This window comes from Pseudomonas sp. HP_08 (assembly GCF_055284095.1).
This window is the reverse complement of record NZ_JBTOQC010000054.1, coordinates 112609-170279: the sequence shown is the minus strand read 5'-3', so window position 1 is coordinate 170279 and position 57671 is coordinate 112609. Positions and strand designations below refer to the sequence as shown.

The following is a 57671-nucleotide window of genomic DNA, read 5'->3' as shown; positions in this document are numbered from 1 at the left end:
GAAATATTTCTGGCGTGTTCCTTGAGAATAGTGCCCGCACCAAGAAAGCCGATGCCTGCCACGATGCCCTGGATAACCCGGCTCAGGGCCGCATCGTCGGCACCGCTCATGCGCGGCGCCAGCACGAACAGCGCAGCGCCCATGCACACCAGCATGTGCGTGCGCACCCCGGCGGCCTTGCCGCGGTGTTCACGCTCGAAGCCGAGAATACCGCCAAGCAATGCCGCAATCGACAAGCGCACGGTCACCCGCGTCAACTGCGACACATCCGTGATATCGGAAAACTCCGACTGCAGCGTCGTTACCACTTCCTGCCACCACGTACTCATCCATCATCCTTAACAGTTCTGGTACGGAGCATCTGGACAGCGGCCGCCCCACGGAGTGCTATCTGCCGCCGGCCAGATCAATGAAGGTGCCGGTGGCGTACGAGGCCCTGTCCGACAACAGCCACAGGATTGCTTCGGCCACTTCTTCAGGGGTGCCGCCACGGCGCATCGGCAGTTCACCTTCCAGCTTGCTGACCCGGAACGGATCACCGGACTGCACATGAAAATCGGTAAAGATATACCCCGGGCGCACGGCATTGACGCGGATGCCGTCTGGCGCTACCTCTTTGGCCAGGCCGAGGGTGAAGCTGTCGATCGCGCCCTTGGAGGCTGCATAGTCGACGTATTCATTCGCCGCCCCGAGGCGTGCGGCGGCAGAGCCGACGTTGACGATGCTGCCGCCCTGCCCGCCATGGCGCGGCGACATGCGCAGCAATGCATGCTTGCTGCACAAAATGGGGCCGACCACGTTACTCATCATCACTTTGAGCAGGCGAAATTCCGACATGTCCTCGACCCTGGAGGCATGTGAAACCGTTGCGGCATTGTTGACCAGATGGGTGATTCGTCCCAGGTCCGCGTCAATGCGCGAATACAGGCGAATGATTTCGTCCTCGTTGCTGACATCGGCCTGCACGGCAATGGCCTGCGCGCCCAGCGCCCGCACCTGACTGCAGACCCGCTCGGCAGCGGCATGATCGGACAGGTAATTGATGCAGATTCGATAGCCTTGCGCTGCTGCCGCCAATGCCGTGGCCGCGCCGATTCCGCGAGAGCCGCCAGTAATGAGGAGAACTTTTTCCATTTATTTTCTCGTAACCGATTCAAAGACTGGAGATTGAAAATTGCTGGCCGTCATCGTCGATGATGGCCGTCTTCCTGGCCTGTACACGCTGCTCGGAGCCATGGATGTCCTGCATGAAGCGCTCGGCCGGTTGCGGATGGCCGAGCAGATAACCTTGTAGCGAGTCGCAGCCCAGGCTGGTCAGAAAGTTCTGCTGCACATCGGTTTCAACGCCTTCGGCAACGATGCGCAAATCCAGGGCCTGGCCCAGGGCAACGATGGCCGAAACGATGGCCGCATCATCGCTGTCGTGTTCAAGGTCGCGAACGAAGCCGCGGTCGATCTTGATTTCATTGGCCGGCAGGCGCTTGAGGTACATCAGGCTGGAATAGCCGGTGCCGAAGTCATCGATAGACAGGTCAACCCCCATCTGCGAGAGCTGGTTGAGCACCGCCATACTGGCATCGGCATCGCTCATGGCGGTGGTTTCGGTTATTTCCAGGGTCAGGCAGTTGGGCGGCAAGCCATGGCGCGCCAGGGTATCGCGGACGATATCGACCAGCCCCGCATGACAGAACTGCAACGCCGAGAGGTTCACCGCCATGCGCCAGTGGCCGTAACCCTGCGCGATCCACTGGCTCATCTGCTGGCAGGCCTCATCGAGCACCCATTCGCCGATGGGAATGATCAAGCCGGTCTTTTCTGCCAGGCCGATGAATTTGTCGGGCGACAACAGGCCGCGTTCCGGATGATTCCAGCGCAGCAAGGCTTCGGCACCGACGGCCATGCCACTGACGGCATCGAACTTGGGCTGGTAATGCAGACAGAACTGCCCGGCCGCGGTTGCCACTCGCAGTTCCTGAAGCAATTGCAACTGGTTGCGCGCATCGGTGTTCATCGACGCTTCGAAGAAGCTGTAGCCATTCTTGCCATTGGCCTTGGCGTGGTACATCGCTGCATCGGCGTTCATCAACAGCTCATGCTGGTCCTGACCGTTACCAGGGTACAGGCAGATCCCCACGCTCACCGACACCTGGAGCATATGGCCGCCCACTTCAAACGGCTGGGACACGACACTGACCAGCCGCGAGGCCACCGTTACCGCCTCGTCGACATCGTTCAGCTCCATCAACAGCACAAACTCATCGCCGCCGATGCGCGCCAGGGTGTCGTGCCGGTGCAGGTTGCCGCGCAGGCGCAGCGCGACATCACGCAGCAGTTGATCGCCAATATGGTGGCCGAAGGCATCGTTGACCGGTTTGAAACCGTCCAGGTCCATGAACATCAAGGCAAAGGCGCTGCTGTTGTCTTGCGCCGTATTGATCGCCTGGTCGATACGGTCCGAGAGCAGCACCCGGTTCGGCAGGCTGGTCAGGGTATCGTGCAGGGCCAAATGAGTCAGTTCGCGGTTGGCCTCGGACAGGGAGTTGGCCAGAATCGCGGTTCGGGCTTCCAGGCGCGCATCGAGAATCGAGGTCAGCAGCGCGATGGTCAGCACCGCCAGGGTGGTGACCAGCACCAACTTGTCCAGCCCGTCCGTCTGCAGGCCGCTGGCATAGGCGCCGCAGAAACTGCCGCCTGCAAAACTGGCAGCGGCCATGCCGGTGTAATGCATGCCGACAATGGCGAAGCCCATGACCACCGCCGCTGCACAGCGCGCCAGAAAGATATGCGGGGTGTTCTGACGCAGGTGAAAGGCGATCCACAATGCAGCAGCCGAGGCGCCCACCGCGATCAGCAAAGAAAGGCCGAACAATCCCGGATCGTAATCGATGCCCGGCTGCATGCGCAGTGCCGCCATGCCCAGATAGTGCATGCAACTGATGCCCGTCCCCATCAGCAAGGCGCCCAACGCCAGTTGGCGCGGCGGCAACTCTGGCTGGCTGACCACCCACAGGGCAAACCCTGAAGACAGCATGGCAATCAGCAATGAACAAACGGTCATCAACAGGTCGTAGCCCAGGTTGATGGGCAGGACGAAGGCCAGCATGCCGATGAAATGCATCGACCAGATGCCGATGCCCATGGCGAGGGCGCCGCCGCCGATCCATAGATAGACGCTGCGCCCTTTTGCGGACGAGACTCGTCCACCCAGGTCCAGAGCGGTATAGGACGCCAGGATTGCGACAAGAATGGAGATGATGACCAGCGAAGGAATGTAGCTGCCAATCAACTTGGAATGCCTCAGGACGTGGACCGGTGAACGCATCCATGCCAATCATATTGGGCGGATTCTACTCTCATCCAGAGCAATTGGTGCTGCCGCACGGAAGAAATATGGCAGTTAGCCATAAATATTCCTGTGCAGGCACCGGCTATTCGTCCTTCGCCACCTCTATGCCCTGCCAGCCACCGCCCAGCGCCGCGACCAGTTGCACGCTGGCGACCAGCCGGCTTTGCAGCACATTCAGCACGCTGCGTTCGTTGCTCAGCGCGGTGGCCTGCACGTTGACCACATCCAGGTAGTCGATCAGCCCGGCCTTGAACTGGTTCTCGGTCAGGCGCATCGACTCACGCGCTGCGGCCAGGGCTTCATCGCGTACGGCGGCTTCGCGCTCGTAGACTTCGAGCTGGACCATGTAGTTTTCCACTTCCTGGAAGCCATTGAGCACCGTCTGCCGGTACTGGGCCACGGTCTGGTCGTAAACCGCCTCGACCCGATCGACCTCGGCCGAACGCTTGCCGGCATCGAACAGGGTCAGGGCCAGTTGCGGTCCGACCGACCAGAAACGGTTGGGGGTGGTGATCCAGCTGGAAAACGCACTGCTGCTGTAGCCACCGCTGAGGCTCAGGGTCAGATCAGGAAAGAATGCGGCCTTGGCCACCCCGATATTGGCGTTGGCGGCCATGACCGAACGCTCGGCGGCGGCGATGTCCGGGCGACGCTCCAGCAGGGTCGACGGCACGCCCACCGGAATGGCCGGCAGTTGCGGAATGTCGGTGCTGGCTTGCAGGTTGAATTCTGCCGGCGACAGGCCCATCAGCACGGCAATCGCGTTCTCGTACTGGGCGCGCTGCCAGGCCAGGTCGATCAGATCAGCCTCGGTGCTTTTAAGCTGGGTCTGGGCCTGGGCCACCGATTCGCGGCCAATAATGCCGGCACGGTACTGGTTCTGGGTCAGCTTGAGGGAGCGCTCATACGCCTTGACGGTGGCTTCGAGCAGGCGCTTTTGCTCGTCGATGACGCGCAGCTGCAGGTAATTCTGCACCAGCTCCGATTGCAGGCTCAGGCGCATGGCCGCCAGGTCCGCCTGGCTGGCGTCGGCGCTGGCGCTGTCGGCCTCGACCCCACGGCGCAGCTTGCCCCACACGTCGGCTTCCCAGCTCACGCCCAATTGGGCGTTGTACGTATCGCGAATGCCGCTGTTACTGCTCGACAGGCTCGAACTGCTGCTGCCGGTGCCTTGCGCCGAACGGGTCTTGCCGGTGGTCAGGTCCAGGGTTGGAAACAGCGAAGCGCGGGAGCTGCGCACCAGGGCCTGGGCCTGACGGTACTGCGCCTCGTACTGCGCGACCGTCTGGTTCGAGCTGTTGAGCCGTTCGACAAGCTGATTGAGTTGCGCATCCTGATAGATCTGCCACCAGGCACCGCGGGCCAAGGCATCGCTGGGGTTGGCCTGGCGCCAGCCTTGAGCGGCCTTGAACTGCGCGGTGGTGTCGAATGTCGGCTTCTGGTAATCAGGCCCGACCGTACAGGCACCGAGCAGCAGGACGCACAGGCCTGCTGCTAACGGGCGCAACAGCCAGCGTGGCGTGGAGGAAGTGGCCGGGCGATGGGTCATAGCGGAGTTTCCAGGGCAGCATCGGTACGCACGCCACGCCAGCGGTTGAAACGGTGGCGCAGGTTGTCCAGGTAGAGGTAGACCACCGGGGTGGTGTAAAGGGTCAGAATCTGGCTGAACACCAGCCCGCCGATGATCGTCAGGCCCAGCGGCTGGCGCATTTCCGAACCTTCGGCGGTGCCCAGCAGCAACGGCAAGGCGCCAAGGATCGCGGCAATGGTGGTCATCAGAATCGGCCGCAGGCGTTGCAGGCACGCGCGGCGGATCGATTCCTGCGGGCTCATGCCCTGCTCCCGCTCCAGTTGCAGCGCCAGGTCGATCATCATGATGGCGTTTTTCTTGACGATGCCGATCAGCAAAAACAGGCCCAGCAAGGAAATCAGGCTGAAGGCCGAGCCGACGGCAAAGATGCTCAACAAGGCCCCGACGCCGGCCGATGGCAAGGTCGAAAGAATGGTCAACGGGTGGATATAGCTTTCGTACAAGATGCCCAACACCAGATAGACCAGCACCAGCGCACCAAGAATCATCCACGGCTGGCTTTTTTGGGTGGCGGCAAAGGCATCGCCGGTACCGGCCATCTTTGAAATGATCTCGGTCGGCAGGCCCACTGTCGCCACCGCACGCTCGATGGCCGCCGAGGCCTGATCCAGGGTCACGCCCTCGGCCAGGTCGAAGGAGATATTCTCCGAAGCGAACAGCCCCTCGTGCGACACCCGGTCATCTTCCAGGCTGTTTTCATAATGGGCGATGGTCGACAGCGGCACCCGGTCGCCATTGGCGGTGATCACTTTGATCTGGTCGAGGGTGCTCGGGTCCTGGGAGTACTTGGTATTGACCTCCATGACCACCTTGTACTGGTTCAGGGCGTCATAAATGGTCGACACCTGACGCTGGCTATAGGCGTTGTTCAGCACGGCGGTGACCATCTGCATATCGATGCCCAGGCTCTTGGCCCGGTCGCGGTCGACAATCAGGGTGATCTGCGGCGCGCCGCGTCCTTCGCGGGCATCGATGGCGGTCAGTTGCGGCAGGCTGCGAAAGGCCGCCACTACCTTGGGATACCACTCGCGCAGCCCGGCCAGATCGCCGCTTTGCAGCACGTATTGATACTGCGAACTGGCCTGATCGCGCACGCCACCAAGCTGGATGTCCTGATCGGCCTGCAGGAACAGCCGGCCACCCGGAATCTGCGGCAGGTTCTTGCGCAACCGCTCGACAATTTTTTCAGCAGACAGCTTGCGCTCGCTGAGCGGCTTGAGGCGCACGATCATGAACGCATTGTTGGTGCCGCCGCTGCCGCCGATAAAGCCCGCCACGCTTTGCACGGCAGGGTCGGCCAGCATCGAGCGGCGAAAGACTTCCATCTTCGGCTGCATGACCGTGAACGACAGGCCGTCATCACCACGAATGAAACCCATGATCTGCCCGGTGTCCTGCTGCGGCAGGAAGGTCTTGGGCACCATCACGTACAAGGCGATATTGACCGCGATGGTGACCAACAGGCTGACCAGGGTCAGGCGCGGATGGCGCAACACCCAGCCCAGGCTGCGATCGTAGCCGGCGACCATGCGCTCGTTGATGCGGTCGCTCCAGCGCTGCATGGCGTTGCGCTCATGCTCGGCCTGCGGCTTGAGCCAGCGTCCGCAGAGCATCGGCGTCAGGGTCAGCGAGACCACCAGCGACACCAGGATCGCCACCGACAGGGTGATCGAAAACTCGCGGAACAGGTTTTCCACCAGCCCGCCCATGAACAGAATGGAAATAAACACCGCGACCAGCGACACGTTCATCGACAGCAGCGTGAAGCCCACTTCCTTGGCGCCGATGTAAGCCGCCTGCATCGGCGACTTGCCCTCATCGATGTGCCGGGTAATGTTCTCCAGCACCACAATGGCATCGTCGACCACCAGCCCCGTGGCGAGGATCAGTGCCATCAGCGACAGGTTGTTCAACGAAAACCCGCACAGGTGCATCACCGCGAAGGTACCGATCAACGACACTGGCACCGCCAGGGTCGGAATCAGCGAGGCGCGCAGGTTACCCAGAAACAGGAACACCACCATGATCACCAGCACCACGGCGATCAGCAGGGTCAGCTCGGCCTCGTGCAGCGTGGCCTTGATCACCGGCGAACGGTCCTGACCGACATCCAGGCTGACGCTGGCCGGCAACACCGCACGCAGGGCCGGTAACTGGTCCTTGATGTCCTGCACGGTCTGGATGATGTTGGCGCCCGGCTGGCGGTTGATGACCAGCAGCACCGCCGAGCGATCATTGTAGAAACCGCTGTTGTAGCGGTTCTCCACCGCATCGCTGACCTTGGCCACATCGCTGAGGCGCAAGGCAGCGCCATTCTGGTAGCGGATGATCAGCGGCGCGTAGTCCTTGGCTTTTTCGAGTTGATCGTTGGCTTGTATCTGCCAGTTGAACTGGTCGGTTTCGACAAAGCCCTTGGGCCGGCGCACGTTGCCGTTGCTGATGGTGGTGCGCACTTCGTCCAGCGACACGCCGTATTGCTCCAGCAGGTGCGGCTCCAGTTCGATACGCACCGCCGGCAACGAACTGCCGCCGATCTGCACCTCGCCCACGCCCTGCACCTGCGCCAGGCTTTGCGAGAGGATGGTCGACGCCAGGTCGTAGAGCTGGCCTTTGCTCAAGACATCGGAGGTCAGCGCCAGCACCATGATCGGCATTTGCGACGGATTGACCTTCTTGTAGGTCGGCATGCTGCGCATGCCGCTGGGCAACAAATTACGCGCAGCGTTGATGGCCGCCTGCACTTCGCGGGCAGCGGCATTGATGTCGCGACCCTGCTCGAACACCAGGTTGACCCGTGTCGAGCCCTGACTGGAACTGCTGGTCATCGTGGTCACGCCAGCAATAACCCCCAGTGAGCGCTCCAGCGGCGTGGCGACGCTGGAGGCCATGATCTCCGGGCTGGCACCGGCCAGGCTGGCGGTGATGGTGATCACCGGAAAGTCCATATTCGGCAACGGTGCCACCGGCAGCAGGCGAAAGCTGAACGCGCCCAGCAACATGATCGCGATGCTGAGCAGCATGGTGGCGACCGGACGACTGATAAAAGGTGCCGACAGGTTCATGCGTCGACCTGTGGTGCAGTGTGCGTGGTTTCAGGCTTGCGGCCCCAGCGCCGTCCCAACCGGTCGAAGTACAGGTAGATCACCGGCGTGGTAAACAGCGTCAGCACCTGGCTGACCAACAGCCCGCCCACCATCACCAGGCCCAGCGGCTGGCGCAGCTCGGCACCGGAGCCCGTTGCAAGCATCAGCGGCACGGCACCGAACAATGCAGCCAGGGTGGTCATCAGGATCGGCCGGAAGCGCAGCAAAGCCGCTTCATAAATAGCCGTGTGCGGATCGATGCCACGGTTGCGCTCGGCCTCCAGGGCGAAGTCGATCATCATGATGGCGTTTTTCTTGACGATGCCGATCAGCAGGATGATGCCGATAATGGCGATCATGCCCAGGTCGTTGCCGGTCAGCAGCAATGCCAGCAAGGCGCCGACGGCGGCGGACGGCAAGGTCGAGAGAATGGTGATCGGGTGAATGTAGCTCTCGTAGAGCACGCCCAGCACGATGTACATGGTCACCACGGCGGCGAGCACCAGCAGCAGTGTGCTGGACAACGAGGCCTGGAAGGCTTCGGCTGCGCCCTGGAAGCGGGTCTGCACGCCCAGCGGCATGCCGATGTCTTTCTGCACCTGTTCGATGATTTCGACCGCGGCACCCAATGACACATCCGGCGCCAGGTTGAACGACATCATCACCGCCGGGAACTGGCCGAGGTGACTGATTGCCAGTTGCGCCTGACGCTGCTCGATGCGCGCCAGGCTCGACAGCTTGACCTGCGTGTCATCGCTGGTCTTGACGTGAATCTGCTCCAGCGCCGCCGGGCCCAGCTCATTGGCATACGCCGATTGCAACACCACCCGGTACTGACTGGCCTGGGTATAGATTGTGGAAATCTGCCGCTGGCCAAAGGCGTCGTAAAGCGCATCGGTGATTGCAGAAACGCTGACGCCCAGCCGGCTGGCAGCATCGCGGTCGATGGCCAGGTACACCTGCAGGCCCTTGTCTTGCAGGTCGCTGGCGACATCGGTGAGTTCCGGGCGTTGCTGCAAGGCCGTCTGCAAGCGCTCGCTCCACTCGCCGAGCAGATCGGCGTCGGGCGACGACAGGCTGAACTGGTACTGGGTACGGCTGACGCGGTCTTCGATGGTCAGGTCCTGCACCGGTTGCAAGTACAGGCGGATATCGGCCAGTTGGTCCAGTTGCGGCTGCAGGCGCTGGATCACCTGGCTGGCGGTCAGGTCACGCAGTTTGTGCGACTTGAGGTTGATCAGCATGCGCCCGCTGTTAAGGGTCGCGTTATCGCCGTCCACGCCAATGTAGGACGACAGGCTTTCGACCGCCGGATCCTGAAGAATGATCGCGGCCAGCGCTTGCTGACGCTCGCTCATGGAGGTAAACGACACCGACTGCGGCGCCTCGCTGATGCCCTGGATCACCCCGGTGTCCTGCACCGGGAAGAAGCCTTTCGGCACGGCCATGTACAGCACCACGGTCAGCGCCATGGTGCCGATGGCCACCAGCAGGGTCAGTGCCTGATGCTTCAATACCCATTTCAGCTTGCCGGCATACACCTCGATCAGCCAGTCGATCCAGGCGCCACTGGCACGGTAGAACCTGCCCTGCTCTTCTTCTTTGGGTTCGCGCTTGAGCAGGCGTGCGCACATCATCGGCGTCAGGGTCAGCGACACCACAAGGGAAATCAGGATTGCCACGGCCAGGGTAATGGCGAATTCGCGGAACAGCCGGCCGACCACATCGGCCATGAACAGCAGCGGAATCAATACGGCAATCAACGAAAGCGTCAGCGAGATCAGGGTGAAACCGATCTGCTTCGCCCCTTTGAGGGCGGCCTGCAGCGGCGTGGCGCCCTCCTCGATGTGCCGGGAAATGTTCTCCAGCATGACAATCGCATCGTCCACCACAAAACCGGTGGCGATGGTCAGGGCCATCAAGGTCAGGTTGTTGATCGAAAAACCGGCCAGGTACATCACCCCGAAGGTGCCGATCAACGACAACGGCACGGCAATCGACGGAATGATCGTGGCGCTGATACGGCGCAGGAATACGAAGGTGACCAGCACCACCAGCATGACGGCGAACACCAGCTCATGCTGCACATCGGTGACCGCCGCACGGATGGTCTGCGTGCGGTCGGTCAGCACGATCACATCCAGCCCGGCAGGCAGGTTGTCGGTGACGCTCGGCAACATGGCCTTGATGTCATCGACCACCTGAATGACGTTGGCACCCGGCTGGCGCTGAATATTGAGCAGTACTGCCTGATTCTGGTTGGCCCAGGCCGCGAGACGATCGTTTTCGGCACCGTCGGTGATCTGCGCAACGTCCTTGAGGCGCAACGGTGCGCCGTTGCTGTACGCCAGGATCAGGTTGGCGTATTCATCGGCCGACTTGAGCTGGTCGTTGGCATCGAGCATCGAGGTGCGGATCGGACCGTCGAAGTTGCCTTTGGGCTGGTTGACGTTGGAGGCGCTGATCAGGCTGCGCACATCGCTCAGGTTCAGGCTGTTGGCCGCCAGCGCCTGCGGGTTGACCTTGATCCGTACCGCCTGGCGCTGACCGCCGGCGATGCTGACCATGCCGACGCCGCTGACCTGGGAGATCTTCTGCGCCATGCGCGTGTCGACCAGCTCATTGAGTTGCGGCAGCGGCATGACTTTGGAGGTGATTGCCAGGGTCAGCACCGGCGTATCGGCCGGGTTGACCTTGTTGTACACCGGCGGCGCCGGCAAATCGGTCGGCAGCAGGTTGGTGGCGGCATTGATCGCAGCCTGTACTTCCTGCTCGGCCACATCCATGCCCAGGTCCAGGCTGAAGCGCAAGGTGACCACCGAGGCGCCACCGGAACTGGTCGATGCCATCTGGGTCAGCCCGGGCATCTGCCCGAATTGCCGCTCCAGAGGCGCGGTTACCGCGCTGGTCATCACTTGCGGGCTGGCGCCGGGGTACAGGGTGATGACCCGAATGGTCGGGTAATCCACCTGCGGCAACGCCGAAACCGGCAGCAAGGTGTAGGCAATCAGGCCTGCCAGCACCAGAGCGAGCATGCTCAGCGTGGTGGCGACCGGGCGCAGGATGAACAGACGCGACATATTCATGCTTGAGTCTTGCCTGCGGTGCTCGCGGCGGCCGAACTGTCAGGCCCCTTGGCTGGCTGGCCCTGCAATTTCTGACCGGGCGTTACAGGCACATCCTTGCTGTCGCTGACCACTTCGACGGCGCTGCCATCGCGCAGGCGGTCGGTGCCTTCAAGCACAACCTGGGTGCCGGCGGCCAGGCCTTCGGTCACCACGGTGACTTGCTCGTTGCCAGGCCCGGTCTTGAGCTTGCTGATCTTGACCTTGTTGTCACCGTCCAGCGCATAGACAAAGGTGCCCTGGGTGCCGAACTGAATGGCGGCGGTCGGCACCAGCACGGCCTGCTTGAGGGTGTTGGCCAGCAGGCGCACGTTGACGAACTGGTTGGGCAGCAGGGCTTCGTCGCGGTTGTCGAAACGCGCCTTGAATTTCAGCGTGCCGGTGGTGGCATCGATCTGGTTGTCGAGGCTCGCCAGTACGCCGGTGGCCTGCTGCTTCTTGTCGCCACGATCCCAGGCTTCGACCGGCAATTGATCGCCACTGCGATAACGGCTGATCACCGGTGGCAGTTCGGTTTCCGGCAAGGTGAAGCTCACCGAGATCGGCTGGGTCTGGGTGATCACTACCAGCGCGGTGGTGTCATTGGCGGCCACCAGGTTGCCCATGTCCAGTTGCTTGAGGCCCACTCGCCCGGCGATGGGCGCACGGATGCGGGTAAAGTCCAGGTTCAGGCGCGCCTCGTTGACGGCCGCCTGATTGGTCTTGATCGTGCCCTGGTACTGATTGACCAGGGACTCTGCGGTGTCCAGCGTCTGCTTGGCGATGCTGTCTTCGGCAAACAGACCGCGGTAACGCTGCACGTCGATCTGGGCATTTTTCAGCAATGCCTGATTGGTCGCCAGCGTGCCTTCAGCCTGTTGCAGGGCAATCTGGTAAGTGCGTGGGTCGATCTCGGCCAGCAGGTCGCCGGCCTTGACCATCTGGCCTTCCTGGAAGTGGATCTTGACCAGCTCGCCCGCCACCCGGCTGCGCACATTGATGGTGTTGGTCGCCGTGACGGTGCCCAGCGCCTTGTAATAGATGGGGAAGTCCGCCTGGGTGGCAGGCGCTACACGCACCGGCACCGCCTGGGTCGAGGCGCCGAAGCCCGGGCGCGAGGCGCCACGGCCGGGAGCGCCGGCACCGGGTCCGCCTGCCGCACCGGGGCGTCCGGCCTGCGCCGTATTCTGCGCGGTCGAGGCAGGCCAGAACCACCAGCACAGGCCAATGATCGCCAACAGGATCAGCAGACTTATCAACCAGCGACGAGAGTTACGAGGACCAGACGATTGCATGAATAAATCAACCATTGCAGGTGGGGCTTGTTCGGAGGCTGAACAATAAGCACAGACGGGTTACAAGCAAAGCGCCTTTACCAAGCGCTTACCTTCGTTAAGCTTTTGAGGCACAAGCGAAAACGGCCTGAACAATACAGGCCGTTCAGGGACGCGGGGTCTTACTTCAGAACGGACAGCGCGGCTTCATAATTAGGTTCTTGACCAATCTCGGTCACCAGCTCGCTGTGCAGCACTTTGTCGTTTTCGTCCAGCACCACAACGGCGCGGGTGGTCAGGCCGGTCAGCGGGCCGTCAGCGATGGCCACACCGTACTGGCTGGCGAAATCGGCGCTGCGGAAGGTTGACAGGTTCTTGACGTTTTCCAGGCCTTCGGCACCGCAGAAACGCGCCTGGGCGAACGGCAGGTCAGCCGAAACGCACAGCACGACGGTGTTGGCGATTTTGTTGGCCTGGGCATTGAAGGTGCGCACGGAGGTGGCGCAGGTTGGGGTGTCGACGCTCGGGAAGATGTTCAGCACCTTGCGCTGACCGGCAAAGTCAGTCAGGGACACATTGGCAAGGCCTGCGCCAACCAGGGTAAAGGCTGGAGCTGCGCTGCCGACTGCCGGGAGTTCGCCCTGAATGCTGACCGGGTTGCCTTTGAGGGTTACTTGAGCCATGAAGCGAAGTCCTTTTGAGGAGAAAAAGAACCGGCAGTTAAGCATGAAAATGCTTCGCGATATAGCGCGAATGACTGCCCGTTCTTTCTCTTTTCACCCCTCGTCAAGCTCCGCCGGTCAGAAGTCCCTCTTGTAGAAGATGTCCAGCGAACTGGCCAGGCCACTGGCCGCTTCCAGATACACCCGCTTGCTGAGCATGTAACGCAGGGCGATGGTATTGGCCGGCTCAAACACGCCGACGCCATAGCGCAGGCTGAGCTTTTCGGTGATTTTGCCACTGGCTACCACGCTGGTCTTGTCACCGGAACCTGCGGTGTCCAGCTCGAAGTCCTTGATGCCCAGGTTGCTGGCCAGCTTGCCGGTGGCCCCGGAACTGCCCGCCACACCCAAGGCCAATGCGGCCTGGGCGACCATATTGTTGTCTTCGCTGTTGGTGCCCAACGGGCGCCCCATGACCAGATACGACAATGCCTGCTCCTGACTCATGGCCGGCTCGGAGAACACCTCGGTGGTCGGCTGATCGGCGCTGCCGGTCAGGCGGATCCCCGCGACCACCTCGTCGACCTGGCGAATCGCTTCAATGTCCAGATACGGCTGGTCGATCGGCCCGGTAAACAGCAAGCGCGCCTTGCGTATGGTCAGGCGCTGGCCATAGGCGCGGTAGCGACCGTCGTTGAGGTTCAGTTCGCCGCGGGTGTCCATGTTGTCACCGATGTGCACCCGCCCGGCCAGGTTGGCGGTCAGGCCAAACCCTGCAAACGCCAGCTGCTCCTGGCCTACCAGCACATTGATGTCCATGGCCATGGCCATTGGCGGCTTGCCCTCTTCGGTCTGCTGACCGACGATCACCGTGTCATCGGACACCTTGACCGTTGAAGGCGGCAGCTCGCGCACGGTGATCTTGCCCTTGGGTACCAGCACGTTGCCGGAGATTTTCAGCTGGTCGCCCTGCATGGCAATCGCCAGGTCCGGCGCGGCTTCAAGCTCCGCATACGGCTCGACGATAATTGGCAAACGCGAGCCTTTGATGCGGATATCCACCGCCAGCGCGTTACCCCAGGCCACTTGCCCACCAATGGTGCCGACCCCGGTCGCGCCGCTTTTCCAGCCGCCGTCCAGTTGCACGCTTTCGCCAGCAATTTGCGCGGTCAGGCGCAAATCCTGCAATTGCATGGGCAGTTCCGGCCCCGACACTTCACCGCCCGACAGGGTCAGATTACCGTTGACCTGCGGCGCCAGCAGGCTACCGGAAATACGCCCGCTGCCATTGAGGCGCCCATTAAGGGTCTCGACCATCGGCGCAAACGGCCGCGCCACCGAGATGTCCACGGCACTCAAGGTAAAGTCGCCGGTGACCGGTTTGTCGCGCGCCACCGGATCAATGCGTGCATTGAGCAGCAGGCGACCCAGGCGGTTGCCGTCGAACTCCAGACGCGAGTCGATGCGCTTGGGCGTCAGGCTGCTGGTCAGCTTGAGCGTGCTATAGGGAAAGTCCAGCCACTGCTGCTTGTCGCGGATACGCAACGTACCGCCACCGGCATCGACGCTGATCTGGCCGCTGGGCCCGGCGGCCGGCACATCGAGCGATACATCGGCATTGACCTGGCCTTTCCAGGCGAAATCCTTGGGCATCCATTGCGCCAGGCTGTCGAGCGGGAAGTTTTTCAGGTGATAGCGCAGACGCGGGTCAGGCATCAGCCGCTGGTTTTCACCGCACAGGCTGGAGCCGCCAGACACAAAGCAATGGGCGCCGAAATTGATTGTGCCGTTGGCCAGGCGCTCAAGGCGTGCCGGCGCCTGCAAGCGCCAGCGCTGGCCGCCACTCTGCACGTCGCCACTGACCAGCCGGCCGCGCCAGTTGTCTTTATCGACACCGCCATCCAGTGCCAGCGCCAGCTTCAGCAACGGGCCTTGCAAATCGAGCTTGAGCTGTTGGGCCTTGAGCGTGCCTTGCCCGTCGACCAACAACGTACCCAACTGGGTGTCGCCGGTCTGGATGCCGTCGCCTTTCAGGTTCAAGGTCGCGCGCTGGGCCTGATCGAGCTTGCCGGTCAGGCTCAGGCGTTGCAGGCGATTGTCCTGAAAAGCCAGAGCATTGCCTTGCAGGTTCAGTTGACCTTGCGGCGCTTGCAGCGTACCGGCCGCCTCCAGGCGACCCTTGACCACGCCTTGCAGGCCCGGCCAGAGTTGCGCCAGGCGCGGCAGGTCCAGATCAAGCTGCCCGCGCAGTTGCTGCGCCAGGCTGCCAGTGCCTTGAATGCGGTTGTCGCCCAGCCGCACCAGCAGCGTGTCGAGCTTCCATTGCTGCCCGTCGCCAGCAGCCTTGGCCTGCAATGCGGCCGGCTGACCGCGCAAACGGCCGGTCAGGTCGAGGTCGGCTTGCAGATCGAGCTTCTCGCCCTTGACACTGCCTTTGCTGCGCAGCGGGCCGCCCAGCGTACCGGGCAGCTCTGCAACCCAGAACGCCGGGTTCAGCGCGCTCAGTTTCAGGTCGGTGTCCCAGCCAACGCCGTCGGCAAAATTCAGGTTCAGGTAACCGCTGGCCTTGCCCTGCCCCGCCACCAGTTCAAGCTGCGGCAGATACACCGATTGCAGGTCGCCACTGAACGGGGTCTGTAGCGTGAAAGCGCCCGCCGGACCATCAGCCCTGGCATTGAAATTACCCAGGTACTTGCCATCGGTGTACGACACCAGCCCTTTGAACTGGCGCAACTTCACCTCAGGCTCGGCAATCTCCGGGTACAGGCGGTGCCAGGGGAAATCCAGCCAGTCCAGCGTGGCATCGGCCTTGAAGCCTTCTGCCCAGCCCAGTGTGCCCTTGAGTGACAGGTGCTGTTTTTCGCTGGCGGTCAGGTCCAGCGCAGCGATCTCGGCCCCCTTGGCATCGACCTTGCCCCGCAACACCAGCGCCACCGGGCCTTTCTCGGCCGGCAAGCTGGCGTTGCCCTGCAATTGATAGCCGGCTGCCAGATCACCCTCGGCCACCAGGTTGAGTTTATTCAGGGTCAGGGTGTCCGGCAGGTCGGGCGTAGCCTTGAAGCTGTCGACCAGCAGATTCAGACGCGCCGGCAGGTTGTCTGCCAGCGGCTGCAACTCGCCGGTCAGCAGCCCCTCAAGATAACCACTGCTTTGCGCCTTGAGCTGCAAGGTTTTGAGCAGTTCACCCTGAACATCCAGCGCCAGGGCCCATTTCTGCTCGCCTTGAGCCGGCAGTTGCAACTGGCCGGTCAGATTCAGCGGCCAGTCGCCACCGGGCGTGAGCAAACCGGCCAGCTCCAGATGCAACTCATCGCGCTGCAAATACACCCGGTCGATCTTCAGCCCTTCGGCCGTCCAGTGCGCGGCCAGTTGCAGGTCCTGCAGTTGATCGACGCCGTCCAGTTGCAGGCTGGCAATCTGGATGTCCTGCACTTCGATGGTCAGCGGCAGGTTCAGGTCCGGCAAGGTCAAGGGACCGGCAGGCTCGCTCGGCTCACTGGCCGGCAATTGCAGGCTGACCTGCCCGGTGTGCAGCTTCTCGATGCACAGCGTCATGCGCAGCAGGCAGGCTGGCGACCAGCTCAGTTGCGGCGCTTCGATGGCCACCCGCTGCTCGCCCTGTTGCCAGACCAATCGTTCGGCTTGCCAACTGCCGCCAAGATGGCCGCTGAAGTGTTCGACCTGCAAGCCCGGCACACGATCAAGCAGCCATTGGCTGCCACGCTGGGTCCCCAGCACAACCGCCAGGGTCAGGCTTATCAATAGAAGAACGGCCAGCAAGCTGGCCGCGGTGATGATCAGACCACGCTTGAGGCGGGCATTCATAATTCCGGTCCCATGGAAAAGTGCAGGCGTACGCCACCATCGCCGTCCAGCGGATGGGCCAGGTCGAGGCGGATCGGCCCGACCGGCGACACCCAGCGCACACCAACGCCCACGCCTGTTTTCAGGCTGGGCATGTCCAGGCTGTTAAAGGCATTGCCCTGATCGACGAACGTCGCCAGCCGCCACTTTTCTGCAATCGAATACTGGTATTCGGCACTGGCAGCGACCATGTAGCGCCCGCCAATGCGGTCGTCATCGGAGTTGGTCGGCGACAGGGTCTGGTAGTCATAGCCGCGCACGCTTTGATCGCCACCGGCGAAAAAGCGCAGCGACGGCGGAATCGACGAATAGCCATTGGTCCAGTTGCCGCCGACCTGCACCCGCCCCAACAGGCGGTGACCGCGGCCTATCGTGGTCAAGCCCTTGAGCAGCGCACTGCCGCGCAGCAGGTTGGTGTCCGACAGCGCACCTTCGGCCGCCACTTGCGCGTCGAATTGCAGGCGATAACCGTTTTGCGGATCGATGCGGTTATCGCTGCGCAAGAACGAATAGCTCACGCCCGGCATCAACAGCGTGCTCAGCCCCGAGTCGTCACCCAGGCGGTATTCCTCACGCTGCCACTTGAGCGACAGCACCCGCTCCCAGCCGCTGGGCAATTTGCTGTGCCATTCAGGCCCCAGGGTCAGCAGCTTGCTGAGGGTGTCGGTGCCGGCAATTTCTTCGTATTGATAGCCGCCGGCAAAACGCAGTTTGTCGGTCAGCGGCGGATCCAGCGGGATGTCGTACCACAGGCCGATATTCTGCCGGGGCGCCGACAGCTCGGATTCAAACCCATAACTGTGGCCTTGCGGGTTAGCCCAGTGGCGGGTCCAGTTGGCCTTGCCGCGCGGCCCGACGTCGGTCGAAAAGCCCAGCCCCAGGCCCATGGTGCGCGGCTTACGGGTTTCGAGCTGGACGTTGACCGGAATCGCCTGACCGACCGCCGTGGTCGGCGTGGCATCGACGCGCACGCCCTCGAAGTAGCCGCTGGACTGCATGGCCTGGTTGAGGTCAGCGATCAGCTGCGAATCGTAAGGGGTGTTTTCCTTGAACGGCACCATGCGCTTGAGCAGGTCGGGGTCGAGCGGCGTATCGCCACTGAACGTCACCTGGCCCAAGGTGTAGCGCGGGCCACTGTCGTAGACCAGATCGATGTCGGCCACGCCGCCCTGCGGGTCGACCGATAACTGCTGGCGGGTAAAACGCCCGCTGAAAAAGCCATAGCGGGAAGCCTGGTTCTGGATCAGCTTCTTGGCGTCTTCATAAAGACCATGGTTGAGCGGCCGGCCCGGCTGCAGTGCGGCGCTTTTGGGCACCTTGAACACGGCCATCGAGGCCGCCGGGCCTTCGACCCGCACGACGACATTGCGCAGGCGCACAGGCTCGCCGGGCTCGATACGGATAATCAATTGTGGCTGCTGGCCGTCCTTGACCTCAGTGTCGATCCGCGCCTGGTAATAGCCCAGCGCCTGCGCCGCCGTGCGGGCCTGTTGCGCCGCACCGAGACTGAACTGCTCCAGGGCCTGCGCATCGCGCTCGCCAAGACTGCCGATGTAACCTTCGACGTTTTCCTTGAGCGCTGCGTTGGCGGGCGTGACATTGACCTGTAAACGCGCCTCGGCATGCACCGTGGTACTCAATGACAGGACAAACAAACTGCTGAATATTCTAAAAGGCTTCATGGGTCCGAATGCTAACACGACTCAATGGCGGCGCCGTCCAGAGAGGGCGTGCCGCGCATCAGGCCGGGGTTTTACCACTCATGCACTCATCATGCTGGGTCATATCATGCTGGGTCATGTAGTGGCGTGAGTCACAGCCCGCGGGCTGGGATGAAAGAACACGTGCTCACGAATCGGGCCAACCGTTACTTCACCGATCTCTTCGTAGCCCTGCTGTTTATAGAACTCAAGATAGCGGGGATTTCCGGTGTCGAGGACTACGCCTCGCGAATGTTCGTCCACCGCGCACCATTCATGCAGGGTCTGCAACAATTTCTCACTCAATTGCTGGCCCATGCGCTGGCCCTGATAGGCCGGATCGAGCCCTACCAACGGCAGCACGTGCACCGCTTGCGAAGGCAGGCAAGCCAGCACGGCGTTGTAGTAGTCCAGATAACGCTGGGTGCAGCTCAGTCCGGTACTGAGCACCATGCGCAAGCGCCAGGCCCAGCTTTCGGTGATGCCCAGGCGGCGTTGCGGTGGTGCAATCAGTGCAACTCCCGCCAGACGGTCTTCGACAAACAGCCCCAGCGCCGGCAGGTCTTGCAGGAAATGCTGCTTGACCAGCGCGTTGACAGTGGCCTTGACCCGCTGTTCATAGCCGGCGCGCTTGTTGTTGAAGACATAGGCAAAGTTCGGGTCGTTGCGGTAGACCTGAAACAGCAGATTGCGGGTCTCGCGCGAGTAACCGCTATCAAGCTGACGGATATCGATCTGGGAAACGGTGGATTCAGGCATACGGCAAAACCTCGTATTAGCGGCAGTGCAAAAAATGTGCAGCTGGCATGCACAGGCTCAGAGTCCTTGATATCCGTGACAGTTCCGGAAATCTGATGGCGATGTAATAACCGCTTGCAGACTGGCCGCAAATGGCCGGGTCAGCTAGCATCGCGGTCTCGTTTTCGCTTCAGGATTGCCGTGTTATGAAAATCGTCTCGTTCAACATCAATGGCCTGCGCGCCCGACCGCATCAACTGGCGGCGCTGATCGAGAAATACCAGCCCGATGTGATCGGCCTGCAGGAAACCAAGGTGTCCGACGAGCAGTTTCCTCAGGCAGAGATCGAAGCCCTGGGTTACCACGTCCACTTCCACGGCCAGAAAGGCCATTACGGTGTTGCCCTGCTGTCGCGCAATGCGCCGCTGGCGCTGCATAAAGGCTTTGAGGGTGATGACGACGAGTCGCAGAAGCGCTTTATCTGGGGCACGTATGCGGACGCCAACGGCCAGCCGGTGACCATCATGAATGGCTATTTCCCACAGGGCGAAAGCCGCGACCACCCGACCAAATTTCCTGCCAAGCAACGCTTCTATAACGATTTGCAAGCACTGCTGGAAAGCCGCTTCAGTAACGACCAACCGCTGGTGGTCATGGGTGACGTCAACATCTCGCCCGAGGACTGCGACATCGGCATTGGCGCCGACAACGCCAAGCGCTGGCTGAAAACCGGTAAATGCAGCTTCCTGCCCGAAGAGCGCGAGTGGATGGCGCGACTGAAGAACTGGGGCCTGGTCGACAGCTTCCGTTACCTGCACCCCGAGGTGAATGACCGCTTCAGCTGGTTCGACTACCGCAGTCGCGGTTTCGAGGACCAACCCAAGCGCGGTCTGCGCATCGACCTGATCATGACCTCGCAAGGCCTGCAACCGCGGATCAAGACGGCGGGCGTCGATTACGACCTGCGCGGCATGGAAAAGCCCTCGGACCACGCGCCGATCTGGCTTGAGTTGAGCTAAACCGCAGCGTCATCGCCCAGTCATATTTGTGTCTTATTCTGCCGGCACCTTTCATGACTCAAGGTGATGCAGATGCTGCGTATTCTGCTTTGCGCACTCCTGCTCGGCAGTGCCCTGCCCGCCCACGCCGCCGCTGATTCACGGGTTCCGGTGCTGCGGCTGCAGGGCTCGAACACCCTTAATGCGCAATTGGGCCCGGCCTTGATCGAAGGGCTGATGCGCCAGCGCGGCCTGCATGATGTAAAAACCCTGCCTGGCGCTGCGGTCAATGAGATGCAGGTTCAGGGTGTCGACGTCAGCGGCACGCTGTATCAGGCGACGGTGGCTGCACACGGCTCAGGCACCGGCTTTACCGCGCTGGCAAAAGGACTTACCGATATTGCGGCTTCTTCACGGCCTATAAAAGAAGAGGAGCTGCAGGCTCTGGCAGGTTACGGCGACTTGCGCAGCGCGCAGGCCGAGCATGTGATCGCCATCGACGGTGTGGCGGTGATCGTGCATCCCTCCAACCCTCTGCGGCATCTGGACACCCGCACGCTGGCGCGTATTTTCAGCGGCGAAATAAGCAACTGGCAGACACTGGGCGGCAGGCCCGGGCGCATTACGCTGTACGCCCGCGACGATCAGTCCGGCACCTGGGAGACTTTTCGTGAACTGGTGCTCGGCCGGCACGGCAAGAGCCTGTCTGGGCACGCGCGGCGCCTGGAGTCCAGCGAACAGTTGTCCGACGAGGTCAGCCGCGATCCCAACGGCATTGGCTTTATCGGCCTGCCATACGTGCGTCACGCCCGCGCCCTGGCCATCGCCGATGGCGACTCGCAGCCCATGCCGCCCAGCCTGGAACTGATTGCCACCGAAGATTACCCACTTTCACGCCGGCTGTACCTGTATGTGCCGCCGCATCTGCAACAGCCCTGGGCTCAGGCACTGGTGCATTTCGCACAGAGCCCCGAAGGCCAGGCGATCGTGGCCGACAGCGGCTTTGTGGCCCAGCGCGTACAGACGATCAAGGTGCGCCCGACGGGTCAGATGCCCGGTGGCTATCAGGCGCTGAGCCGTGAAGCCGAGCGGCTGTCGATCAACTTTCGCTTCGATCAGGGCAGCGCCCGGCTGGACAACAAGGCGCTGTTCGACGTACAGCGGGTTGTCGACTTTCTCAAGGCCCACGACAAACTGGACCGTCAGGTGACACTGGTCGGTTTCGGTGATGCCAAGGATGATCCGGAGCGCGCCACCCTTCTCTCACGACTGCGGGCCATGGCGGTGCGCCGTGAGTTGCTGCGCCACGATGTGATCCTGCGGGATGTGATCGGCCTGGGTGAAGAAATGCCGGTGGCCAACAACGAGGCCGATGACGGCCGGATTCGCAACCGCCGGGTCGAAGTCTGGGTCTATTGAATCGCTGCGCGCTTGACAGCACCGCGCTCGTCGGGCAGAAAGTGCGACACATTGTCACGTAGTGTTACCCTACACGAAAGTATTACGAAAAACGGGTAGCACGGAAACATTCCAGCGTTGATAGCCGGCCGCCATGAACGTGGCATTTCGGCCAAAAGCCCGATTTACGGGGCTTTGCAAAACCTGGCACGGCTCCTGCTATATATTTCGTACAACAAGAACAAGAAATCGCAGCAAACCAATAAAAACAAGACGTAACGGCTCTGACATAACAAGAACAACACGGACAGAGGCGCAGCCAACAGATTTTTTTGGAGTAGACAGCTTTTCGGGGCTTTGCCCTCGCAACCCGTCGCAAAACAACAAGACTGCACAGGCAGCTGGAAGACAGGTTGGATCAATTGATGAAGGCGAGTCAGCGCTCAAAAAAATACGTTTGCTCTTGATCCCGAATGGGGATCGCCAGAAGCGGTAACGGGTAAGGTCGCCAAAAACAATAATAGACCGCCCCGAACAATAAAAAGAGCATACAAAGAAACCTTGAAGGGGAGCCCAGGCTCCCCTTCGTGCTTTCCGGCATTTGATAAGCGCAAGGCGGCCACGCTGCAGGCCATGTCATTTCTGACAGGTCGGTAGTCATCGATAGCGAAGGAATGGAGAGTGCTGACGGCAGGAAAATCGCAAGCAGGCCCTTCTGGAGAGGGCGCACGGAATTTTTATTTCAGAGGAGAGCAAAAAAGAGCTTGACGCTCAAATGATAATGATTATTATTGCATTGGCTGGTCGCGAGACCGGCGGGTAACCCAGGAGTCTTAGGTCGACTCCCGGATTATCTCCTCATCAGGCTAATCACGGTTTTTGACCCGGCTTTTTGCCGGGTCTTTTTTTTGGTTTTTTCTCGCTGCTTCAGGCTAATGAAGTCGGCACGTGTTGCGTATGGCGCGCATCATAGCAAAACAATATCGGGCTGCCTTATAGATTTTGTCTTGCGGCCTGATCAAAACCGGTAATTGTTGACGTTTTTCGCTTGAGAATGATTCTCGAACTCACTAATCTAGCGAAATCACGGACGGCACACTTCAATCAAGGATGCCTTCCTCCACGGAAGATCAGCGAGCGATACATCATGAGTAGCCAGCTCTCGTCCTTACTGCCCCTCGCCACCCAGCCCACGGCTCAAGCCAGTGCTGAGACCCTCGAACTGAGCCGGCGGTTACGCAAGCTGTCGCGGCGTACCCGACAGATTTTCCTGCTCAGTCGCCATGAAGGCCAGTCCTACACAGAAATTGCCGATTTTCTGGGTGTCGATGCCAGCAAGGTCGAGCGCGCCATGCTGCGCGTGATGCGCCACGCCCATCGCCCACTGTCGGACACCGATGCGCAGCTCGCTGCACACGATCAGGCCGACGCCTGGTACATCCACCTGCAAAGCCCGGCGGCGACCGCCAGCCAGCGGATCGAGTTTCGCCATTGGCTCGATGCCAGCCCTGTTCATCTGGCCGCGTTCCAGGCCAGCGAACGCCTGTGGCGCCAGTTGCAGGCACCGGCCGCACTGCTGGGCGCTTCCGGCTGGCATCTGCGCAAGCGCCGTGCCTACCTGAGCTGGTACCTGGCCACCGGCTTTGTCTGCAGCCTGATGATGACCGCCGAGGCTTTCAGCTGACCATAGTTGGCCGATTGATGACAGAACCCTGCGGGCAACCTCTGTAAAGTAAGTGTCATATGTTCTATCCGGCACTTGCGCACACAGGGAGACACCGTGAGTCTGATCATCAGCGCCAACTTCGACAGCGGCAATATTGACGTCATCAATGCCAGCGACCCGGCCCGTATCGAACTGGCCATCCGCCCCGACACCCGCAGCGCGCATTTTCAGTGGTTTCACTTCAAGGCCAGCGGCCTGACGCCTGGCGTCGAGTACACCTTCAGGCTGGGCAATGCCAGTCAGTCGAGCTACAAACACGCGTGGAGCGGCTACAACGCTGTCGCCTCCACCGATCAGACGAACTGGTTTCGCGTGGCCTCGAACTTCGACGGCCAGGCCCTGAGCTTTACCTTCAAGGCCGAGCAGCCACACGCCTGGTTTGCCTACTTCGAACCCTATAGCCGCGAACGTCACGACGCCCTTATTGCCCAGGCGCTGGACGCCGCCGGCTGCGAACTGCTGGCCAGCGGGCAAAGCGTCGAGGGCCGGGCCATTCCATTACTGCGCAAGGGTGACGGCGCGCCCGGCAAGCGCAAGCTCTGGATCATCGCCCAGCAACACCCTGGCGAGCACATGGCCGAATGGTTCATGGAAGGCGTCATCGAGCATTTGCAGCGCACCGATGACGCGCAACTGCAGACATTGCTCGCCGCGGCCGACCTGTATCTGGTTCCCAACGTGAACCCCGATGGCGCCTGGCATGGCCATCTGCGCACCAATGCGCCGGGCAAGGACCTCAACCGCGCCTGGCAGGACAGCAATGCGCAGGACACCCCGGAAGTGTTCTTCATCCAGCAGCAGATGGCGCATTACGGCGTCGACCTGTTTCTCGATGTGCATGGCGACGAAGAGATTCCCTATGTGTTCACCGCCGCCTGCGAAGGTAATCCTGGCTACACCGCGCAACAGGCTGAACTTGAAGCGCTGTTTCGTAGCACGCTGGAGCAGATCACGCCGGACTTCCAGAGCGTCCATGGCTACCCGCGCAGCGCTCCCGGCCAGGCCAACATGGCGTTGGCCGCCAACAGCGTGGGCGAACAATACAAATGCCTTTCGCTGACCCTGGAAATGCCTTTCAAGGACCATGACAACGCTCCGAATCCGGTCACCGGCTGGTCAGGCCAGCGCTCGAAGCATCTGGGCCGCGACGTATTGTCGACCCTGTCGCGCCTGGTTCATGTGTTGCGTTGAACGGCTATGGCGCCAGCACGCTGGCGCAACAAGCTGGCCAGCGCCAGCAACGCCAGCAGGATCACCAAGGCGCCATAGACCTTGCTGGTGACGATCAACCCGAAGGTGCGTGAGGCAAATCCGGCGGCCAGGGCGGGCAGGCAGAACGCCAGATAGCTGACGACATAAAAGGTCGACATCAGCCCGGCGCGCTCTTCGGGCCGGGCCAGCGGCACCAGCAGACGCAAGGCGCCGAGAAAGCCGGCACCAAAGCCAATGCCGGCGATCAGCGTGCCGAACAGAAATACGCCAAGCGAGCCGCCCTGCACTGCCAGCAGAATCACGATGACGCCCACGGGCAGAAAACTTGCGCCTGCCCATAAGCCCTGCACGGGCTCGCGGCTGCGCATCACCAGAATCGACATCGCACCGCTCAGCGTCAGCGTCGCTACCGCCAGCCCGCCGTTCAGCGGCGAATGCGAACCGGTGGCGGCTGCCAGCAGCGACGGGCTCAAGGACAGAAAGAAACCACCCAGCGCCCAGGCGGCAATGTCCACCGGCAGCACACGCCAGAACATCGCGCGAGCGCGCAACGGCACGTGCAGCGAAGGCCGTAACGACGCCAGCGCGCCAGGCCTGCGCGCGGCACTTTCCGGCAAGCGCCATAGATAGCCGGCCTGGAACACGAAACACGCCAGCAGCAGCGCGTAAGGCAGCAACAACGGCCAGGGTGCCTGGATCACCAGCAAGGCGGTGCCCAGCGCACCGGCCGCCATTCCGAACATCGGCGCGATGCTGTTGACCAGCGCGCCCAGCACCGGGTCGCCATCGAGCATCGCAGCGCCAAGAGCACTGGCGGCCATGCCTGTGGCAAAGCCCTGTAGCAGCCTTGCGCCGATCAGCCAGGCCGGATTACTGGCGAAGATGAACAACAGCATCGCCACCACTTGCACCAGCAGCGCTGCAAAGATCACTGGCCGGCGCCCCAGGTAATCCGACAGCGCGCCGAAGCTGAGCAAGGCCGCCAGCAGGCTGAAGGCATAGACCGCAAAAATCAGTGCCAGCATGCCCGGCGAAAATCCCCAGGCCTGCTGATACAACGGGTACAGCGGAGTCGGGGCGCTGGACGCGGCAAAAAAGCACAGCAGCACAAAGGCCAGGAAGCCCAGACTGGACTTGCCCACTACGACCGGCGGTGGCGACGCAGGGTTATGCGAAGTCAGGGACATGAGTACACTCTCCAGCAATGTTTCATTAAAGCCTAAAATTAGCCTTAACTCTGAACCTGCTCAGAGCTTAAAGCAAATACTTTGCGTTAAGGTCGACATATGGCTATCAAAGAGAGCGTCCGCACCGGCGGACGCAGCGCCCGGGTACAGGCATCGATCCATCAGGCGGTTCGCGATCTGCTGCAAGAACACGAGCGTGCAAACCTCAGCGTGCCGATGATTGCCGCCCGCGCAGGTGTTACGCCCTCGACCATTTATCGTCGCTGGGGCGACCTCACCCACCTGCTGGCCGATGCAGCCATGGAGCATGTGCGCCCGGACGCGCCGATCGACCAGGGCAACCTGCGTGACGACCTGCTGGTCTGGAGCGAGCTGTACCTGGAAGACATGTCATCGACGCCGGGTCGGGAAATGCTGCATGACGTAATCGCCAGCAGCGCGTGCTCCGGCAAATGCGTGGCCATCGTGCGCGGGCAACTGGAGGTCATCCTCGAGCGTGCCCAGGCCCGCGGCGAAGCCTGCCCCGAGGCAGAAGACCTCATCGACGGCGTGGTGGCCCCGATCATCTACCGCATTCTGTACACCGGCACCGCGCCGACGCTGGCAAGGGTGCAAGGCTGGGTCGAACGCTGTCTCGGCTGATGCCGCGCTGGCTTGAGGCGCACCACTGAACAGCCAATGCGCTTATCATGCGCACCCGTCCGATCAATGGCCTCCTCTTCACATGCACACCCTTGCAGATCTGCGCGCCGGCAAGCTGGCCGGCATCCAACGCCTGGACCTGGGCTGCGGCCTGGAAACCTTTCCGGCTGAAATTTTCGACCTGGCCGACTCGCTCAAGGTGCTTAACCTGAGCGGTAATGCCCTGAGCCGCCTGCCCGACGACCTTTACCGCCTCAAGCACCTGCAAGTGCTGTTTGTCTCTGACAACCGCTTCACCGAACTGCCCGCCTGCCTGGGCAAGTGCACGCAGTTGCGCATGATCGGCTTCAAGGCCAACCGCATACAGCATGTGCCCGCCGAGGCACTGCCGCGCAATTTGCGCTGGCTGATCCTGACGGACAACCGCATCGAGACACTGCCAGACGCACTGGGCGAATGCCGGGCGTTGCAAAAGCTGATGCTGGCCGGCAACCGCTTGACCCGCCTGCCGGACAGCCTGGCCAACTGTCACCAGCTTGAACTGCTGCGTATTGCCTCAAACCAGTTGAGCGAGCTGCCCGACTGGCTGCTGGACCTGCCGGCACTGGCGTGGCTGGCGCATTCCGGCAACCCGTTCAGCGTCAGCCCTGCCATCGAAGCCAGCCGCCAGATCGACTGGGCCCGACTTGAGGTGCGTCAACGCCTGGGCGAAGGGGCTTCCGGGGTGATTCAGCAAGGGGTCTGGCGCAACGGCAGCACTGAACGTGCGGTGGCGATCAAGCTGTACAAGGGCGAACTGACCAGTGATGGCTCGCCACTGGATGAAATGCAGGCGTGCATCAAGGCCGGTACGCATCGGCAACTGATCGAGGTAGTGGGTGAAGTCGCCCAGCATCCCGAGGCGCGTCGCGGGCTGGTGATGGGGCTGATCGATCCTGCCTTTGCCAATCTGGCAGGTCCGCCGAGCCTGGAATCCTGCACTCGCGACATCTACCCCGCCGACACCCGCCTGACGCTGTCAGCGCTGCTGCAACTGGCCCGCGGCATCGCCTCGGTCACCGCGCATCTGCACGCGCAAGGCATGACCCATGGCGATCTGTATGGCCATAACATTGTCTGGCAGAGCAACGGCGAGTGCCTGCTGGGCGATTTCGGCGCCGCGTCCTTTCACCCGTCAAGCCAGGCGGCCGGCGCACTGGAGCGAATCGAGACACGGGCCTTCGGGATTTTACTCAGCGAGTTGCTGCAGCGTTGCCCCGAGCGTGCGGCTCAGCCGCACCTGCAAGCGCTGGCCGAACGCTGCATGCAGGCCGATGTTCGAATGCGGCCCGCGATGCAGGAGGTTTACAGCCAGTTGCTGGCGTAACGAGCGATATCGTCAGCCTGCCAGGCCGACGTACATGTTCTGCACATCGTCGTTTTCGTCGATGGCTTCAAGGAACGCCTCGACCTCGGCCAGTTGCTCTTCGCTCAGGCCTTCGACCGGGTTTTTCGGGCGGTAGCCCAGTTGCACCGACTGCACGGTAAAGCCTTGATCAGGCAGCGCCTTGCACACGGCGTCGACGTCGGTGGGCTCGGTCAGGAACAGCACGGTGCCGTCTTCGCCGGCTTCGCAGTCCTGGGCGCCGGCTTCGATGGCGGCTTCTTCGGCGTCCAGGCCCGGCTTGTCAGCCACCGCCTCGATCATGCCTTGGTACAGGAAGTCCCAGGCCACCGAACCCGAAGCGCCCAACTGGCCCTTGCGGAACAGCACGCGAATTTGCGCGACGGTGCGGTTGACGTTGTCGGTCAGGCACTCGACGATCACCGGCACCTGGTGCGGAGCAAAGCCTTCGTAGGTCACACGCTCGAAGCTGACCGTTTCGCCTAACAGGCCTGCGCCCTTCTTGATGGCCCGCTCCAGGGTGTCGCGCGGCATCGAGGCTTTCTTGGCTTGCTCGACGACCAGGCGCAGGCGCGAGTTCATTTCAGGATCGGCACCGGCGCGTGCAGCGACCATGATCTCTTTGGACAGCTTGCCGAAAATCTTGCCCTTGGCGTTGGCAGCTGCTTCTTTATGTTTGACTTTCCACTGTGCGCCCATGTCTGCTCTCTTGATTCGCTGGCGCCCCGGCCGCATACGGTCAGGGTATTGAAAAAGGGATTGTCCGAAACGTGCCGGACACAGGGCGTGCATTCTATACGCCCGCAGCGCAGATGAAACCCCTCTTGGGGGCGCACGTTTCGCGTGTAGGACAATTACACCTGAGGCGCCCAAAGCTGTAGTCCATTTCTGAAAAACCGGACAGGCCTGCTTTTGCGCCGTGGCATTCCGTACCCTTCGCAGCTTTGAAACTCATGGAGAGAGAGCCCGCGAATGCCACACGATCAACCCAGGTCGATAACCCTGGCGATTGCCGACTGCCAATCGGACCTGCAGGTGGTCGGTTTCACTGGCCGCGAGGCGCTCAATGAAACCTGGCGCTTCGATATCGACCTGATCAGCCGCGACCCGCACCTTGATTTCAGCGCCCTGCTGCAACGCAGCGCCTGCCTCAAGCCGGACCCGAGCCACGCCGGCATACACGGTGAAATCGGCAGTGCCAGCCAGGTGTATGCCGGCACCTGCCTGAGCCACTACCGGCTCAGCCTGTGGCCGCGCCTGCAACGGTTGGCACAGCCGCGTCGCCAGCAAGTGTTCCTGAACCTGAGCGTGCCGCAACTGATCGAACACCTGCTGCGCGAACGTGGCCTGGACGCAACGCACTATCGCTTTGAGCCCTTGTGCGGCGTCTACCCGCCTCGCCCATTGTGTGTGCAGCATCACGAGAGTGACCTGCACCTGCTGCAACGCCTGTGCGAAGAGGAAGGCATTCACTTTCGCTTCGACGGCCAGCACTGGGTGTTTGCCGATGATTGCGCCAGCTTTGCGGAACGTTCTGGTGCCTTGTACCTGATGGGCCGCGCCGAAGACCCGACGCACGAGCAGATCAGCCACCTGGCCGAATCGTTGAGCCTGCAACCGGCCCAGCCTTTTACATCCTTGCACCCGGAGGCGCTGCTGCCGCCCGCCATCGACGGCCATTCACCTCAAGACGAACAGGACGGCAAACGGGCCGATAATCAGGCTTACCCCAAGGTTTCAGGCATGCCGGCACAAGACGCTATCAGTACCTGGCAACGCCAGCGCAGTGCACGCCAGCTCCAGCGCCTGCGCATCGAGCGGCGCCAGACAAGCGGCTGCAGCCGGTTGCCGAGCCTGCGCTGCGGTCAGGTCGTGCAGGTGCTCGGGCATCCCGAACCGCGCTTCAACGACCATTGGCTGCTGACCTGGATTCGTCACGCCGGCAAACAGCCCGAGGCTTTTGAAGGCCATGACCCGCACGATGTCGCGGCCATCATCAGGATCTTGTCTGCCGCCCCACTGGCGGACTCGCTGCCCGATGACCGGTTCGACGCAGGCTATCGCAACCGCTTCGGCGTGATCCCCTGGACCGAACCGTTCCGGCCGACGCTGCGTCACCCGAAGCCTTCAATCTACGGTTTGCACGCGGCCACCTTGATGGGCAGCGACATCGACCCTCAAGGCTGCCTGCCGATTCGCCTGGACTGGCAAACACTGGACCGGCAAACACTGCACTTGCAAACGATGGACCGACAAACAGAACCGCCTGCGAACGATCGCTGGCCACCGGCATTCGTGGTGCGCAGCCAGGCGTTGACGGCGCAAGCGTTGCAGGCCGGTTGCCGCGTGCAGATCGGCTATCTGGATAACGACCCTGACCGCCCGCTGATCTACGCCCCGCTTGCGCCGGCGCCCAGTGAAACGGCCACGCGCTGGTGGCTGGACGACCAGGCGCTGCAGCCTGGGAACCTCGCCGTACACAGCGGGCAGGTATTGCGCATCCAGTCCAGCGGACCGCTGACGTTGCAGGGTCGGGGCAGCCTGCATATCGAACCTCAGGCCATTACCGCCACAAGCATCACCGGGCTGCAGATTGGCCAGGCTGCCCTTGCGACGGTTAACTTGCAAGACCTGCACGACCTGCGCCTGCCTCCTCAAGGCACCACACCGGCCCGGTGCCTGTGGTACATCGTGCGCATGGCGCAACCCGGGCTTGAATACCTGTCGCGGCTGGATCCCGAGCACTTTCTGTTCGAGGGCCGCACGGACGCCGACGGTTACCTGGGGCTGACGCCCGAGCAGCAACGGCAACTGGCCCTGGAATATGCCCGTACGCCTGACAACCTGTGCCTGATCCACCCTGGGCGGTGCATCACGCTCAAGGAGTTCTTTCGCCAGTACCACGGCGAAAACCGGTATCAGGCGCGGCTCGACCCTAGCGTCCCTTGAACAGCGGCGGTCGCTTGTCGATAAAGGCGGCCATACCCTCTTTCTGATCGTGGCTGGCGAACACTGCATGAAAGACCCGGCGTTCAAAGCGAATGCCTTCGGCCAGGCTGACCTCGAAGGCGCGGTTAACGCTCTCCTTGACCATCATGGCCACGGGCAGGGATTTTTCGGCAATCAGCGCTGCCGCCGCCATGGCCTCCTCCAGCAACCGTTCAGGTGCCAGCACCCGCGCCACCAGCCCGGCGCGTTCGGCTTCGTGGGCATCCATCAAGCGCCCGGTCAGGCACAGGTCCATGGCCTTGGCCTTGCCAACGGCGCGGGTCAGACGCTGGGTACCGCCCATGCCCGGCAACACGCCCAGGTTGATTTCCGGCTGACCGAAACGGGCGTTGTCCGCCGCCAGGATGAAATCGCACATCAGTGCCAGCTCGCAACCGCCACCCAGGGCAAAACCGGCCACGGCCGCGATCATCGGCTTGCGTCTGGCGGCAATCCTGTCGCTTTCGACAAACAGGTCATCCAGGTAAATCTGCGGGTAGCTCAGTTCGGCCATTTCCTTGATATCGGCGCCAGCGGCAAACGCCTTGTCGGAGCCGGTCAGTAAGATGCAGCCAATCTGCGGGTCGGCCTCGAAATCGTTCAGGGCCTGATTCAGTTCATCGATCAAACGGGCATTCAAGGCATTCAGCGCCTTGGGGCGATTGAGGGTAATCAGCGCTACCCGGCCACGCACCTCTGTCAGAATTTCACCGTAACTCATTGATTTTTATCCTTATTAAAACGCCAATCAGTAAACCAGCTCGACAGCCATCGCCGTTGCCTCACCGCCGCCAATGCAAATGGCCGCCACCCCACGCTTGAGTTGCCTGCGCCGCAATGCCGATAACAAGGTCACCAGAATACGCGCCCCGGAGGCGCCGACCGGATGACCCAGCGCACAGGCACCGCCATGAATGTTGACCTTGTCGTGAGGCAATCCTAATTGACTCATGGCGACCAGAGTGACCACGGCAAAGGCCTCATTGATCTCGAACAGGTCGACATCATCCGCCTGCCAGCCGGTTTTGGCCCACAGTGCGCGAATCGCTCCGATCGGCGCGGTGGTGAACAGCCCTGGCCGGTCGGCATAGGCTGCGTGCCCGTGGATAATCGCCAAGGGCGTGAGACCCAGCTGTTCGGCGTGCGAACGGCGCATCAACAGCAAGGCCGCCGCGCCATCGGAAATCGAACTGGCATTGGCGGCGGTAACAGTCCCGCCTTCACGAAAGGCCGGCTTGAGGGTCGCAATCCTGTCCGGTCGCGCCTTGGGCGGCTGCTCATCGTGAGCAATGGTTTGCTGCTGTTTGCCGACAGTGACCTCGACCGGAACGATTTCGGTCTCGAACCAGCCCTGGGCAATCGCCTCTTGGGCGCGACTCAACGAAGCCAGTGCGAAGGCATCCTGGTCTTCGCGGCTGAAGCCACCGGCCTGCGCACACTCTTCGGCGTAGGTGCCCATCAGCCGGCCGGGCTCGAAGGCATCTTCAAGGCCGTCATAGAACATATGGTCCAGCACCCGGCCATGCCCCATGCGGTAGCCGTCCCGTGCCCGGTCCAGCAAGTAAGGCGCATTGGACATGCTCTCCATGCCTCCGGCGACCACCACCCGGGCGCTGCCGGCCAGCAGCAGGTCATGGGCCTGAATCACGGTCTGCATGCCCGAGCCGCACATCTTGTTCACCGTGGTGCAGCGAGTGGCCACCTCAAGGCCTGCGCCCAGCGCCGCCTGCCGGGCCGGAGCCTGGCCAAGGCCTGCCGGCAGCACGCAGCCGAACAGCACTTCTTCGACCGCCCGCGGGTCGATACCGGCACGCTCCACGCAGGCAGCAATCGCCGCGCTGCCCAGCCGGGTGGCACTCAGGCTGCGCAGGTCGCCCTGAAAGCCGCCCATGGGCGTGCGCGCCGCACTGACGATGACAACAGGGTCGTGAAGGGTTTTGCTCGACATGATTGTTTCTCCCAAGGCCATCATGATCGCCTTGAGGGTAGTCCACCGGGCGGCGCGCAGCCTGCCAGGCGAATATCTGCGCGGCACCGGGGTCTGATCCTGTGAACCGGATCTGGAGCCCGCCATGCTGCGTCATATTGCCCGCCTGCTGCTTGTCACCCTGCCCTTGCTGCTGGGCGCTTGCGCCCTGCTGCCCGACCGCGATCCGTTGCTGATCGATGTGGTGGGCATCGAGGCCTTGCCGGGCCAGGGACTGGAGGTGCGCATGGCGGTGAAACTGCGGGTACAGAATCCCAACGACACGGCCATCGAATACGATGGCGTGGCCTTGCGACTGGAGGTCAATGAGCGATTACTGGCCGCCGGCGTCAGCGACCAGCGCGGCAGCGTCGGCCGGTTTGGCGAAACCGTGCTGGTGGTGCCGGTGAGCATCTCGGCGTTTTCCGCGCTGCGCCAGGCGCTGGGCCTGGCGCAAGGGCAAGCGGTGGACGCGATGCCCTATACCCTGCATGGCAAACTGGCCGGCGGACTGTTCGGCACCCAGCGCTTCAGCAGCAGCGGCACCTTGAGGCTGCCGGGCAGCGCCGGCAACAGTGGAAGTGGCAGCTGGTAGCGTCAGCGAGAAGCGGCCACCAGGCGATTGAGTTCGCTGCGCACCATGTTGGCGAATTCCGGCGGGCTGAGGTTATCCAGCTCTGCGCGGGCCCATTCGGACCACTTGCCCTTGCGTTTGGAGCGCTCGCCGATCAGGCGTGCCGCTTCACTCTTGGCCTTGCCCAGGTTGCTTTGCCACAGATCGAACAGGCGAGACTTTTCATCTTCCAGTTCGGCACGTTCGGCCAGGGGACGGTTGGCGAGATTGAAACTCATGACGGTGACCTCTTACAAAAACCGGCGACAATCTTACACCGCGCATCACCGGTGCCGCTTGATATGCGGGAAAAAGGTTGCAACTTTTCCGACGGCCGCATACTCCATTGGTCATCGCCATCAACTGAAAGGAAAACACCATGGCCCGCAAAAGAACCGAACAGAACCTCACTGACCAGATCAAGGACCAGACCTTCAGCGAGCTGCAGGCGCTGATCGAAGAGTCCGACAAGCTGCTCAAGGACAGCGCCTCACTGGTCGGCGAAGAAGCGGAAAACCTGCGCGAGCAACTGAGCGTCAAACTCAAGCAGGCCGCCGAGTCGATCACCAGCGTGCGCGAGCGCACCCGTCCGGTGGTCGAAGCCACCGAGACGTACATCGGTGGTCATCCTTGGCAGACGGTGGCCATCTCGGCAGGTTTTGGCCTGGTGGTAGGCCTGCTGCTGGGTCGTCGCTAAGCCATCGGGGGAATCGCGCCATTACAACGCGCGATTCACCACACCCGGTTCAGCAAAACGGTGGGACTTGGCGACCTTGGCCTGCAAGGCCGTCAATTGCGTTTTAGCCTGATCCTCGGACTCGTAAGGGCCCAGCAGGATCTGCTGCTTGCCGTCGATGTTGACGATCACCGGCGCGTAGCTGCGCTCGAGCAGCCAGGCGCTGGTGTCGCTGACCGCCTCGCGCGTGTTCATCTGGATGTACCACTTCGGCTGCTTGACCTCTGCTGCCTGAACAGGCGCACTGGCGGCTTCGCGAGCCGGTGGCTGAGGCTTGCCTGCGTCGCATCCGGCCAGTGCCAGCACTGCCATCATCAATACCCTCTTGCGCACGTCGAACTGCTCCTGCCTGAATGAAGAGGCGGCGAGTCTAGCACTCCCGGCCGCGGATTCGAGGGGTGCGTAAAGGTGTCGCAGGCAGCCAGTGCGGCCTGCCGAATGCAGCCCGGAGCGGCCTGTACAGGGCGCAAGGCCGTTCAGCGGCCGGTTGCCATCGTGTAATCAAATATTTCACCAGTGGTATTGCAAACCGCCCGGCGGAGTCCGCGCCTCTGGCATCCCGCGCCGCAAAGGCCCAAAATATGGCGTCGTGACGCATGAACATCACCGTGTCCCGGGGGTCCATTCTTCAACGTATCGGCTTGGTATCGAAACGCATAAATACAAGCCGTCGTCGCCTCAACAAGGTATCTTCCTGTGCCTTTTCATTTACCGTTCAGGATTTGCACTTACCGCACTCGATGAGTACTGAAGCCCCCCACGATCAACCGCCGGGTCTGATCATCTGCGAGCATTGCGACTCGCTGTATGAAATTGCGCCCCTGCGCGCCGGCGAGTCGGCCTATTGCCTGCGTTGCCGCGCCCTGCTGGGGCGCGGCCAGCGCATGTCGCTGGAGCAATGGCTGGCCCTGACGGTGGCTGCGGCCGTGCTGTTTGTGCTGGCCAATATCTTTCCGGTCATCAGCATCAGCATGAAGGGCCTGAGCAATGAAGTGACGCTGTGGCAATCGGTCGAGGCCCTGGCGCAAGGGCGTATCACCCTGATTGCCCTGGTGGCCGGCCTGTCGATCATCTTCGCCCCGCTGCTGCAAATCGTCCTGCTGCTCTGGGTGCTGCTGCACGCCCAGCGCGGCGTGATTGCGCCTGGTTTCAAGGCCTGCATGCGTGCCCTTGAGCACTTGCGGCCGTGGAGCATGCTGGAGGTGTGCATGCTCGGCATTCTGGTGGCCATCATCAAGTTGTCGGGCATGCTCGATGTCCATCCGGGCGTCGGCCTGTGGGCCATGGCGATGCTGATGGTGCTGATCCTGCTGATTGCCAACCGCAACATTCGCAGGCTCTGGGATGTGCTGCAGGTGAAACCGTCATGAGCGAGATTCCCTACGCCCACCAGCACAAGCTGTGCCTGTGCCATATCTGCGGCCAGGCGTGCCCGGAAGATGTGCATTGCTGCCCGCGCTGCGACTCGGCCGTACACCGGCGCAAACCCAACAGCCTGGTGCGCACCTGGGCCTTTCTGATTGCCGGGCTGATCTTCTACGTTCCGGCCAATGCCCTGCCGGTGATGTACACCACGCTGCTGGGCAACAGCAGCGAAAACACCATCATGAGTGGCGTGATCGAGTTCGTTCACAGCGGCTCCTGGGATATTGCCCTGCTGATCTTCATCGCCAGCGTGGTGGTGCCCTGTATCAAGTTCGCGGTGCTTGGCATGTTGCTGATCACCTGCCAGCGCCGCAGTCGCTGGGCCATGGTCGAGCGCACGCGGCTGTATCGCTTTATCGAGTTGATCGGCTATTGGTCAATGCTCGATGTACTGGTGGTGGCACTGGTCGCCTCTCTTGTGCAGTTTCGCGAGCTCAGCACCATCGAGCCGCGCATCGGCATTCTGTTTTTTGGTTTGGTTGTGGTGATGACGATGTTCGCCGCCATGAGTTTCGATCCCCGGCTTATCTGGGATGCAGAGGTTGAAGATGCCTGACAACACCCCCCCTGTGAACGCCGCCGCGCTGGCCAGCCCCGAGATCAAACCGCGCCGGGTGCGCATCTCGCTGGTCTGGCTGGTGCCCATTGTTGCCGCGCTGATCGGCCTGTCGATGGCCGTGCATGACTGGCTCAACATCGGGCCGAAGATCACCGTCAGTTTCCAGACCGCCGAGGGCCTGGAAGCCAACAAGACCCAGGTCAAGTACAAGAACGTGGTGATCGGCATGGTCACCGCCATCGAGTTGAGCGAAGACCGCAGCCATGTAAAGACCACCATCGAACTCAATAACAGTGCCGGCCCATTCACCCGTGTCGACAGCCAGTACTGGGTCGTGCGCCCGCGTATCGGTGCGCACGGCGTGTCCGGCGTGGACACCTTGCTTTCAGGGGCGTTCATCGGTGCCGATGCCGGCAGTGCCGAGCAGACCAAGAACGAATTCGTCGGCCTGGAAACCCCGCCGCCGGTGACCTTCGGCGAGAAAGGCAAGCGCTTCATGTTGCACACCGACGATCTGGGCTCGCTGGACATCGGCTCGCCGATTTACTACCGGCGCATCCAGGTCGGCCAGGTGGTGGGCTACAACCTGTCCGACGACGGCAAGGGCGTGGACATCCAGATCTTCATCAGCTCACCCAATGACAAGTACATCACCACCGACACCCGCTTCTGGAATGCCAGCGGCGTTGACGTCAGCGTGGGAGCGGCCGGGTTGAAGATCAATACCCAGTCGCTGGCCTCGATCGTCTCTGGCGGCATCGCCTTCCGTGAGCCGAACTGGAGCCCGGACGCCAAGCCTGCCGATGAAAACGCCGAATTCCGGATTTTCGACGACCAGGCCGCTGCCCTCGCGCCGCCCGATGGTGAGCCGCGTTACATCCGCATGCGCTTCAAGCAGTCGCTGCGCGGCCTGGCGGTCAACGCGCCGGTGGACTTTCTGGGCGTCAATATCGGCAAGGTCGTGTCGGTCGACCTCGATTACGACGGCGATACCAAAACCTTCCCGGGCGTCGTGGGTGCCGTGATCTATCCCAAACGTCTCGGCGCTGCCGAATCCAAATTGCAGCAACTGGCCGGTACAGGAAGTGACGAAGAACAATCGGCGCGCATTCTCGGCGCGTTCATCAGCAACGGCCTGCGCGCGCAGGTGCGCACCGGCAACCTGCTGACGGGCCAGTTGTACATCGCCATGGAATTTGACCCCAAGGCGCCGAAAGTCGCCTTCGACCCCAAGGCTCGCCCACTGGACATTCCGACGGTTCCTGGCAGCTTCGACAAGCTGCAGGAACAGCTGCAGGCCTTTGTCGACAAGCTCAGCCGCCTGCCCATCGATGAGCTGGCGGGTAACCTGAATGGCTCGCTGAGCGAATTGCAGAAGACCTTGAAAATCGTCAACGCCAGCGTCCTGCCGCAAATGCGTGGCACCTTGCAACAGGCTGAAAAAACCCTGTCCACGGCCAACGAGACGCTGGGCGAAGACTCACCCGGCCGTCAGCAACTGAGCCAGGCGATGGACGAAGTGCAGCGCGCGGCGCGCTCGATGCGGGTACTGACCGACTTCCTCGGTCGCCAGCCTGAAGCGTTGATCCGTGGCCGCAGCAGCGACGCTGCGCCCGCCTCGTACAAAAGCTCGTCTTCGCGTACCAAGAACCTGGAGCCACAGCAATGACCCTGCGCCTGAAACTGGCCGTCCTGGCCACAGCCCTCGGGCTGGCGGCCTGCTCATCCCCGGTGATGCATTACTACACGCTGGTCGCGCCGCTGGCCTCGGCCCCTGCGGTCAAAAACCCGCCGGCGCCGTTCCAGTTCGAAATGCAGGCGGTGCAACTGCCGGTGCAGGTCGACCAGCCGTCACTGGTGGTCCGTCAGGGTGACGGCAGCCTGGCGATTCTGGACACCGAACGCTGGGGCGCGCCCCTGGGCGATGAGTTCCACGATGCCCTGACCGCGCAACTCGAAAGCCGCTTTGCCCGCCGCGATGTGGCCGGCCTGCCCAAGGACAGCAACCAGCCCTTGCTGTCGCTGCGCGCCGATGTGCGTCGTTTTGAATCGCTGCCCGGCCAATATGCCTTGATCGATGTGGTGTGGAACCTGGGGATGCGCAACGGCCCGGCCGGCAGCACGCGCACCAACCTGACCTGCAGCAGTGTGATCCGTGAAAATGCAGGGATTGGTCTGGAAAATCTGGTCCTGGCTCATCAGGCCGCCGTAGCCCGTCTGGCAGATGATATTGCCCGCACTGCACAGAACTGGGCACGCCAGCCGACTGCAAGCTGCCCTTGAAGAAAATCGCCGCCTGCAATGCCTGTACTCCCTCAAAAGGAGCCTATATGGGCATTCAGGCGGTTTTTAATGGCGCCAATTAACATTTTTTTACTTGGCCGAACAATAAACCAGCAATAAATCACAGAGTCGTTGTTCAATTCAGTACAAAAAAGTACTAATCACCCCGCTTTCCTCGCACCATTTAAGGTATCTTGACCTTCGCCAACGTGATGGCCAGGGAACTTTCGGATAGACCATCAACAGGCGCCCCTCGCAGGAAGCCGGTGTGTTCGCTCATTCTGAAATGGATTTAAATCCGCCATGGCAACCCTCGGACGGATGTTTTATTGAGGACAAACGGATGATAGGAATTGGTCCGCGCCTGAAACAGGAACGTATACGCCTCAAGCTTTCACAAAGTGCGCTGGGCGCAATAGGCGGCGTCGAAACCAACGCACAGGGCAACTACGAAAGCGGCATCCGATTTCCAAGAGCCGACTATCTTTCGCGGGTAGCGGATGCAGGTATTGATGTGGCCTATGTTGTTACTGGCCTGGAACACTCTAACGAGGACAGTGTTATTACACCGGTAGAGTCCGACCTCAGCAGGGTTATTGCCCGCCTGCATGCCAGCCTGCACGACATGACCCAGCAGTTGTACCTGATGACCCAATTGCTCGATACCCGGCACAGCCCTGAGGATGTTCCGGACCGGCTGCAGATCGAGACAGTGCGCGACGATGCCGAGGCCATCAGCCTGGCGGCAGTGCGCCTGATCTATGTCACTTCAAAGCTGGGATAAGCTGATCACCCGACGCGCGCCCGCGGCACCAGCGTGACCCAGTAGCGCGTGCGGGTCTGCACCTGTAGCGGCAGGCTGGCGGCCAGCAGTTGCAGAATGCGGTCGGTATCGTCAAGGCGAAACGCACCGGTCACGTTAAGCGCTTCCAGGCTTGGCTCCCAGCGCAGCACGCCTGGCCGGTAACGACTCAGTTCCGTGAGAAAGCTGCCCAGCGGCCGGTTTTCGACGGTCAGTACCCCGGTTCGCCAATCCGGCTGTTGCGCGTCGAAACGCTCTACCGAACCAATGCCTTGCGGGCTGAGTGAGGCGCGCTGGCCACGGTGCAGGCGCATTGACGCGCCGGCCAATGGCAGTAACTCGACCTGCCCGCGCGACACCGACACCCGGCAACGCCCGGCGTCCTGACGAATACATAACTCGGCACCTGTGGCGATCACTTGCCCCAAACGCGTCTGCAGCGTCACCGCTGGCACGTTGTCGGCCATGTTCAGCGCCAGCTCGCCCTCGATCAGCGACAGTCGATGGCTGTCGGCGTGCCAGTCCAGATCCACCGCCGTGGCGGTATTGAGCTGCAACAGGCTGGCATCGGACAGGCGCACGGTGCGGCGCTCGCCGGTGCCGGTGCGCAGGTCGGCGCGCCAGGCAGCCACGGGTAACTGGCGGCTGAGCAACCAGCCGGTGGGCAATACTGCCGCGATCAGCAGAGCACGCTTGAGCAGCACCCGGCGCTGCGGGTCGGCTGCCGGGCGGTCGAGACTGGCCATGGCCAGTTGCGGCGGCACCTCGGCAAAACGCTGGCGCAGCCCCTGCGCCTTCTGCCACATCTGTTCATGGCTGGGCGACTGTTCACGCCAGCGCTGCAAGCCGGCGCGGTCCTCGGCGCTGGCGGTGCCGGACTCGACCAGTGCCAGCCAGCGTGCGGCGGCATGCGCCACCTGGCGGGCGTGATCGTGGCTGGCCGCGCTCATAGCTCAGCCATCAGGCAGTGCTCATAGGCCTGGGCCATGTAGCGCTTGACCGTACGCTGCGAAACATTCAGCCGCTCGGCGATCTGCGCATAATCCAGGCCTTCGAGCTGCGCCCACAAAAACGCCCGCCGCACCGCCTGCGGCAAGCCATCGAGCAGATCGTCCAGCGCCTGCAAGGTCTGCAACACCATCCAGCGCTGCTCCGCCGAGGGCGTCACCGCCTCGGGCAGATACCCCAGTGCATCCAGATAAGCCTGCTCCAGACGCCGGCGACGCTGATGATTGAGCAACAGCCGCTTGCCCACCGTGACCAGATAAGCCCTGGGCTCGCGCAGCGTGGCCAACGGCTCGCTGTGTGGGCGGGTCAGCACGCGCAGGAACGTTTCCTGACTCAGGTCGGCCGCATCCCAGGCGTTACCCAGGCGCCGACGCAGCCACGATTCCAGCCAACTGCGATGTTCGCGATAAAAACTGTCCAGCCCAGGCTGCATGGAATGTGCGGCGTCAGTCATGCCAGGGGCACCATCAATGAAGGTCACGATTTGTAATGAGAATAATTCTAATTAACTCAAGGCCTGTCGCCAATCGGAATTTTTCGTAAACAGGTCCATTGGTCGCTCCCGGCTGGCAATTGTGGCTCGGCAACTATCCTTACCGGGTCGTTCGCGACACTCCTTTTTCAACGCCTTTCAATTTAAGGGACTAACGATATGTCGACACCGCCTGAGGATGATTACCTTCAACACGCTGCAGGCAACTTTGTGGCGAATCTGGACTTTATCGATGAGCGTGATTTCAGCACGCCCTGGGAAGTGGCGCCCGATGTGTCCGGTTTCACCGGCACCCAGCCCGGCACCGGTAATGAATACCGCCAGTCGCTGAAACTGTATGCCGACTGCGTCACCGTCAATCGCCATTATGTAGCGGCTTACCAGCACTGACCACGCGGCAAACGGTACTTGAGCAATGGCTCAAAGCCCGATACTGTACATAAAAACAGTATCGGGTTATTGCCATGCAGTTGATCGACAAGCTGAGCATCCTGGCCGACGCCGCCAAGTACGACGCCTCGTGCGCCAGCAGCGGTGCGCCCAAGCGCAGCTCGCAGGGCAAGAACGGGCTGGGCTCGACCAATGGCATGGGTATCTGCCACAGCTACACGCCTGACGGGCGTTGCGTTTCGTTATTGAAAATCCTGCTGACCAACTTTTGCCTCTACGACTGCCAGTATTGCGTCAACCGACGCTCCAGCGATGTCCCGCGCGCACGCTTCAACCCCGAAGAAGTGGTCGCCCTGACCCTGGATTTCTACCGTCGCAACTGCGTCAGCGGGCTGTTTCTGAGTTCGGGCATCATCCGCTCGGCCGACTACACCATGGAACAACTGGTCGAGGTCGCCCGGCAGTTGCGCGAAGTGCATGAGTTTCGTGGCTATATCCACCTCAAGACCATCCCGGACGCCGACCCTGCCTTGATCGAACAGGCCGGGCGCTATGCCGACCGGCTCAGCGTCAATATCGAGCTGCCCACCGACCACAGCCTGCAGATCCTGGCGCCGGAGAAGAACATCGGTTCGATCCGCCAGGCCATGCACACCATTCATAACGGCGAACAGAACGTCAAGGATGAGCCCCGCGCCCCGCGCTTTGCGCCTGCCGGGCAAAGCACGCAGATGATCGTCGGTGCCGACGCCACCGACGACAGCACCATCCTGCACAGCGCGCAGACCCTGTACAGCAGCTACAAGTTGCGCCGGGTCTATTACTCGGCGTTCAGCCCGATCCCCAACAGCCCGGGCTCCGTACCGCTGGCCGCCCCGCCGCTGCTGCGCGAGCACCGTCTGTACCAGGCCGACTTCCTGCTGCGCGGCTATGGTTTTCAGGCCAGCGAGCTGCTCAAGGGCCCCGGCGATCTGGCCCTGGACATCGACCCCAAGCTGGCCTGGGCGCTGAACAACCGCGATGTGTTCCCGCTGGACCTGAACCGCGCCGACCCGAGCCTGATCGCGCGTATCCCCGGCATCGGCCTGCGCACCACGCAACGCCTGGTCGAGCTGCGCCGGCAGCGGCGTATCCGTTATGAAGACCTGACACGCATGCGTTGCCTGCTCGACAAGGCGCGCCCCTTCATCATCACCAGCGATTACCGGCCCTCTCAGGCGCAATACTCCAGCGAGCGCCTGCACCAGCAACTGCGCGACCGTCCGCAGCCTCAGCAACTGGGGTTATGGGCATGATCAGCCTGGACTGCGATGACCTGTTCGAGGTCTGGCGCGGGCAGGCGCGCTGGCTGCTCAGCCATGCCATCGACCCCAGCCGCGTCAGCTGGAGCGCGGGCCAGGACAATGACCTGTTCGGCAGCGACGAGCACCTTCCGCAAACGCCCGGACCCTTTCAGGCGCGGGTGCCGCTGGCCTTGCTGGAACAACTGCAAGCAGCGTCGCAGTACCGTGGCGAGCAACGCTGGAGCCTGCTTTATGAGGTGCTGTGGCGGGTTTGCCATGGTGATCGCACGGCCATGCTGGCTGGCGACCGGCTGGGCAGCGAGTTGCAACGGCGGTTAAAGCAGGTCAGCCGCGAGGCCCATCACCTGCATGCCTTTCTGCGCTTTGTCGCCGTCAAGGGCGACCTGCCCTGGCCGGACGACAACGCCCCGCATTATGTGGCCTGGCACGAACCGGCCCACGACATTCTGCACAGCGCCAGCGAACACTTCATCGGCCGCATGGGCCGCCACCGCTGGCTGATCGCGACACCCCGCGACGCGGTGTTCTACGACGGCAGCCGCCTGATTCACCAGCGGCACTGCCCGGATGACTGGCAACGGCTGGCCCGCCAGCCTGACGATTCACAGGGCGAGCTGTGGCTGACCTACTACCAGCACATCTTCAACCCGGCGCGGCTCAACCCCAAGGTCATGCAAGGCCACCTGCCGGCGCGCTTCTGGAAAAACCTGCCCGAAGGGCCATTGATCCCGGCACTGATTACCCAGGCACGCACCGGCAAACAGCGCGACGGCCAGGCCAGCAGCATCGCGGCCCGCCCCGGCAAGCGTATTCGTCATGAGAGTCCTTCAGACACGCCATGAGGCCGGTGCCACACGACAATCACCATCGAACAACGCGCCGCCGTGGGGCGCCAGTTCATCCTCGGCCAGGGCAATCACCCAACCTGCGTTGCCCGACACGAACAGCACCCGAAAAGCCTCGTCGAATCGCTGCGCCAGACGCTGGTCGATCTCGTTCAGCAAGCGCGGCGCCCATTTGCCGGTGCCGTACCAGCGGCCTCGCCCGCGCAATGCCAGCTCCACAAGCCGCGCATGCAACATGGCACCGATTGCCATCACCTCACCGGCAGAGCGCTCACCGCGCAGGTCATCGATTGCATCGGTGATTTCATAACGCAAGACGTTCAGGGCAGCGGCTGACAAGGCCGGCGGCCCTGCGGCCAGACGCTCCGAAACCTGCTGGCGCAGCTGTTCGGCTGGCGCCGGTGCGGGGCCGATCACCACGCCTTCGTTGATCATATTGAGCAGGCTCGGGCGTCCGCGCTTCACGTCCTCATCGATGAACCAGGCCACGGTGTGCACATCGTGGACGAACGCTTCGACCGGCACGCCTTGGGCCATGAACGACTCGCGACGCGCCGCATCGAGGTGATCGTAAATCACCACCAGATCGATATCGGACAGGTATGTGCCCTGCCCGCGCATGATCGAGCCGGCCACATAGGCAAAGGATGCATCGGCATAGCGGGTTTGCAGCAGCGCCTCGGCAATCGCCAGCGCAGCGGCGGGAGAAGGACAATCGTGGTTGATCATATCGTTGAGCTCCGCTGTACCTGGACCGGCATGGCCATTTCCTTCAAGGTCACTTTCATCACCCACATTCCAACCGCGCAGGCGGCCAGCGCTATCGTCGCATTACCCAGCAAATGGCCGAGCAAGGCGCCCGCGCTACCCTGCAGTTGCGCGCCGTACCAGACAAACGGCACGGTCCCCAGGCTGGCGCGCAGCCAGCCAAACAGCGTGACAAAGATCGGCCGGCCCATGGTCACGAAAATGGAAATGGCAATGAACTGCAAGCCGATCAGGGTCCAGAGCACGCCGCCGAACTGGCAGAAGACCTGCAGAATGCGCACGCCTTCGCCTTGCACATTGAACAGCTGTTGCAGGGCCTGCGCCGATAACGACAGGGTCAGCGCCACCACGGCGCCGTAACCGAGCGCCAGCCAATAGGTGGTTTTGACCGCCTCCCTGGCACGCGCAGCATTTCTGGCGCCCAGGTTCTGCCCGACAATCGGACTCAGGGCGCCGGGCAGCACAAAGAACACGCAGAACGACAACTGGATGATCCGGTCGACCACGGCGATGCCGGCCAGGGCTTGCGAACCGTAGGCGGCCACCGATGACATCAGGTACGCCATGCCCACCGGCGTGGCCAGGTTGCCGAACACCGCCGGCAGGGCAATCCGGCCAATCTGGCCGATGTCTGCACGCATCTGCGCACGCCCGGAACGCGCGGTCAGCCGGGCGACCCGGCTTACGTAATACACACCCAACGACGCCGTCACGCTGGCCGCCAGCAAGTACGCATAGCCTGCGCCATTCAGGCCCAGGTTCAGCCACAGGATGAACACCGGCTCGGCCATCGCGGCCACGGCCGTACCGGTCAGGACGATGTACATCGGTTGCTTGCCGAACCCCGAGGTGCGCAGCACCTGCATGCACAGTTGCCCGATGGCCATGAACAGCGTGGCCGGCAGCGTGATCCACAGGTAAGCCTGCGCGGCGGCAAACGCACGCGCTTCAAGGCCCAGCAGGTCGAGAATGACATCCAGAAACAACAGCTCGATCGCCGCGCCCGACACCGAGACTGCAATCACCAGCGCAAGGCCACTGCCCGCCAGTTGCCGGGCCCGCAAAAGCTCACCGGCCCCCAGGCGGCTGGCAATCAGCGCACCCGAGGCCATGGCCACGCCCATCGACATACTGGTGACGAAAAACGTCAATGTCTTGCCCACGACCAGCGCCGCCAGCAAGACATCGTCGTGCAGCATGGCGATGTAGAACACGGAAAGAACATCGATGACAAAGATGGCCAGCAGGCTGGTCGTGCTGGTCGCGGTCATCCGTACGACATGCTTGAGCACAGAGCCCTGGGTAAAAACGGCGTTATTATTTTTCATCAAGTGCCTGTTGAATAACCGCCAATAAAGGCGTCTGGCACCCTACTCTTTTCACCCGGCATTGATTAATACAAATACGTTCTATGGTTATTCTTTACACCGTGTCGACTACAGGCTGACCTGGCCCTCGATACAGGTCACCGAAGCCCCGCCAATCCAGATGTCATCGCCAATGCGCTCGACCTGTACCCGGCCGTTGCGGCCCAGTGCAGTGCCCTGGCTGACCACATAACGTTGCGGTGCCAGGCCTTCTTCAAACAACCAGCGGGCGATGCCGGCGTTCAGGCTGCCGGTCACCGGGTCTTCGGGCATGCCATCGCCACCGACGAAGGCACGCACTTCATATTGCGCTTCATCCCCATCAGTGGCCGGGTCCCAGGCACCGAATACGCCGAGCACCACACCGTCCAGACGTGAAAAGTCAGGTTTCAGTGACAGGACCCGCGCGCGATTGGCCAGGTGCAGGGCAAACCAGCCAGGGCCGTTATCGACCCAGCGGGCATTGAGCACTTCATCGGCGCCCAGGCCCAGCGCCTGAAGCACCCGCGCGAGCAGGTCATCGTCTACCGGGCCGCTGCGCAACAGCGGCGGTGCGGTAAACGCCAGTTGCCTGCCGACCTTGCGAATGCGCACCAGGCCGATGCCGCATTGCTGGATGATTTCTTCACCCTTTGGCACCCCGCCGCTTTCGAGCCAGGCATGGCAGGTGCCAAGCGTGGGATGCCCGGCGAAGGGCAGTTCTCTGAGGGTGGTGAAGATGCGCACGCGATAGTCGGCTTGCGGGTTCGTGGGGGTCTGGATGAAGGTGGTTTCGCTGAGATTGGTCCAGTTCGCCAGCGCGGCCATGCGCTCATCACTCAGGTCGTCGGCGTCGAATACCACCGCCAGCGGGTTGCCTTGCAACGGTTGCTCGGCAAACACATCGAGCTGTTTGAACGGGTAGCGGCGCATGACGGACTCCTGTCGGGCAAAGGCCCGAAGGATGGCACACACCTGCCGTGCAGATAAAGTGCAGCTCGGGTTAAGCTCGTCGGGCCTGCCAGGAGAAAATCGCTCATGCCCCTCGAAACGCTCTGCCAGTACCTGACCCGACAACCGCTGCTGGTGATCACCGGCGCCGGGATCAGCACCGCCTCCGGAATCCCCGACTACCGTGACCGCGAGGGCGTGCGGCGCGGCAAGCAGCCGATGATGTATCAGGAATTTATTGCCAACCCCGCCGCGCGCCAGCGCTACTGGGCCCGCGCCCTGCTGGGCTGGCCGCGCATTCTCGCCGCGCAACCCAATGCCGCGCACCGCGCGTTGGCCGAGTTGCAGGCGGCGGGCCGGATCAGCGGCCTGATCACCCAGAACGTCGATGCCCTGCACACCCGCGCCGGCAGCCCGGCGGTGACCGAGTTGCATGGCAGCCTGCATCGGGTTCTGTGCCTGGACTGCGGACAGCGTTGCGAACGCGGGGCGCTGCAGGCGCAGATGCTGGCCGACAACCCTTACCTGAGCGATGTCGAAGCGGTGCAGGCACCCGACGGCGATACCTTGCTGGACGCGTCCTATATCGCTGACTTCTGTCTGCCGCGCTGCCCACACTGCGCCGGCCAGCGGCTGAAACCGGACGTGGTGTTCTTTGGCGAAAACGTTGCCAGCGACACCGCCGCACTGGCCATGGCGCAGGCTGACCAGGCGGCAGGCCTGTTGGTGGTCGGCACCTCGTTGATGGCCTGGTCGGCCTTTCGTCTGTGCAAGCACATGGCTGGGCAAGGCAAGCCGATCCTGGCAATCAACCAGGGCAAGACCCGCGCCGACGACCTGTTGACGGCCAAATTCGAGGTGCCTTGCGAAACGCTGCTGCCGCAAGTGGTCGAGGCGCTGAGTTAAAACAGCCCCAGTTGCCCGCCGATCAAACGGCTGAAATCGTCGTCGACAAACGGCAGGATCGCATCGGCCAGCGGTTGCAGCTGGCGCGTCACGTAGTGGTCATAGTCGATGGGCGCCTGGCGCGCTTCCAGCGGCTCGGGGCCGTTGACGGTCATCACATAGCTGATCCAGCCGCCGCGCTGGTATTGCAGCGGCCGGCCCAGGCGCAGGTTGTATTCATCGGCCAGTCTGGCGGCGCGCACATGCGGCGGCACATTGCGCTGGTACTCGTCGAGGCGCCGACGCAGGCGCTTGCGAAACACCAGCAGGTGATCCAGTTCGCCGGCCAGGGTGCGGCGCACATAATCGCGGATGTAATCCTGATAAGGCTGGCGCTGAAAAATCAGCAGGTACAGCGCCTGCTGGAATTCCCGCGCCAGCGGTGACCAGTCGGTGCGCACCGACTCCAGGCCTTTGTAGACCATCTCCTGAGTGTTATCGGCGCGCGTCACCAGCCCGGCGTAGCGTTTCTTGCTGCCCTCCTCGGCGCCGCGAATGGTCGGCATCAGAAAGCGTGAGTAATGGATTTCGTATTGCAGCTCCAGGGCGCTATCGAGGCCATATTGCTGTTGCAGGTGCGTGGCCCACCACTGGTTGATATGTGCCACCAGCTCGAGCCCGATGGCCTGCGCCTGTTGCTCGTCGTGGGGTTTACCCAGCCAGACGAATGTGGAGTCGGTGTCGCCGTAGATCACCTGATGACCACGCGCCTCGATCAGTTGCCGGGTGGTTTGCATGATTTCATGCCCGCGCAGGGTGATCGACGACGCCAGGCGAGTATCGAAAAAGCGGCAACCGCTGGTGCCCAGCACACCGTAAAAGGCATTCATGATGATTTTCAGCGCTTGCGACAGCGGCGCATTGCCCTCGCGCTTGGCCGCTTCACGCCCTTGCCAGACCCGTTCGACAATCGCCGGCAGGCAGTGCCGGGTACGTGAAAAACGCGCGCCGCGAAAGCCCGGCACCGAATGCACATCGTCGGGCTGCTGCAAGCCCTCGATCAGCCCCACGGGATCAATCAGAAAGGTGCGAATGATCGACGGGTACAGACTCTTGTAATCGAGCACCAGCACCGACTCGTACAGGCCGGGCCGCGAGTCCATGACAAAGCCGCCGGGGCTGGCCTCGGGCATGCGCTCGCCGAGGTTGGGCGCGACAAAGCCCTGGCGATGCATCAACGGCAGGTACAGGTGATAGAACGCCGCGACCGAGCCGCCACTGCGGTCGGCGGCAAGGCCGGTGACGGTGGCGCGCTCCAGCAGAAAGGTCAGCAGCCCGGTGACCTCGAACACCCGCGTGACCAGCTCGCAGTCCTTGAGGTTGTAGTGCGCCAGCGCCGGCTTGTCTTCGGCGAACATGCGGTTGATTTCGTCCATGCGCTGGTACGGCGTGTCGATCGCCTTGCCCTCGCCCAACAGGCTCTGGGCAACGAATTCGAGGCTGAACGAGGCAAAGTTCCAGGTCGCCGAGCGCAGTGCCTCGATGCCGTCGATGATCAGCCGGCCGCTGGCCTCGGCAAAAAAATGCTGGCGGCTGCCATGTTCGCGCCAGCCCATCGGCTCACCACCACGGCCCAGCAGCAAGGGTACGCCGAGCCGTTTGGAGTGTTCATGCAGAATGCGCAGGTCGAACTGCACCACGTTCCAGCCGATGATCGCGTCCGGGTCATGTGCGGCCAGCCACTGGTTCAAGCGGGTGAGCAATTCGGCGCGGCTGGCGCAGTATTCAAGGTCGAAATCCACCTTCGAGGCGTCGCCATTGGCCGGCCCGAGCATGTACACCTGACGCTGCCCGCAGCCTTCCAGCGCAATGGAATACAGCTCGCCGCGCTCTGTCGTTTCGATGTCCAGCGACACCAGCTTCAAACGCGGCCGATAGTCGGGCGCAGGGCGCACAGTCGCCTGGCACAGCACGCCATCGTCATCGTCATCGGCCGTACCACCGAACAACACGGGGGCGGTGATGAAACGCTCCATCAGGTAGCGTTCCGGCGGGCGGATATCGGCCTCGTAGACGTCCAGATTGCCTTTGCGCAGCAGGCGTTCGACGTTCATCAATTGCCGATACTGTGAGCAGTAGATGCCCACGACCGGTCGATGGCGAAAGTCCTTGAGTTCAAGCGCGCGCAGCTCGACGCCTTCCTCGCCGTGCAGCAGCGTCCGGGCGCGCTCGTGTTGCACGGCAGGCATGAAGGCCACCGATGGCTGGGCCGGCAAGCGGATCAGGCGCGGGCCGTGGTCGGTGGCCAGCCACAACTCGATTTCAGTCCCGGCGGGCGTGTCGCGCCAATGGCGGCTGAGAATGAAACCCTGCTGTAGATCCACCACCCTGGCCCTGTCTGTCGGTTCAAAGCCGACATTCTACGTGTGGCGGCCTCGCACGATGGCAAGAATTAAAACGTGCTCACGTTCCGGCAATCACTACCGAATGATAGAGTCAATCGAGGTGATGGATTTTTGCCACTATCCACTGCTTGCGTACTCAGTGCCCACAGGGTCAATACTCTTCACCTGAAGTCGCGTCATAGGGTCAATTTCATGAGTTCAGCGATACGGCCCCCACCGTCCGGTCCTCGCAACGCGCAGCTTGCAAGACGCACCCTGCTCGCCTTGCTGGGATTACTGGGTGCAATTTCATTGGTCATGGTCAGTGCGCTGCTGTTGATCGCCTTGCAGTTGAACCGTGAGGCCAGCCTGCACAGTGAACGCCTGGTGGAAAAGCTCTGGCAGGTCACCACCCAGCGATTCGTCACCACGATGCGCGACTACGCCCCTTGGGGCGATGCCTATCGGCACCTGCATCTGAGGATCGACAAGGACTGGGCCTACACCCGCGATAACCTCGGTGGCTCGCTGTACAGCAGTTTCCAGTTTGAAGGCGTGTTTGTTCTCGACCCGTCCAACCGCAGCGCTTATTCGCTGGATCACGGTGAACTGACCGATGTACAACTGCAGGACTGGATGGGCAGTTTTCCGGCCAACCTTATTGAAGAAGCCCGTGCCGCTCGTGACGATGACTATGTCGCCATGCAGATACGCGACCGCCAGGGCCAACCGGTATTGCTTGCTGCCGCGCAGTTGAGCCCCGGCAATGATCCCAGCGTGGAATTGACACCGGGTGAACAGTCGGTGCTGGTGATGGCCTACCTGCTCAGTCCGCAAAAGCTGCGTGACCTGGGCCGTAGCTATGAAATCTCTGACCTGCGCATTCCTGCCAACGCCCAGGATGCGGCAGAGCAGCCTCATCTGAATGCCGATCCTTACCTGCTGCTGCGCTGGAACCCTGACAGGCCCGGCCAGCGACTGCTGAGCGTCATGCTGCCGATCCTGTTGCTGTTGCTGGCCACCCTGATCTACGTCGCCCGGCGCATTACCTGCCGCACCCTGACCACCGCCCACCTGCTGGACAAGCAGTACGAGATGATTCACCGCAGTCGTGCGGCCCTGGCCAGCAGCGAAGCGCGCTTTCGCAACGTGGCCGAGGCAGCCTCGGACTGGTTGTGGGAAACCGATCTGCAACTGCGCATTACTTACTTGTCGGAGCGTTTCAGCGATATCACCGGGCAACCCGCCGAAAACTGGCTGGGACAATGCCTGGACGACATGCTGCAGTGCCCGGGCCAGAAGCTTGGCGACTGGATACGCGCGCAGCACACCGCCACCGCCCGCTCGGTCATCCGTTGCACCCACTGCTCGCCCACGGGTGCGGTGCTGACCAGCCATATCGCGGTCAGGCCGGTGCTGTGCGATGGGCAGGTGATCGGCTACCAGGGCAGCGCCTCGGACATCACCCGCGAGGTGGCCGCCGAAGATCGCCTGATGTACTTGTCACAGCACGACACCCTGACGGGCCTGCCGAACCGCCTGCAACTGCGCGAGTTTCTGATCGGCCAACTGGAACAATTGCCTCGCCGCCCGCAGCCATTGACCCTGCTCAACCTGGACCTTGACCACTTCAAGCCGGTCAACGATATCTACGGTCACAGCGGCGGCGACGGCGTGCTGCGCGAATCGGCGCTGCGCATGGCCCGCTGCCTGCTGCCAGGCGGTCTGCTGGCACGCAAGGGCGGCGATGAATTCATTCTCGTCGCCCCGGCACTGGCGACCTCGCAAGACGTCGAGCGGCTGTGCCAGGCGTTGATTGACTGCATCAGCCAGCCATTCATCGTCAATAACCAGGAAGTACTGATCGGCCTGAGCATCGGCGTCGCCCAGGCACCGGTCCATTCCCGCCAGCCTGAAGACCTGATCCGGTTTTCGGACCTGGCCCTGTATCAGGCCAAGAAAGACGGGCGTAATACCTGGCGCTCATACCACCCGGGCATGCTGGTGCACCTTGAGCAGCAACGTGAACTGGAGACCAGCCTGCGCGCCGCGCTGAAGGGTGAACAGTTCAGCCTGCATTACCAGCCCAGGCACGCCGTACAGGACGGACGAATCCTGAGCGTCGAAGCGCTGATCCGCTGGGAGCATCCGCAACGGGGCTTGTGCATGCCCGGCCAGTTCATTGAACTGGCTGAAGAAAACGGCCTGATCGTACCCATCAGTGACTGGGTGCTGCATCGGGCCTGCCGCGATGCCGCGCTGTGGGCTGACGAATTGCATGTGTCGGTGAATATTTCTGCGGTGGAGTTTCGCGCCCCGGGCCTGGTCGAGCGGATCCGCACGGTGCTGACGGCGACGGGCTTGCCCAGCCATCGGCTGGAGCTGGAACTGACCGAGCGGGTGGTCATCGAGGACGCGGCGTCCAGCCTGGAACTGATGCTGGCCCTCAAGGCACTGGGCGTGCGCTTGTCGATGGACGATTTTGGTACCGGCTATTCTTCGTTGAGTTACCTCAAGGACTTCCCGTTCGACACCCTGAAGATCGACCGCAGCTTCATCCAGGAAATCGACCGCAGTGTTCCGGGATGCTCCATTGTGCAGGCCATCATTGCCCTGGGCCGCGCCCTGTCGATGACCATTACCGCCGAAGGGGTTGAAACCGAGCAGCAACTGCAACGCCTGGTCGCCTTCGGTTGCGATGAGGTGCAGGGTTATTACCTGAACCGACCGATGCCGCTGCCGGACCTGCTGCGCGCCATTGCCATCAGCAACGAGCGGGGCGAGTCCTGAAACCGGCGTTTTCCATACCTTACAGGACGTTTTCAGGCTTGCACGGCGCAGGCGCTTGCCCGATGCTTGTTCAACCCCGTCGAGGGCCCAACCTGTAGAGTTCTCGCCTCTGGAGAGCGTATGAAAACCGTAGCCCAGTTACTCAAACTCAAGCCTGAACAACATCGCCAGGTGCACACCATTGCCCCCGACGCCTTGGTGCTCGATGCCCTGCGGCTGATGGCCGACAAGAACATCGGTGCATTGGCCGTGGCCGAGAATGGCAAAGTGGTCGGGGTGCTCAGCGAGCGCGATTACGCACGCAAGATGGTCTTGCAGGGCCGCTCCTCGGCCGGTACGCCGGTCAGCGCGATCATGAGCAGCAAGGTGATTACCGTCGACTCGACGCAAAACGTCGAAACGTGCATGAACATCATGACCGACCACCACCTGCGTCACTTGCCGGTGGTGGATGACGGCGAGCTGCTGGGCCTGCTGTCGATCGGCGACCTGGTCAAGGAAGCGATCGCCGAGCAGGCCAGCCTGATTCAGCAACTGGAGCAGTACATTCGCGGCGAATGAGTCACGGCCAGGCGCTGCCTGAGCGGATCAATCATCCAGCGTGGCAGGGGCTGCGCCCTTGCCTGCCGCCTTCGGGGCTTTTTCTGCGGGGGCATTTGCAGGAGCGGCAGCCGGCGCAGGCGCGGTGGCTTCCTTCTCGCGCATGGGCATCTGGTCGATGGTGGCAAAGATTTCCTTGGGCTCGATGGTTTCGGCCTCGATCTTTTTCTCGCCGTCCTTGCCGATCAGGATCACCCGGTTTCTGGCACCCGCTCCCAGGCTCAATTCACGGATCAACGCCATGGTCGCCTGGGTATCCAGCGACTTGCCATTGCGCTCACCGGCAAGGCCTATCACGGTATAGAGCACCATGTTGCGCTGGGCGAAGGCCTCGCGGTTGGCCGGTTCATCCAGGGCTTTCTTGAGTTTGACCAGGCTGGGGTCTGAAGGGGTGGGCGCAATGATGATCAAAGGCCGGGTCTTGCCGCGCTCCTGCGCCAGCGGTGTATCGCTGTCGGCAGCGAACACCGGCGCGGCAAACAGCAGCAGGGCGGCGAGGGTCAGGGACCGGATAGGCATGAGTAGCTCCTTGTAAATCCATGGGTTGGCATATGGCGAGGTTGATTCGCAATTCCCACATGAATTTCTACCGCATCAAGCCCTGATGGTATAGCCCAAAATCCACTCTGCTGCCGGTCCTGCCCGTCAGACCAGCAGTTCTTGCAGGCCCGCGACGATCATTTCCACTTCATCGGCCGACAGGGTCAACGGCGGCAACAAGCGAATGGTCCGGCCCCGGGTCACGTTGATCAAAAGCCCGTGTTGCCGGGCTGCCGTCAACGTCAGGTCGGCAATCGGCTGGTGCAGTTCGATGCCGATCATCAAGCCCCGCCCGCGTATGGCGGCCACCTGCGGATGGCCACCCAACACCTGTTGCAGACGCTCGAGCAATTGTTGCCCGCGTGCCTGAGCATTATTTACCAGTTGTTGCTGCTCGATGATTTCCAGCACGGTACAACCCACCCGACACGCCAGCGGATTACCGCCAAAGGTGCTGCCGTGGCTGCCCGGTGTAAACAGCCGGGCCGCCTTGCCCCGCGCCAGACAGGCGCCAATCGGGATGCCGTTGCCCAGGCCTTTGGCCAGGGTCATGATGTCCGGCACGATGCCCTCGTGTTCAAACGCAAACCAGCGCCCGGTACGGCCGATGCCGGTCTGGATCTCGTCGAGCATCAACAGCCAGTCACGCCGGCTGCAACGCTCGCGCAGGGCCTTGAGATAGCCGACAGGCGCCACATGCACGCCGCTCTCGCCCTGGATCGGCTCGACCAGCACGGCGGCGATGCGCGGGCCATGTTGCGCACAGAGCCGATCGAAAGCGGCCAGGTCACCGAACGGCACACGCAGGATATCGCCCGGCAGGCCGGCAAAGCCCAGCCGTACCGCCGGCCCGTCACTGGCTGCCAGCGTGCCCAGCGTGCGGCCATGAAAGGCGTTGTCCATGACCACCACCAGCGGCTGCTCGATACCTCTGTGCCAGCTGTGCAGCCGGGCTAGCTTGAGTGCCGTTTCATTGGCCTCGGCGCCGGAATTGCTGAAAAACACCCGCTCCAGTCCCGACAACCGGGTCAGCTCACGCGCCAGGCGTTGCTGCCAGTCAATGCTGTACAGGTTGGAGGTGTGCAACAGCAGCCCGGCCTGCTCGCTGATCGCGGCCACCAGCGCCGGGTGCGCATGACCGACGTTGGTCACCGCCACGCCCGCCACGGCATCGAGGTACTCACGCCCTTCCTGATCCCAGAGTCGGGTGCCCAGGCCACGCACAAAGCTCAACGGCAAGGGCTGGTAGGTGTTCATCAGGCAGGCAGCGGTCATGACATCAGGCTCCATGGTGCGTCAGGGGATGTTTGCAGTATCGTTAGCCACCTCAGGTGGATAAACCCCGAAACACTTCTATCTTTTTAAAGCATGGATTGATAATGGACCTTTTTCAGGCGATGTCGGTGTACGTCAAGGTGGTCGAGACCGGCAGCATGACGGCGGCGGCGCGCGAATGTGCGATCTCCACCACCATGGTCGGCAATCACCTGCGCGCGCTGGAACAACGACTGGGCGTCAGCCTGCTCAAGCGCACCACCCGCCGCCAACGGCTGACCGAGTTTGGCCAGGCCTATTACCAGCGTTGCCTGGAGGTGCTGGGGCTGGTGGCCGACTCCGAACAACTGGCCGAGCAGGCCTTGGGCGAGCCGATCGGCACCTTGCGCATCACCGCGCCGCTGACCTTCGGCTCCGAACGCCTGGCGCCTGCGCTGTGCGGGTTCTCCAGGCGTTACCCGCAGATCAAGCTGGACGTGGTGCTGACCAACCAGCGCATGGACCTGCTCGACAATGGCTTCGATGTCGGCATCCGCATGGGCACCCTGCCGTCGTCCTCACGGCTGATCGCCCGACCGCTGCATGACTACACGCTGACCATTTGTGCCGCGCCCGAGTACCTGGCCAAGCGTTCGATTCCCCTGCACCCGGATGATTTACAGGCACACGATTGCCTGTCGTTCGCCTACCTGGCGGGCGATGACTGGAGCGCCACGGAAAAACACTGGGTACTGAGCGGGCCTGAAGGCGAGGTACAAGTGCCGGTCGCCGGCCCCTTGATCATGAACTCATCGGCCGGGCTGTATCAGGCCGCCAGGGCGGGCATGGGCATCGTCATGCTGCCCGATGCGCTGGTCGAGCAGGACCTGCGCGACGGCCGGCTGATCGCGCTGTTGCCCGAGTACCGCTTGCCCAGCCGGCCGATGCACCTGATTTACCCGCAAGACCGCTATCGCCTGCCCAAGCTGCGCAGCTTTGTCGACTATGCACTGGGCCTGTGGGGCACTCATCCGTGAGCCATGACCGGCAAACCGGGTCTTGCAGGTTGGCGATGCGCCGCATAAGGTGCGGCACACGCCGTACACCGCAAGGACCGACATGATCCACATCCGCCCCATGACGCCTGATGACTTCGAACGCTTCTGGCCGACCTTTCAAGCCATCGTCAAGGCTCAGGAAACCTATGCCTATGACCCGGCACTTGACGCAGAACAGGCCCGCGAGCTGTGGCTGAACCTGCCGCTGCACACGCTGATTGCCGAGCAGGACGGTGAGCTGCTCGGCAGTTATTACCTCAAGGCCAACGCCGCCGGCCCCGGCAACCATGTGTGCAACTGCGGCTATATGGTCACTGAGGCGGCGCGCGGACGCGGCGTGGCGCGTTTGATGTGCGAGCACTCGCAGCAGTTGGCGCGTGACAGCGGTTTTCAGGCCATGCAGTTCAACTCGGTGGTGTCGAGCAACAGCGTCGCCGTGGCGCTGTGGAGCAAGCTGGGCTTCGAAACCGTCGGCCGCCTGCCCCGCGCCTATCGGCATGCCCGGCTGGGGCTGGTGGATTGCCTGGTGATGTTCAAATGGCTGGGCGATGAGCCGACAGTGGCGAGCGAACCGGCGTCCGGGCGTGCGCTGCTGATCGGGCGCAAGAACATCGAATCGGTGGTCTCGCGCCCACGCAGGCGGTAATCGCTATTGCCGGGTCATTCCTTGACTTCGCTCAGCGCGAATCGCTGGCCCTTGGTGTCGCGCACTTCATTGCCCACGATCCAGGCAATGGTATGCCCGTCATGGTCGACAAGCCGTTGCGGATTGCCCAGGCTCAGGGTGCCGATCTCGCCGCTCCAGTCGCGGCGCGGATCGTGCTCCAGATAGGCATAGACCTTGCGATCACGAATGCGCCACACCGGGTACGGCTTGCGGCTGGCGCTCGGGATGACGTCATAGGTGAGTTTGGGATTGAACAGAATGGCAGCAGTCATGGCAGGCTCCGTGGGGTGGAGTGGCTGACTGCTGGTTGAAGCCACGGTATGAAGGCAGGATAGACCAGCCTTATGCCATTTTGTTGAAACCAGGTGACCAATAACACGCCGCCGACGCTGCACAGGCGTCGGCGGCGGGTCAAAGGCCGGTTCAGGCGTTAGTCGGCGGCCTCCTGACGCTGCAACAGCACCTGCGAGACCCGACGTTCTTCGACCCCCACAACCTGCAGATTCCAGCCCTCGTACTCCAGGCGATCACCGATTACCGGCAGGCGATCCAGCAGGCTCATGACCATCCCGGCCAGGGTCTGGTAATCCTCGGTAGCGCGTGCCTGAAAGCCGGTGCGCTCACGAATCAGGCCAAGGTTCAGCGCGCCCGAGACGAGAAAATCCTCACCCTGGACGATGATGCCGGGGCCGACCATTTCACTGGCGTCCGGCAGCTGGCCGGCAATCGACTCGAGAATATCGGTCATGCTCAGGATACCGATGAAGTCACCGAACTCATTGACCACAAAGGCGATGTGCGTCGACTCCTTGCGCATCTGCTCCAACGCATTAAGGATGCTGAAGTTCTCCAGCAGGTTGATCGCCTTGCGCGCCATGTGGGTCATGTCCGGCTCGTTGCCGGCCAACAGCTCACGCAGCAGTTCCTTCTTGTGCACATAGCCCAGCGGCTCGTCGATGCCCGCCTCGCCCACCAGCGGCAGGCGCGACACCGACGAATGCATCAGCTTGAGACGGATCTTCTCGGCGTCATCCTTGAGGTCCAGGTACTCGACCTCAGCGCGCGGCGTCATGACCGTGCGAATCGGGCGCTCGGCCAGTTGCAGCA

General features: G+C 62.2%; 49 protein-coding genes (2 of these 49 only partly in view). 22 read left to right on the top strand and 27 right to left on the bottom strand.

Annotated features, from left to right (window positions below):
- From ACYAS9_RS31100 to ACYAS9_RS31050, 11 genes are all read right to left on the bottom strand, one after another.
- Window positions 1-329, bottom strand: the 5' portion of a protein-coding gene (locus tag ACYAS9_RS31100; protein WP_463572347.1) for an MgtC/SapB family protein. Its footprint begins 235 nt before the window's first position; the window shows 329 of its 564 coding nt (coding positions 1-329); it begins with the start codon at window positions 327-329; its stop codon lies beyond the left edge, outside the window.
- A gap of 58 nt (window positions 330-387) precedes the next feature.
- Complete coding sequence (locus ACYAS9_RS31095; RefSeq protein WP_463572346.1) at window positions 388-1134, bottom strand: SDR family oxidoreductase; 747 nt, start codon at window positions 1132-1134, stop codon at window positions 388-390.
- A 19-nt stretch (window positions 1135-1153) separates the two neighbouring features.
- Window positions 1154-3286, bottom strand: a complete 2133-nt coding sequence (locus tag ACYAS9_RS31090; protein ID WP_463572345.1) for a putative bifunctional diguanylate cyclase/phosphodiesterase — start codon at window positions 3284-3286, stop codon at window positions 1154-1156.
- Between the two features lie 142 nt (window positions 3287-3428).
- Window positions 3429-4895 (bottom strand): efflux transporter outer membrane subunit, encoded by a 1467-nt coding sequence (locus ACYAS9_RS31085; protein WP_463572344.1) that lies wholly within the window; start codon window positions 4893-4895, stop codon window positions 3429-3431.
- Window positions 4892-7999 (bottom strand): efflux RND transporter permease subunit, encoded by a 3108-nt coding sequence (locus ACYAS9_RS31080; RefSeq protein WP_463572343.1) that lies wholly within the window; start codon window positions 7997-7999, stop codon window positions 4892-4894. The genes ACYAS9_RS31085 and ACYAS9_RS31080 overlap by 4 nt, the downstream gene beginning before the upstream one ends.
- The gene (locus tag ACYAS9_RS31075; RefSeq protein WP_463572342.1) at window positions 7996-11106 is read right to left on the bottom strand and encodes an MdtB/MuxB family multidrug efflux RND transporter permease subunit; all 3111 of its coding nucleotides are present in this window, start codon (window positions 11104-11106) and stop codon (window positions 7996-7998) included. The genes ACYAS9_RS31080 and ACYAS9_RS31075 overlap by 4 nt, the downstream gene beginning before the upstream one ends.
- Window positions 11103-12434, bottom strand: coding sequence for an MdtA/MuxA family multidrug efflux RND transporter periplasmic adaptor subunit (locus ACYAS9_RS31070; RefSeq protein WP_463572341.1), 1332 nt, complete (start codon window positions 12432-12434; stop codon window positions 11103-11105). The genes ACYAS9_RS31075 and ACYAS9_RS31070 overlap by 4 nt, the downstream gene beginning before the upstream one ends.
- Before the next feature lie 146 nt (window positions 12435-12580).
- Complete coding sequence (gene tpx / locus ACYAS9_RS31065; RefSeq protein ID WP_463572340.1) at window positions 12581-13081, bottom strand: thiol peroxidase; 501 nt, start codon at window positions 13079-13081, stop codon at window positions 12581-12583.
- Between the two features lie 117 nt (window positions 13082-13198).
- The gene (locus ACYAS9_RS31060) at window positions 13199-16885 is read right to left on the bottom strand and encodes a translocation/assembly module TamB domain-containing protein (RefSeq protein ID WP_463572339.1); all 3687 of its coding nucleotides are present in this window, start codon (window positions 16883-16885) and stop codon (window positions 13199-13201) included.
- The gene (locus ACYAS9_RS31055) at window positions 16882-18606 is read right to left on the bottom strand and encodes an autotransporter assembly complex protein TamA (RefSeq protein WP_463572338.1); all 1725 of its coding nucleotides are present in this window, start codon (window positions 18604-18606) and stop codon (window positions 16882-16884) included. The genes ACYAS9_RS31060 and ACYAS9_RS31055 overlap by 4 nt, the downstream gene beginning before the upstream one ends.
- Before the next feature lie 114 nt (window positions 18607-18720).
- Window positions 18721-19383 (bottom strand): GNAT family N-acetyltransferase, encoded by a 663-nt coding sequence (locus tag ACYAS9_RS31050; protein WP_463572337.1) that lies wholly within the window; start codon window positions 19381-19383, stop codon window positions 18721-18723.
- A gap of 185 nt (window positions 19384-19568) precedes the next feature.
- Between ACYAS9_RS31050 and xthA the strand changes: the two genes are divergently transcribed.
- The 4 genes from xthA to ACYAS9_RS31030 all read left to right on the top strand — a co-directional run bounded on the left by xthA (window position 19569) and on the right by ACYAS9_RS31030 (window position 24675).
- Window positions 19569-20381: an exodeoxyribonuclease III gene (xthA, locus tag ACYAS9_RS31045; RefSeq protein WP_463572336.1), complete on the top strand. Its 813-nt coding sequence runs from the start codon at window positions 19569-19571 to the stop codon at window positions 20379-20381.
- A gap of 72 nt (window positions 20382-20453) precedes the next feature.
- Window positions 20454-21779, top strand: coding sequence for a substrate-binding domain-containing protein (locus tag ACYAS9_RS31040; RefSeq protein WP_463572335.1), 1326 nt, complete (start codon window positions 20454-20456; stop codon window positions 21777-21779).
- 1126 nt (window positions 21780-22905) lie between these two features.
- Window positions 22906-23442: a FecR/PupR family sigma factor regulator gene (locus ACYAS9_RS31035; RefSeq protein WP_463572334.1), complete on the top strand. Its 537-nt coding sequence runs from the start codon at window positions 22906-22908 to the stop codon at window positions 23440-23442.
- A 96-nt stretch (window positions 23443-23538) separates the two neighbouring features.
- The gene (locus ACYAS9_RS31030) at window positions 23539-24675 is read left to right on the top strand and encodes a M14 family metallopeptidase (RefSeq protein WP_463572333.1); all 1137 of its coding nucleotides are present in this window, start codon (window positions 23539-23541) and stop codon (window positions 24673-24675) included.
- On the opposite strand, the gene ACYAS9_RS31025 is transcribed toward ACYAS9_RS31030, so the two are convergent.
- Window positions 24660-25883: an MFS transporter gene (locus ACYAS9_RS31025; protein ID WP_463572332.1), complete on the bottom strand. Its 1224-nt coding sequence runs from the start codon at window positions 25881-25883 to the stop codon at window positions 24660-24662. The two genes, ACYAS9_RS31030 and ACYAS9_RS31025, sit on opposite strands and share 16 nt — an antisense overlap.
- A gap of 99 nt (window positions 25884-25982) precedes the next feature.
- Between ACYAS9_RS31025 and ACYAS9_RS31020 the strand changes: the two genes are divergently transcribed.
- A complete protein-coding gene (locus tag ACYAS9_RS31020; RefSeq protein WP_463572331.1) occupies window positions 25983-26525 on the top strand; it encodes a TetR/AcrR family transcriptional regulator in 543 nt (180 codons plus the stop codon).
- An 82-nt stretch (window positions 26526-26607) separates the two neighbouring features.
- Window positions 26608-27891, top strand: a complete 1284-nt coding sequence (locus ACYAS9_RS31015) for a leucine-rich repeat-containing protein kinase family protein (RefSeq protein WP_463572330.1) — start codon at window positions 26608-26610, stop codon at window positions 27889-27891.
- A gap of 12 nt (window positions 27892-27903) precedes the next feature.
- On the opposite strand, the gene ACYAS9_RS31010 is transcribed toward ACYAS9_RS31015, so the two are convergent.
- Window positions 27904-28608: a YebC/PmpR family DNA-binding transcriptional regulator gene (locus tag ACYAS9_RS31010; protein WP_463572329.1), complete on the bottom strand. Its 705-nt coding sequence runs from the start codon at window positions 28606-28608 to the stop codon at window positions 27904-27906.
- A 273-nt stretch (window positions 28609-28881) separates the two neighbouring features.
- On the opposite strand from ACYAS9_RS31010, the gene ACYAS9_RS31005 reads away from it, so the two are divergent.
- On the top strand, window positions 28882-30858 hold the full coding sequence (locus ACYAS9_RS31005; protein WP_463572328.1) for a type VI secretion system Vgr family protein: 1977 nt from the start codon (window positions 28882-28884) through the stop codon (window positions 30856-30858).
- Here ACYAS9_RS31005 and ACYAS9_RS31000 read toward each other — a convergent pair.
- Both ACYAS9_RS31000 and ACYAS9_RS30995 read right to left on the bottom strand, forming a co-directional pair.
- Window positions 30845-31618, bottom strand: a complete 774-nt coding sequence (locus ACYAS9_RS31000; RefSeq protein WP_463572327.1) for an enoyl-CoA hydratase — start codon at window positions 31616-31618, stop codon at window positions 30845-30847. The genes ACYAS9_RS31005 and ACYAS9_RS31000 overlap by 14 nt on opposite strands.
- A 27-nt stretch (window positions 31619-31645) precedes the next feature.
- Window positions 31646-32845, bottom strand: coding sequence for an acetyl-CoA C-acyltransferase (locus ACYAS9_RS30995; protein ID WP_463572326.1), 1200 nt, complete (start codon window positions 32843-32845; stop codon window positions 31646-31648).
- Between the two features lie 124 nt (window positions 32846-32969).
- On the opposite strand from ACYAS9_RS30995, the gene ACYAS9_RS30990 reads away from it, so the two are divergent.
- A complete protein-coding gene (locus tag ACYAS9_RS30990) occupies window positions 32970-33458 on the top strand; it encodes an LEA/WHy family protein (RefSeq protein WP_463572325.1) in 489 nt (162 codons plus the stop codon).
- 2 nt (window positions 33459-33460) lie between these two features.
- Here ACYAS9_RS30990 and ACYAS9_RS30985 read toward each other — a convergent pair whose 3' ends face one another.
- A complete protein-coding gene (locus ACYAS9_RS30985; RefSeq protein WP_463572324.1) occupies window positions 33461-33715 on the bottom strand; it encodes a hypothetical protein in 255 nt (84 codons plus the stop codon).
- A gap of 140 nt (window positions 33716-33855) precedes the next feature.
- Between ACYAS9_RS30985 and ACYAS9_RS30980 the strand changes: the two genes are divergently transcribed.
- Window positions 33856-34173 carry an ElaB/YgaM/YqjD family protein gene (locus ACYAS9_RS30980; protein WP_459745462.1) on the top strand — a complete coding sequence of 106 codons (318 nt, stop codon included), beginning with the start codon at window positions 33856-33858 and terminating at the stop codon, window positions 34171-34173.
- Window positions 34174-34194: 21 nt separating this feature from the next.
- On the opposite strand, the gene ACYAS9_RS30975 is transcribed toward ACYAS9_RS30980, so the two are convergent.
- Entirely contained in the window at window positions 34195-34545 is a 351-nt protein-coding gene (locus tag ACYAS9_RS30975; RefSeq protein ID WP_463572323.1) for a hypothetical protein, read from the bottom strand.
- Window positions 34546-34952: 407 nt separating this feature from the next.
- Between ACYAS9_RS30975 and ACYAS9_RS30970 the strand changes: the two genes are divergently transcribed.
- From ACYAS9_RS30970 to ACYAS9_RS30950, 5 genes are all read left to right on the top strand, one after another.
- A complete protein-coding gene (locus tag ACYAS9_RS30970) occupies window positions 34953-35582 on the top strand; it encodes a paraquat-inducible protein A (RefSeq protein ID WP_463572322.1) in 630 nt (209 codons plus the stop codon).
- Window positions 35579-36193, top strand: a complete 615-nt coding sequence (locus ACYAS9_RS30965; protein ID WP_463572321.1) for a paraquat-inducible protein A — start codon at window positions 35579-35581, stop codon at window positions 36191-36193. Before ACYAS9_RS30970 ends, ACYAS9_RS30965 begins: the two co-directional genes overlap by 4 nt.
- Complete coding sequence (locus tag ACYAS9_RS30960; protein ID WP_463572320.1) at window positions 36186-37865, top strand: PqiB family protein; 1680 nt, start codon at window positions 36186-36188, stop codon at window positions 37863-37865. Before ACYAS9_RS30965 ends, ACYAS9_RS30960 begins: the two co-directional genes overlap by 8 nt.
- Entirely contained in the window at window positions 37862-38479 is a 618-nt protein-coding gene (locus ACYAS9_RS30955) for a PqiC family protein (protein WP_463572319.1), read from the top strand. The genes ACYAS9_RS30960 and ACYAS9_RS30955 overlap by 4 nt, the downstream gene beginning before the upstream one ends.
- A gap of 343 nt (window positions 38480-38822) precedes the next feature.
- Window positions 38823-39263, top strand: a complete 441-nt coding sequence (locus tag ACYAS9_RS30950; RefSeq protein WP_463572459.1) for a helix-turn-helix domain-containing protein — start codon at window positions 38823-38825, stop codon at window positions 39261-39263.
- 5 nt (window positions 39264-39268) lie between these two features.
- Here the strand turns inward: ACYAS9_RS30950 and ACYAS9_RS30945 are convergent, their stop codons facing one another.
- Window positions 39269-40231, bottom strand: coding sequence for a FecR domain-containing protein (locus tag ACYAS9_RS30945; protein WP_463572318.1), 963 nt, complete (start codon window positions 40229-40231; stop codon window positions 39269-39271).
- Window positions 40228-40743, bottom strand: coding sequence for a sigma-70 family RNA polymerase sigma factor (locus tag ACYAS9_RS30940; RefSeq protein ID WP_463572317.1), 516 nt, complete (start codon window positions 40741-40743; stop codon window positions 40228-40230). Before ACYAS9_RS30940 ends, ACYAS9_RS30945 begins: the two co-directional genes overlap by 4 nt.
- 198 nt (window positions 40744-40941) lie before the next feature.
- Here ACYAS9_RS30940 and ACYAS9_RS30935 point away from each other — a divergent pair, with 198 nt between their 5' ends.
- From ACYAS9_RS30935 to ACYAS9_RS30925, 3 genes are all read left to right on the top strand, one after another.
- On the top strand, window positions 40942-41172 hold the full coding sequence (locus ACYAS9_RS30935; protein ID WP_463572316.1) for a hypothetical protein: 231 nt from the start codon (window positions 40942-40944) through the stop codon (window positions 41170-41172).
- Between the two features lie 74 nt (window positions 41173-41246).
- On the top strand, window positions 41247-42467 hold the full coding sequence (locus tag ACYAS9_RS30930) for a putative DNA modification/repair radical SAM protein (protein WP_463572315.1): 1221 nt from the start codon (window positions 41247-41249) through the stop codon (window positions 42465-42467).
- Window positions 42458-43318, top strand: a complete 861-nt coding sequence (locus tag ACYAS9_RS30925) for a TIGR03915 family putative DNA repair protein (RefSeq protein ID WP_463572314.1) — start codon at window positions 42458-42460, stop codon at window positions 43316-43318. The genes ACYAS9_RS30930 and ACYAS9_RS30925 overlap by 10 nt, the downstream gene beginning before the upstream one ends.
- Here ACYAS9_RS30925 and ACYAS9_RS30920 read toward each other — a convergent pair.
- From ACYAS9_RS30920 to ACYAS9_RS30910, 3 genes are all read right to left on the bottom strand, one after another.
- Window positions 43304-44050 carry a hypothetical protein gene (locus ACYAS9_RS30920; RefSeq protein ID WP_463572313.1) on the bottom strand — a complete coding sequence of 249 codons (747 nt, stop codon included), beginning with the start codon at window positions 44048-44050 and terminating at the stop codon, window positions 43304-43306. The genes ACYAS9_RS30925 and ACYAS9_RS30920 overlap by 15 nt on opposite strands.
- Window positions 44047-45417, bottom strand: a complete 1371-nt coding sequence (locus ACYAS9_RS30915; RefSeq protein WP_463572312.1) for an MATE family efflux transporter — start codon at window positions 45415-45417, stop codon at window positions 44047-44049. Before ACYAS9_RS30915 ends, ACYAS9_RS30920 begins: the two co-directional genes overlap by 4 nt.
- 108 nt (window positions 45418-45525) lie before the next feature.
- Window positions 45526-46368, bottom strand: coding sequence for a PhzF family phenazine biosynthesis protein (locus ACYAS9_RS30910; RefSeq protein ID WP_463572311.1), 843 nt, complete (start codon window positions 46366-46368; stop codon window positions 45526-45528).
- 105 nt (window positions 46369-46473) lie between these two features.
- On the opposite strand from ACYAS9_RS30910, the gene ACYAS9_RS30905 reads away from it, so the two are divergent.
- Window positions 46474-47292 carry an NAD-dependent protein deacetylase gene (locus ACYAS9_RS30905; protein ID WP_463572310.1) on the top strand — a complete coding sequence of 273 codons (819 nt, stop codon included), beginning with the start codon at window positions 46474-46476 and terminating at the stop codon, window positions 47290-47292.
- Here ACYAS9_RS30905 and ACYAS9_RS30900 read toward each other — a convergent pair.
- Window positions 47289-49655 carry a DNA polymerase II gene (locus tag ACYAS9_RS30900; protein ID WP_463572309.1) on the bottom strand — a complete coding sequence of 789 codons (2367 nt, stop codon included), beginning with the start codon at window positions 49653-49655 and terminating at the stop codon, window positions 47289-47291. The genes ACYAS9_RS30905 and ACYAS9_RS30900 overlap by 4 nt on opposite strands.
- A gap of 213 nt (window positions 49656-49868) precedes the next feature.
- On the opposite strand from ACYAS9_RS30900, the gene ACYAS9_RS30895 reads away from it, so the two are divergent.
- Both ACYAS9_RS30895 and ACYAS9_RS30890 read left to right on the top strand, forming a co-directional pair.
- Entirely contained in the window at window positions 49869-52445 is a 2577-nt protein-coding gene (locus tag ACYAS9_RS30895; RefSeq protein WP_463572308.1) for a bifunctional diguanylate cyclase/phosphodiesterase, read from the top strand.
- Window positions 52446-52565: 120 nt separating this feature from the next.
- Complete coding sequence (locus ACYAS9_RS30890; protein ID WP_463572307.1) at window positions 52566-53006, top strand: CBS domain-containing protein; 441 nt, start codon at window positions 52566-52568, stop codon at window positions 53004-53006.
- Between the two features lie 27 nt (window positions 53007-53033).
- Here ACYAS9_RS30890 and ACYAS9_RS30885 read toward each other — a convergent pair whose 3' ends face one another.
- Together ACYAS9_RS30885 and ACYAS9_RS30880 are read right to left on the bottom strand one after the other, a co-directional pair.
- Entirely contained in the window at window positions 53034-53564 is a 531-nt protein-coding gene (locus tag ACYAS9_RS30885; RefSeq protein WP_463572306.1) for a DUF4174 domain-containing protein, read from the bottom strand.
- A 126-nt stretch (window positions 53565-53690) separates the two neighbouring features.
- Window positions 53691-54860, bottom strand: a complete 1170-nt coding sequence (locus tag ACYAS9_RS30880) for an acetylornithine transaminase (RefSeq protein ID WP_463572305.1) — start codon at window positions 54858-54860, stop codon at window positions 53691-53693.
- 104 nt (window positions 54861-54964) lie between these two features.
- Here ACYAS9_RS30880 and ACYAS9_RS30875 point away from each other — a divergent pair, with 104 nt between their 5' ends.
- Both ACYAS9_RS30875 and ACYAS9_RS30870 read left to right on the top strand, forming a co-directional pair.
- Window positions 54965-55876: a LysR family transcriptional regulator gene (locus ACYAS9_RS30875; RefSeq protein WP_463572304.1), complete on the top strand. Its 912-nt coding sequence runs from the start codon at window positions 54965-54967 to the stop codon at window positions 55874-55876.
- 82 nt (window positions 55877-55958) lie between these two features.
- Window positions 55959-56543, top strand: a complete 585-nt coding sequence (locus ACYAS9_RS30870; RefSeq protein WP_463572303.1) for a GNAT family N-acetyltransferase — start codon at window positions 55959-55961, stop codon at window positions 56541-56543.
- A gap of 14 nt (window positions 56544-56557) precedes the next feature.
- On the opposite strand, the gene ACYAS9_RS30865 is transcribed toward ACYAS9_RS30870, so the two are convergent.
- On the bottom strand, window positions 56558-56836 hold the full coding sequence (locus tag ACYAS9_RS30865; RefSeq protein ID WP_463572302.1) for a hypothetical protein: 279 nt from the start codon (window positions 56834-56836) through the stop codon (window positions 56558-56560).
- A gap of 158 nt (window positions 56837-56994) precedes the next feature.
- Window positions 56995-57671, bottom strand: the 3' end of a protein-coding gene (locus ACYAS9_RS30860) for a TerC family protein (protein ID WP_463572301.1). The gene runs 886 nt beyond the window's last position; only the last 677 of its 1563 coding nucleotides appear in the window; its start codon lies off the right edge, out of view — the gene reads right to left on this strand; the stop codon is at window positions 56995-56997.

Bases quoted from the DNA above. Each gene is read 5' to 3' on its own strand.
- ACYAS9_RS30930 (WP_463572315.1), top strand. From the start codon at position 41,247: ATGCAGTTGATCGACAAGCTGAGCATCCTGGCCGACGCCGCCAAGTAC.
- ACYAS9_RS30995 (WP_463572326.1), bottom strand. From the start codon at position 32,845: ATGTCGAGCAAAACCCTTCACGACCCTGTTGTCATCGTCAGTGCGGCG.
- ACYAS9_RS31060 (WP_463572339.1), bottom strand. From the start codon at position 16,885: ATGAATGCCCGCCTCAAGCGTGGTCTGATCATCACCGCGGCCAGCTTG.
- ACYAS9_RS30940 (WP_463572317.1), bottom strand. From the start codon at position 40,743: ATGACTGACGCCGCACATTCCATGCAGCCTGGGCTGGACAGTTTTTAT.
- ACYAS9_RS31005 (WP_463572328.1), top strand. From the start codon at position 28,882: ATGCCACACGATCAACCCAGGTCGATAACCCTGGCGATTGCCGACTGC.
- ACYAS9_RS30895 (WP_463572308.1), top strand. From the start codon at position 49,869: ATGAGTTCAGCGATACGGCCCCCACCGTCCGGTCCTCGCAACGCGCAG.
- ACYAS9_RS31050 (WP_463572337.1), bottom strand. From the start codon at position 19,383: ATGCCTGAATCCACCGTTTCCCAGATCGATATCCGTCAGCTTGATAGC.
- ACYAS9_RS30865 (WP_463572302.1), bottom strand. From the start codon at position 56,836: ATGACTGCTGCCATTCTGTTCAATCCCAAACTCACCTATGACGTCATC.
- ACYAS9_RS31040 (WP_463572335.1), top strand. From the start codon at position 20,454: ATGCTGCGTATTCTGCTTTGCGCACTCCTGCTCGGCAGTGCCCTGCCC.
- ACYAS9_RS30950 (WP_463572459.1), top strand. From the start codon at position 38,823: ATGATAGGAATTGGTCCGCGCCTGAAACAGGAACGTATACGCCTCAAG.
- ACYAS9_RS30870 (WP_463572303.1), top strand. From the start codon at position 55,959: ATGATCCACATCCGCCCCATGACGCCTGATGACTTCGAACGCTTCTGG.
- ACYAS9_RS30955 (WP_463572319.1), top strand. From the start codon at position 37,862: ATGACCCTGCGCCTGAAACTGGCCGTCCTGGCCACAGCCCTCGGGCTG.
- ACYAS9_RS31070 (WP_463572341.1), bottom strand. From the start codon at position 12,434: ATGGTTGATTTATTCATGCAATCGTCTGGTCCTCGTAACTCTCGTCGC.
- ACYAS9_RS30875 (WP_463572304.1), top strand. From the start codon at position 54,965: ATGGACCTTTTTCAGGCGATGTCGGTGTACGTCAAGGTGGTCGAGACC.
- ACYAS9_RS30970 (WP_463572322.1), top strand. From the start codon at position 34,953: ATGAGTACTGAAGCCCCCCACGATCAACCGCCGGGTCTGATCATCTGC.
- ACYAS9_RS30920 (WP_463572313.1), bottom strand. From the start codon at position 44,050: ATGATCAACCACGATTGTCCTTCTCCCGCCGCTGCGCTGGCGATTGCC.
- ACYAS9_RS31025 (WP_463572332.1), bottom strand. From the start codon at position 25,883: ATGTCCCTGACTTCGCATAACCCTGCGTCGCCACCGCCGGTCGTAGTG.
- ACYAS9_RS31055 (WP_463572338.1), bottom strand. From the start codon at position 18,606: ATGAAGCCTTTTAGAATATTCAGCAGTTTGTTTGTCCTGTCATTGAGT.
- ACYAS9_RS30945 (WP_463572318.1), bottom strand. From the start codon at position 40,231: ATGAGCGCGGCCAGCCACGATCACGCCCGCCAGGTGGCGCATGCCGCC.
- xthA (WP_463572336.1), top strand. From the start codon at position 19,569: ATGAAAATCGTCTCGTTCAACATCAATGGCCTGCGCGCCCGACCGCAT.
- ACYAS9_RS30885 (WP_463572306.1), bottom strand. From the start codon at position 53,564: ATGCCTATCCGGTCCCTGACCCTCGCCGCCCTGCTGCTGTTTGCCGCG.
- ACYAS9_RS31095 (WP_463572346.1), bottom strand. From the start codon at position 1,134: ATGGAAAAAGTTCTCCTCATTACTGGCGGCTCTCGCGGAATCGGCGCG.
- ACYAS9_RS30960 (WP_463572320.1), top strand. From the start codon at position 36,186: ATGCCTGACAACACCCCCCCTGTGAACGCCGCCGCGCTGGCCAGCCCC.
- ACYAS9_RS30935 (WP_463572316.1), top strand. From the start codon at position 40,942: ATGTCGACACCGCCTGAGGATGATTACCTTCAACACGCTGCAGGCAAC.
- ACYAS9_RS30910 (WP_463572311.1), bottom strand. From the start codon at position 46,368: ATGCGCCGCTACCCGTTCAAACAGCTCGATGTGTTTGCCGAGCAACCG.
- ACYAS9_RS30985 (WP_463572324.1), bottom strand. From the start codon at position 33,715: ATGAGTTTCAATCTCGCCAACCGTCCCCTGGCCGAACGTGCCGAACTG.
- ACYAS9_RS30880 (WP_463572305.1), bottom strand. From the start codon at position 54,860: ATGACCGCTGCCTGCCTGATGAACACCTACCAGCCCTTGCCGTTGAGC.
- ACYAS9_RS31035 (WP_463572334.1), top strand. From the start codon at position 22,906: ATGAGTAGCCAGCTCTCGTCCTTACTGCCCCTCGCCACCCAGCCCACG.
- ACYAS9_RS30990 (WP_463572325.1), top strand. From the start codon at position 32,970: ATGCTGCGTCATATTGCCCGCCTGCTGCTTGTCACCCTGCCCTTGCTG.
- ACYAS9_RS30890 (WP_463572307.1), top strand. From the start codon at position 52,566: ATGAAAACCGTAGCCCAGTTACTCAAACTCAAGCCTGAACAACATCGC.
- ACYAS9_RS30980 (WP_459745462.1), top strand. From the start codon at position 33,856: ATGGCCCGCAAAAGAACCGAACAGAACCTCACTGACCAGATCAAGGAC.
- ACYAS9_RS31075 (WP_463572342.1), bottom strand. From the start codon at position 11,106: ATGAATATGTCGCGTCTGTTCATCCTGCGCCCGGTCGCCACCACGCTG.
- ACYAS9_RS31080 (WP_463572343.1), bottom strand. From the start codon at position 7,999: ATGAACCTGTCGGCACCTTTTATCAGTCGTCCGGTCGCCACCATGCTG.
- ACYAS9_RS31000 (WP_463572327.1), bottom strand. From the start codon at position 31,618: ATGAGTTACGGTGAAATTCTGACAGAGGTGCGTGGCCGGGTAGCGCTG.
- ACYAS9_RS31010 (WP_463572329.1), bottom strand. From the start codon at position 28,608: ATGGGCGCACAGTGGAAAGTCAAACATAAAGAAGCAGCTGCCAACGCC.
- tpx (WP_463572340.1), bottom strand. From the start codon at position 13,081: ATGGCTCAAGTAACCCTCAAAGGCAACCCGGTCAGCATTCAGGGCGAA.
- ACYAS9_RS31085 (WP_463572344.1), bottom strand. From the start codon at position 4,895: ATGACCCATCGCCCGGCCACTTCCTCCACGCCACGCTGGCTGTTGCGC.
- ACYAS9_RS30905 (WP_463572310.1), top strand. From the start codon at position 46,474: ATGCCCCTCGAAACGCTCTGCCAGTACCTGACCCGACAACCGCTGCTG.
- ACYAS9_RS30925 (WP_463572314.1), top strand. From the start codon at position 42,458: ATGGGCATGATCAGCCTGGACTGCGATGACCTGTTCGAGGTCTGGCGC.
- ACYAS9_RS31015 (WP_463572330.1), top strand. From the start codon at position 26,608: ATGCACACCCTTGCAGATCTGCGCGCCGGCAAGCTGGCCGGCATCCAA.
- ACYAS9_RS30915 (WP_463572312.1), bottom strand. From the start codon at position 45,417: ATGAAAAATAATAACGCCGTTTTTACCCAGGGCTCTGTGCTCAAGCAT.
- ACYAS9_RS30965 (WP_463572321.1), top strand. From the start codon at position 35,579: ATGAGCGAGATTCCCTACGCCCACCAGCACAAGCTGTGCCTGTGCCAT.
- ACYAS9_RS31020 (WP_463572331.1), top strand. From the start codon at position 25,983: ATGGCTATCAAAGAGAGCGTCCGCACCGGCGGACGCAGCGCCCGGGTA.